The sequence below is a fragment of the Alishewanella sp. HH-ZS genome (genome assembly GCF_001704375.1).
In the GTDB taxonomy this organism is placed as follows: domain Bacteria; phylum Pseudomonadota; class Gammaproteobacteria; order Enterobacterales; family Alteromonadaceae; genus Alishewanella; species Alishewanella aestuarii.
The window spans coordinates 1-57671 of the sequence record NZ_LZEJ01000032.1 but is presented as its reverse complement, the minus strand read 5'-3'; the positions used below and the strand labels follow the sequence as shown (position 1 = coordinate 57671).

The window sequence follows — 57671 nt, the reverse complement described above, 5'->3', positions numbered from 1 at the left end:
AAACCAACTCCTTAAGTTTTTTCCTTTTTTTATTACTTAACGGTTGGAACATCGAATATAAAACTGGTTGATGCCCTTCAGCGCAATGTGCCAGACACGAATACTCTAAAGTGGTGTGTCGAATATAGTCTCCAGATATTGCTATATTGAAAGTAGATTCAATTCCAAAATTTCCATCTCTTATAGTTTCGTCATCTAATTTGGTCGAATGATAGACGATACCGTGAATACCATTTAAATGGAGAAAATCTTCATTAACTCTGTTTAGCACTGGATAAAATCGCTTATCCTTTGTCTGCAATAGCTCATAAACTAATCCTGAAAACTGATCTTTATTAGAAACTATTTCTATAAAGTTCATATCTTTAGAAAGACTAAAATTACTAAGAAGAAAAAAATCCCCCTTATTAACATCGCATTCTTTCATGGCTATTAGGGGGTGATCCGCTAAATACATTACACGTTTTCCAGCAGAGTTGAAGCGACCTTGTGGAATAGAAGTTTTATCTGGCTTTGGGGGATAGATTTCACTAACATTTATCCCCTCTGTGCTGAATTTGTTAAACTCAACCACACTTAGTTTTCTTACTCGTGAGAATATGGCTCCTTTACGGTATATCCTTTGCCTAGCTTGGTAAATTGCTGCAACAAAATCGTCCGGATCTGGGTTTGAAAATAATGATTCCCTAATAATGTTGTAATAGCCTTCGACACCAATATCCTCGTCAAAAACTTGAAATAAATTACCATCATAGCTCTTCAACATGACTTAAACCCTCTAAACAGGTACAGCAATTAGTACAACATAAAGATGTAAATTTAGGCAAGTGAATTCCTCAGTAGCGATTAGCAGTGTAGAATAGAGTTAATATGGGTGAATCTAGTACAAACTAGCGTTGTTATTCACAGATATCTGCTAAGCTAATTAAAAACTTAGGGGGTAGTATGGAGCAGAGACATTATAAAAGAGTGCGCTTTTTCAGCAGAGCTCATTTGGACGTTGCTGGCCATAGCTACCCGACCGAAGTACTGGACTTGTCGCTGAAAGGCGCCCTGGTCCGCAGCCCGGCGCAGAGCCTGCCGCTAACGACAGAGCCGATGCTATTGCGGCTGCAGCTAAGTGATAGTGTAGAAGAAATCTCGATGCAGGTGTTAATCGCGCATCAGCATCAGGACCTGCTGGGTCTGTACTGCCAGAAAATCGATATTGATAGTATCAGTCATCTGCGCCGTTTACTGGAACTAAACCTTGGTGATGCGGCCTTGCTGGAGCGTGAGCTGGCCGAGTTAAGCAGCCACGACTAGTCGGCCGCTGCTGTTGCCGTCTGATTAAGTTTACTCAAAGCCCGGATCGCCGGCGGATAACCGAAACCCGCCGCGGTGTGCATCAACTGATACCAATCCTGCCACGCCTCCTGCTGCCGTGCCAGATAAGCAAAATAATACTGTACTGGCATTAACAACGCCGCCTGCTCTAACTCTTGTTGCAACAAGTCAAAATACAGTTGGGGTAACGGGGCTTCAAAATGTCGCATACTGTTTACCGCCGCCACCGGCCGATAAGCCTGCAAGCCCACGGCCTGGCATGTGTCAACAGCGGTCAGCTCGATATCCTGCGCAGCAACCCGATACCGCTGCCGATAGCGCGCTAATGTGCTGTTATCCGCGCCGACTAACAGATTAGGCGCGATCCGCCCGCTCTGGCAAACGGCGCGGGCAGCCAGCGCAGAGAGCGCATATTCGTCAAGAAAACCGGCAATATGTAAAAATTCATGCCGTAGTAAAGCCAGATTGGCATCTTCTGGCAGTTGGATAATGCCATTATTAAAACTGGCAATACCGCGACCACCCAGTAATAGCAGCTGTTGAAACTGTCCTTGCTGCACCAGCTGCTGCAATTGCTGATACTCACAATGGATGCGGCTGGCTGCTTGTTCGCTGCAATTTAGCAAGGTTGACTGCACTCTGACCACAGCGGCGAAACAAACCGGCAGCTGGCTGAGCTGCGGGTCCTGCTGCCACTGCTGCGCCAACAGTTGATAGGTACGCTCAGCTGCGGCTGAGGTCACCACCGGCTGGATCCTTAAACTACAACTGGCGCCCGCCAGATTTTCCGCCGCGCTAAACTCGGTTTGCGGTGGCATAGCCCAGAGCCCGAGTTCCGCCAGTAACTGGGGTTGCAGCTGATGAGTATAGTCTTGCCCCGCAGCTTGCTGCGCAGTAAGCCAATGTGCCGTCGCCAGTTTACCTTCCAGCCGGACTTGCAGCATCAGTGCATGCTCCAGCGCACCGGGCGCATCCAGCGCAGCAGCCTGACGCCACCACTGTAACGCCGCAGTCAGATCGTTCTCGGCCAGTCGTAAGCGGGCTAATTGCGCAGCAGCGGCACCGTCTGTGCTGGCGCGGGAAAGTAGCTGTTGTTCTGTTGTCGGCGCGTCCTGACAGGCGACAACACCAAGCAAAAGAAAAAAGCCAGCAAGCCGGCTTTTTTTAAATACAGTCGCAGCGCTAGTGCGGCTCATGCTGTTCATGGCTCAGCTCATCACCGCGGATCCTGGCCATTTCCATTCTGGCATAGCGATGTTCGACAAACTCGTAGACATTGGTCGACAGCGTTTTATGGTAATAAATCAGTGCCTGCTCCAGATTACCCCGTGCCTGATGCCATTTCGCCAGATAAAAATACGCTTCGCATAAACGCTCTGCCAGATGACGCGGATTACTCAGTCCCTGCAGAATGGATTGCAGCAGTGCCTGCTCTGACAGTTGTCCGGCGTAAAAACGCACCAGATTGGTAGCCCAATCATCCGGATCCAATAAACTCAGCTGTTGCCGCAGCTGCTGCTGCGCCTGCTCGGGCCTGCTTTCTGCCACACCTATGTACCACCACAACACCCGGTAGGGATCATTGGGTTTTAACTGATAAAACTGGGCAAAGTCAGCTTCTGCCAAATCGAGCCGGCCTGCATAGTAAAAGGCAATGGCACGATTCAAATACGGGAAATCATAATCCGGCGCCAACTCCAGCGCAGAATCAAAGGCTTCGTACGCTTCGCTGAATTGACCGCTCAGGGTGTAATGAATACCCAGTAGATTATAAACTTCCGGCATATCCGGCTTTAGGCGCAGGGCGCGCATAAAGTCGAGCCGGGCCAGTGAGCGCAAGCCTACACTGTCGTACATCACGCCTCGGTCATAAAATAACTGGGCACTTTGGGCTTCAGTCAGTTCAGCCCGTTGCAGAATTTCAGATAAGCGGGCGATCGCCAACTCATTACGGTAAGGCACCTGCAGTGGCTCTGGCGTCAGCCAGGCCTCTGCCGGTGTTACCGGCCGCTGCGCGCAGCCGGTTAGAGTAATAAGCCCTGCAAGCAGGGCTAGCTTATACAGCGTTTTGGTCACATTAAGCTTCTGTAGCCGCTTCTGCAGCTGGTTTTGCCGAGGCTTCTTTGATGCTCAGACGCACGCGGCCTTGCTTATCCACTTCCAGTACTTTCACTGCCACTTTCTGGCCAACCTGCAGGTGATCGGCAACATTCGCTACGCGCTCATCTGAGATTTGTGAAATATGCACCAGACCATCTTTACCTGGCAGTACATTAACGAAAGCACCGAAATCAACGATCCGTACCACTTCGCCCTGGTAGATAGCACCAACTTCAATCTCTGCAGTAATAGCATTGATCTTATCGATGGCAATCTGCGCCGCTTTCGCGGTGGTGGCAGCAATCTTAATGCTACCGTCATCTTCCAGCTCGATAGTGGTACCGGACTCTTCGGTGATCTGACGGATTACGGCGCCGCCTTTACCGATAACTTCACGGATTTTCTCCGGGTTAATCTTCATCGTGTAGATACGCGGAGCGTATTCTGACATTTCTGAACGGTGCGAGCTAATCGCCTGATCCATCACATTCAGAATATGCAGACGGGCCGCTTTTGCTTGCTTCAGCGCGATTTGCATAATTTCCTGAGTGATACCGTCGATCTTAATGTCCATCTGCAGCGCGGTGATACCTTCAGCAGTACCGGCAACTTTAAAGTCCATATCGCCCAGGTGATCTTCATCACCCAGAATGTCAGACAGCACGACGAAGTCTTCACCTTCTTTAACCAGACCCATGGCAATACCAGCCACTGAGGCTTTGATCGGTACACCGGCATCCATCAGCGCCAGTGACGAACCACAGACTGAGGCCATTGAGCTTGAACCGTTCGATTCAGTGATTTCTGAAACCACACGTACCGTGTACGGGAACTCGTCAAACGATGGCATTACTGCCTGCACACCACGCTTAGCCAGACGACCGTGGCCGATTTCACGGCGCTTCGGAGAGCCCATCATGCCAGTTTCACCCACTGAGTACGGAGGGAAGTTGTAGTGCAGCATAAAGGTATCGTTTTTGGCACTTAACAAATCGTCAACGCTTTGCGCATCACGGGCCGTACCTAAGGTCGCCGTCACCAGCGCCTGAGTTTCACCCCGGGTGAACAGGGCTGAACCGTGGGTACGTGGCAGAACACCAGTCATCACGCTTAAACCACGGATCATTTCCGGATCACGGCCATCGATACGCGGCTCACCTTTGGTAATACGGCCACGCACCACTTTTGATTCCAGATTATGGAAAATTTCACCGACTTCCGTCAGGTTCAACGCTTCGCCTTCTGCCAGCTCAGCGGATAATTTCTCAATCAGAGCAGCTTTGATCTCACCAATCCGCTCATAGCGTTTGGCTTTTTCGGTGATGCGGTAAGCATCGCCCAAATCGGCAGTCGCCAGCTCGGCGATTTTTGCGATCAGGGCGTCGTTCTTCGCAGGGGCAACCCAGTTCCAGGCAGGCTTAGCAGCTTCGCCGGCAAATTCAACGATGGCATTGATCGCAGTTTGCATTTGCTGGTGACCGTACATAACGGCGCCTAACATCACGTCTTCTGACAGGATACCGGCTTCCGATTCCACCATTAATACCGCGTTTTGCGTACCGGCAACCACTAAGTCCAGCTTAGAGGTTTTCAGTTCTTCTTCTGATGGGTTTAACACGTACTGGTTATTGATATAACCAACTCGGGCCGCACCGATAGGGCCACTGAACGGGATACCAGAGATAGCTAAGGCAGCAGAAGTACCAATCAGTGCCACGATATCCGGTTGAATTTCTGGCTGCACTGACACCACAGTAGCAACAACCTGCACTTCGTTAGTGAAGCCTTCCGGGAACAGTGGGCGAATTGGCCGGTCGATTAAACGTGAGGTCAGGGTCTCGCCTTCGCTTGGCCGGCCTTCGCGCTTAAAGAAACCGCCCGGGATCCGGCCGGCTGCATACATTTTTTCCTGGTAGTTTACGGTTAACGGAAAGAAGTCCTGACCAGGTTTAGCTTCTTTTTTGCCCACTACTGTTACTAAAACAGCAGTATCTCCCAGGCTGGCCAACACTGCGGCATCTGCCTGACGGGCGATAACGCCGGTTTCTAAAGTAAAGGTGTGTTGGCCGAACTGGAATGATTTTACGATGGGAGTCACGTGGTGTTTTCCTTTGTCTTAATCGCCGAATTGCGATGTGTTGCTCTGTTTTATTTGCTTGCTTAGTATACTCTGTAAGCTGTAACAAAAGATAGTTCCGTTCTTTTGCCAGAAAAAATTTTGGCCATAAAAAAAGAGGCCCGAAAGCCTCTTCTTTTACTGACGTCGATTAACGACGTAAGCCTAAACGCTCGATCAGGCTGCTGTAACGCGCCAGATCTTTGCCTTTCAGGTAGTCTAACAGTTTACGGCGCTGGCTAACCATGCGCAGCAGACCACGACGTGAGTGGAAGTCATGCATGTGCTCGGCAAAGTGGCCTTGCAGGTGGTTGATAGAAGCGGTTAACAGGGCAACCTGTACTTCTGGTGAACCGGTGTCGCCCGCTTTAACAGCGTATTGGGCAACGATTTGTGCTTTTTGAGCAGCGCTTAATGACATGGTATGTCTCCAAATGTGAGTGAACTAAAATACGCTAACCGCCGATCACTCATCCAGCGGCAGCAAAACTGCCGGCGCATTGTACAGGGCCGGCCTGTTTTAAGCAAGTAAACTGCTGTCGTCGGCAACTGTCGGTGCTAACGCCGCCAGATTAATCAGTCGCCGGCTACTCAGTTCGCCAGACACAATTTCACCAATACCCAACAACTGACCTGATTCGGCATAAAGCTTTACCACTTCGGCATCAGCGGTGGCCACCTGACAACTCTGGCCATGCATAATGGCTTTTTGCTGCGCAGCATCCAGAACCTGGCTGGGTAAGCCCTGTAACCCGGCATCCATCGGTAACAGTAATGCATCCAACGCCGCCCAGTCCTGCTGTTCATTAAGCGCTTCCAGCTGTTGCGGTGTGACCATTTGCGCCGCCTGAAAAGGCCCTACCTGCACCCGGTGCAACCGGCTGACATGAGCACCACAGCCCAGTAGTTCACCCAGATCATCAATCAGCGTGCGGATATAGGTGCCTTTGGAACAATGCACAATAAAATCTGCGGTCTGTGCCGTACGTGACAGCAACTCAAAACGATAGATGCTGATCGGCCGCGCTTCGCGTGGCACCTCAATGCCCTGCCGGGCATATTTGTACAGGGGCTGGCCCTGATACTTCAACGCCGAAAACATCGTCGGCACCTGTAAAATATCCCCGCTCAGCTGCTGCATCGCTGTGGTCAGCTCAGGCTCGCTAAAACTGACCGCTTTTTCACTGACGACCTCGCCCTCGGCATCACTGGTGGTGGTACGGATACCAAAGGTGGCGGTCACCTGATAGGTTTTATCAGTATCCAGCAAAAATTGGCTAAACTTAGTCGCTTCACCAAAACAAATAGGCAGTAAGCCAGACGCCATCGGATCCAGCGCGCCGGTATGACCGGCTTTTTGCGCCTGATAGAGCCAACGCACCCGTTGCAAAATACCGTTACTACTGACCTCTAACGGCTTGTCCAGCAGCAGGATACCATGTACCGGCCGGGCATTTTTACGGGCACGCATTATTCCAGTTCTTCCGCTTCCGGATTAGGGCCTGCTTGCTGACGCTTACGCTCATCGTCTTTGCGCACTGTATCTACCAGATTGGCCATCCGGATACCCTCATTCAGCGACTGATCAAAGGCAAAGCGGATATGTGGCACAATGCGGGTTTGGATCCTTTTACCGATTAAACTGCGAATAAAACCAGAAGCTTCGTTCAGGATCTTCAGGTTATCTTCCACCTTACTATCATCCATACCGAGGAAGGTGACAAACACCTTGGCATGCGATAAGTCGCGCGATACTTCAACATCGGACACGGTGATCATGGTGTGCAGCCGGGGATCTTTAATTTCGCGCTGCAGGATCACTGCCATTTCTTTTTTCATCTGTTGTGACAGACGATCAACACGGGAAAACTCTTTCATTATCTTATCCTTAGTCTCATGCTGCAGCGCAGCGCTGCCGAGACTTAAACACAACAGGGGCAACCTGTGCCCCTGTTTATCGGTAAGCCGTTGCTATTATAGCGTACGTTCTACCTGGATCGTTTCAAACACTTCGATCTGGTCGCCTTCGCGCACATCGTTGTAGTTCTTCACACCGATACCACATTCAAAGCCCTGACGTACTTCGCTAACGTCATCTTTAAAGCGACGCAGTGACTCCAGTTCACCTTCGTAAATCACCACGTTATCACGCAGTACGCGGATTGGCGCATTGCGCTTGATGATACCTTCGGTAACCATACAGCCGGCGATAGCGCCAAACTTCGGTGAGCGGAACACATCGCGTACCTGAGCCAGACCGATGATCTGTTGCTTAAACTCTGGCGCCAACATACCGGTCATTGCCTGTTTCACTTCGTCTAACAGCTCATAAATGATGCTGTAGTAACGCAGATCCAGACCTTCGTCCTCGACCAGTTTACGAGCCGAACCATCTGCACGGACGTTAAAGCCGATAATAATGGCAGAAGAAGCCGCCGCCAGCGAGACGTCAGTTTCAGTAATACCACCTACGCCTGAGCCGACAATCTTCACTTTTACTTCGTCCGTCGACAGCTTCATCAGAGATTCAGTGATCGCTTCCACCGAACCTTGTACGTCTGCTTTCAGCACGATATTCAGCTCAGACACATCGCCTTCAGACATGTTGGCGAACATATTCTCCAGCTTAGCTTTCTGTTGCCGTGCCAGTTTCACATCGCGGAACTTGCCCTGACGATACAGTGCAACTTCACGGGCTTTGCGCTCGTCTTTCACCACTGTCACTTCGTCACCGGCTTGCGGTACACCGGACAGACCTAAAATCTCGACCGGAATTGACGGGCCGGCAGTTTTCACTTCTTTACCGTTTTCATCACGCATGGCCCGCACACGGCCGTACTCAAAGCCACACAGCACCACATCGCCCTGAGTCAGGGTGCCTTCCTGTACCAGGATAGAGGCGACCGGACCACGGCCTTTGTCCAAGCGGGATTCGATGACCACGCCCTTCGCCAGGCCTTTGTGGACAGCTTGTAATTCAAGCAGTTCCGCCTGGTTCAGAATGGCTTCCAGCAGGTCATCAATACCCTGACCGGTTTTAGCCGACACCGGTACAAACTGCGTATCGCCGCCCCATTCTTCCGAAATGACGCCATACTGCGACAACTCATTCCGCACCCGGTCGATATCAGCAGTCGGTTTATCGACTTTCGTTACCGCAACAACTAACGGTGCATTACCGGCCTTGGCGTGCTGGATCGCTTCTTTGGTTTGTGGCATTACACCGTCGTCAGCAGCAACAACCAGAATTACGATATCCGTGGCTTTAGCACCACGCGCCCGCATTGAAGTAAAGGCCGCGTGACCCGGTGTATCCAGGAAGGTCACCATACCGCGTGGCGTTTCTACATGGTAAGCACCGATATGCTGGGTAATACCACCGGCTTCGCCGGCGGCAACCTTGGCTTTACGGATATAGTCCAGTAATGAAGTCTTACCATGGTCAACGTGACCCATAACGGTCACCACAGGTGCGCGTGGCTCCAGCTCGCCCTGACCTTCACGGTCTGACATCACCGCTTCTTCCAGCTCGTTTTCTTTGGTCAGAATAAACTTATGGCCCATTTCTTCACAGACAATGGCTGCTGTCTCCTGATCAATGACCTGGTTGATGGTGGCCATGGCGCCCATCTTCATCATGACTTTGATCACTTCAGACGCTTTGACCGCCATCTTCGCTGCCAATTCGGCAACGGTGATGGTTTCACCAATCTTCACTTCACGCTCTACCGGCTGTGCTGGCTTGTTAAAGCCGTGCTGCATGCTGGTAGGGGTTTTCTTTTTCTTGGCATGCCGGTTGGCGCGGTTAAAGGCCTCTTTATCATTAGCCTCATCTTTACCTTTCTTCGCTTTTGCTACCGGGGCTTTTTTACCTACGCCACGACGACCCGCACGCTCTTCTTTAGCATCGACTTCATCTTCAGCCTGCTTGGCGAATTTATTGCTGGTCAGATGGTAATCGTCGGCATCAGAACGGGTTGTTTCCTGCTGTGACCAGCGCTCACCATTTTCTTCGGCCAGCTTGCGGGCGGCTTCAACCTGACGCGCAGCTTCTTCTTCCAGCTTACGCAGCGCTTCCGCTTCCTGCTGCTTACGAATACGCTCTGCTTCTTTGCGGGCTTCTTCTTTCGCCGCACGGCGAGCCGCTTCTTCCGGATCATCTTTATTGACCGGGGCTGCCGCTTTTTGCTCTTCACGCTTCTTCGCTTCAGCAGCACGGCGCTCGGCTTCTTCTTTCGCTTTTAACTGGGCGGCTTCACGCGCTTTACGCTCAGCTTCCAGTCGTGCAGCTTCGGCCTGCTCTTCGGCGATACGGGCTTCTTCCTGCGCTTTTAGCGTGGCTTCATCCAGCATTGGCTTTTTGATATAGGTTTTTTGCTTACGCACTTCCACCTGGATTTCACGGTTACGGCCAGCGCCGCCGGCAACACTCAGGGTGGTTTTTTCTTTGCGCTTTAACGTCAGCTTTGCCGGCTCAGCTGGCTTGCCGCCATGCTGCTTGCTCAGGTGCTCTAATAACGCTTTTTTCTCGTCTTCGGTTACCGTCTGGCCCTGGGCCTTGGTAATACCTGCATCAGCAAATTGTTGCACTAACCGATCAACAGTAGTACCGACATCACTGGCCAGTTTTTCTATGGTGACTTCTGCCATTTGTGTTGTTACCTCCGTTGACTACTTAGTTACTTTCATTAAACCAGACGATATTACGGGCAGCCATAATCAGGGCTGCAGCTTTTTCTTCAGGCATTTCTACAATTTCTAACAAATCGTCGGTTCCTAATTCTGCCAGGTCATCCAGCGTGGTGACACCTTTGCTGGCGATAACATAAGCAGTATGGGTATCTAAACCTTCCAGTGCCAGTAACGCCTCTGACGGCTTAGCACCTTCCAGTGATTCTTCATTGGCCAGGGCGCGAGTGGTTAATACATCTTTGGCACGGCTACGTAACACCTCGACGGTGTCTTCGTCTAAACCATCAATTGACAGTAATTCGCTGATCGGTACATAAGCAATTTCTTCCAGCGTTGAGAAACCTTCGTCAACCAGCACGTCAGCAAAGTCTTCGTCAATTTCCAGCGCATCCATAAACTGCTGGCGAACTTTCTCGGTCTCTTCCTGGTGCTTTTTCTTCATATCAGAAACTGACATCACGTTCAGTTCCCAACCGGTTAACTGACTGGCAAGACGCACGTTCTGACCGTTACGGCCAATTGCCATCGCCAGGTTAGAATCCTCAACCGCGATATCCATCGAGTGGGCGTCTTCATCAACAATAATGGAGGCCACTTCGGCCGGTGCCATGGCGTTGATTACAAACTGGGCATCGTTGTCGTCATACAACACGATATCAACCCGCTCGCCACCCAGTTCATTAGACACAGCCTGCACCCGTGAACCACGCATACCAACACAAGCACCCACAGGGTCGATGCGGCGGTCATTGCTCTTCACCGCAATCTTCGCCCGTGAACCCGGGTCGCGGGCTGCACCACGCAGCTCAATCATTTCCTCGCCAATTTCCGGCACTTCAATGCGGAACAGTTCCATCAGCATTTCTGGCTTGGCACGGCTTAAAAATAACTGTGCACCCCGGGCTTCTGGTTTTACATCAAACAGTAAGGCACGCAAGCGATCGCCCGGCCGGTAAGTTTCGCGTGGTAACATCTCTTCGCGTGGTAACATGGCTTCAGCATTGTTACCCAGATCAACAATAATGCTGTCGCGGTTAACTTTTTTCACCACGCCAGTGACTAACTCACCCACTTGATCCAGATAGGCTTCAACCACTTGAGACCGCTCAGCTTCGCGGACTTTTTGCACGATAACCTGCTTCGCCATTTGCGTGGTAATGCGGTCAAATTCAATAGATGGAATTTGCTCTTCAACAAAATCGCCAATTTTCAGATTGGGTTCGTCATATTGTGCGGCAGATAGCGTGATTTCACGGTACGGATGCTCCATCACCGCATCATCGGCAACGACTTCCCAACGGCGAAAGGTCTCATAAGAGCCCGTCTTACGATCAATGCTAACGCGAACTTCGATATCGCCTTCGTTTTTCTTCTTAGTGGCAGCGGCTAATGCGAATTCCAGCGCCTGGAAAATCTTTTCCCGCGGCACGGATTTTTCGTTCGACACCGCATCAACAACTAATAATATTTCTTTTGCCATGGTCTATGCCTCGTTCTGATGCTACCCGGGCCGGTTAAAATACCGGCACCACGTTTGCTTTATCAATGTTATCGACAAGCAAACTAAAGGGTTTGCCATCTACTTCCATTACCAACATATCGCCATCGAGCGCTGTCAGTATGCCTTTGAATTTGCGTCGGCCTTCCTGAGGGACTGTCAGTTTCACCTCGATCTTTTGCCCGACATAGAGTGCGAACTGTGCTTCGGTAAATAACGGTCGATCTAAACCCGGTGAAGACACTTCCAGCGTGTATTCAGTAGGAATAGGATCTTCAACATCCAGCAGAGCACTGACTTCACGACTGACAATGGCGCAGTCGTCTACATTGACGCCATCTGCTTTGTCGATAAAGATCCGTAAGGTGGTATGGCGGCCAGCACGGACCAGCTCGATACCCCATAATTGATAACCGGCTGCTTCCACAGTCGGTGTCAGCAGCTCAGTTAGTTGCTGTTCTTGTTTAGCCAAAAAAGACCTCCGAAACACAAATAAAAAATGGGCGAAGCGCCCATTACTACTTAAAACACGGACTCCAGATGCGAAAACGCCCCGAACGAGCGGGGCGAATCAGTATCCAGACACTAACCATATCGCCAATGATTAATGTTTTAAATTTGGTTGCGCTAGCCGGATTTCGACCTTCGCCCCGTGGTTATAAAGAGGAGCCCGAAGGCGCTTTCTATAATCACTTCTCACAATCAAGTTGGTTGCGGGAGCCGGATTTGAACCGACGACCTTCGGGTTATGAGCCCGACGAGCTACCAGGCTGCTCCATCCCGCGTCCGTAACTGGCGCACATTATAACGTGCCTGAACTATGTCCGCAAGGCATGCTTGCGTTAATTTGGTGCCGAGAGCGGGACTTGAACCCGCACGTCCGAAGACACTACCCCCTCAAGATAGCGTGTCTACCAATTTCACCACCTCGGCTTGAAAACTTAGGCTTGAAAACTAGTTGCCTACCGGGATGTCGTTCTCGTCATCTTTCTTGGCAGGAGCCTGCTCGGTCGAAACCGGCACAGAGCGGAAGAACTCAGAACCGTCGTCTGGCTTGCTTTGTTTGGCGGTATAATTACCCAGCACAATACTCAGCACGAAAAACAGTGTAGCCAGCACAGTCGTGGTTTTAGTCAGGAAATTACCGGTACCGGAAGAACCGAACACCGTCGCTGACGCGCCGGCACCAAAGGCAGCGCCCATGCTGGCACCTTTACCATGCTGGATCAACACCAGGCCGATCAAGGCTAGGGCAACCAGCAGATATAACACGATAAAAATCTCGTACATATTTAATCCTTTGCACTCAGGCAAATCTGGACAAATTCATCCGGCTTTAAGCTGGCTCCGCCAACTAAAGCACCATTAATATCGGGTTGTGCAAATAACGCAGCGCAGTTCTCTGCGTTCACACTACCACCATATAAAATTCTAAGCTGCATCGCAGCTACGGCGTCGTAACGCCCAAGCTCAGCCCGGATAAAAGCATGCGTCTGTTGCGCTTGCTCCGGCGTGGCCGACTCCCCGGTACCAATGGCCCAAACCGGTTCATAAGCGACCACGGATTTGCTCAGCAATTCGGGCTGCGAAGCATACACCGCAGCTAACTGTTTCGCAAGAACCTGTTCGGTTTTTTCTTGCTGTCGCTCAGTCAACGTCTCGCCAATACAGAGTATCGGAGTTAACCCCTGGCGAATTGCCGAGGCCAGTTTTTCTGCCACCAACTGGTCTGATTCAAACTGGTATTGCCGACGCTCGGAATGCCCGACTAAGCAATAACTGGCACCAGCCTCTTGTAGCAGAGCGCCACTGAGCTGACCGGTATAAGCTCCCGCTTCAGCAACGCTAATATCCTGGCCACCTAACATAAAGTTACGCTGCGCCGGGAAAGCCATTAACAGGGTCGCCGGCGGACAAACCAGCAGATCGGCATCAACCGTCAGTGCGGACAGAGCATCTGTTACTGCCGCAACCAATGCTAGATTACCATTCATCTTCCAGTTGGCCGCGATCAGAGGTTTAAGCGCCATTATGCGTATCCTTTGCTAAAACGCGCCGATAGTAACCAAGCTTGCCGCTAAGGACAAGCTTTTCAGGGTTTAAAACGCTCAGTTGCACAATTTTTAGCAGCTTCAGCTGGCAATTTTTACTGCTGCAGCAATCTGTTCGGCGTATTGCCGCACCAGCGTTTCGTCCTCGCCTTCCACCATAACCCGGATCAGTGGCTCGGTACCGGACTTGCGGATCAGCACCCGGCCGGTACCGGCTAATGCCCGCTCCACTTCACTGATACTTTGCTTCACATTTTGCTTATCCAGCGGTGCTGAGCCTTTGGCAAATTTCACATTAACCAGTACCTGCGGCAGTTTGCGCATATCGGCACATAACTCAGAGAGGGTTTTACCACTGCTCAGCATCGCATTCAGCACCTGCAAGGAGGCAATAATGCCGTCGCCGGTGCAGGTATAATCCAGGTTCAACACATGACCGGAGTTCTCGCCACCGATGCGCCAGTTCTTTTCCCGCAGCAGCTCCATAACATAGCGATCGCCGACGGCACTGCGGGCAAAGGGAATATCCAGCCGGGCTAACGCCAGTTCCAGCCCCATATTGCTCATCAGGGTACCCACTACACCACCTTGTAAGGTGCCGGCTTCTTTAGCGGCGCGGGCAATGATATAGACAATTTCATCACCGTCCAGCACCCGGCCTTGCTGATCGACCATCATCACCCGATCCCCGTCGCCATCATAAGCAATACCCAGATCAGCGCCTTGCGCCAGCACCGTATCACGCAACAGGTCAGTATGGGTTGCACCACACTTATCATTGATATTCAGGCCATCCGGCTTGCAACCAATGGCAATCACCTCAGCGCCCAGCTCTTTAAATACGGAAGGGGCGATATGATAGGTCGCACCATGCGCACAATCGATCACGATCTTCAGTCCGTTTAGTGACAGGTGATTGCTTAAATGGCTTTTACAAAACTCGATATAACGGCCGGAGGCGTCATTAATCCGCTCGGCTTTACCCAGTTTCTCTGAAGGTTCACAGAGCATCGGCTGTTCCAGCTCATGCTCAATCGCTAACTCAACCTCATCTGGTAACTTAGTACCATCGGCAGAAAAGAATTTAATGCCGTTATCATAGTAAGGGTTATGCGATGCACTAATCACGATACCCGCTTCGGCTCTGAAGGTACGGGTTAAGTACGCTACTGCCGGTGTTGGCATCGGACCTAACAGCCGTACATCGATACCCGCGGCGATTAAACCCGCCTCCAGCGCCGTTTCCAGCAAATAACCGGAAATCCGGGTATCTTTACCAATCAGCACTTTACGGGTACCCCGTTCTGATAGTACCCGACCGGCAGCCCAGCCCAGCTTCATCGCGAATTCCGGCGTGATCGGAAAATCACCAACCCGGCCACGCACACCATCAGTACCAAAATATTTTCTGCTCATTCCTTAAACTCCATAACGTGCAGCGGCGGCCACCCGCACAGCCTGCACCGTAGCTTTTACATCATGCACCCGGATAATCTGCGCGCCGGCATAAGCCGCCAGAGTCGCACACGCCAGACTTCCCGCCAGACGTTCAGTTACCGGGACATCCAATAATTGACCTATCATAGATTTGCGTGACATTCCGGCGAGTACCGGATAACCACTTTGCACAAATTTATCCATCGCTGCTAACAGCTGATAGTTATGCGTCAGATTCTTACCGAAGCCAAAGCCGGGGTCCAGAATTATTTGTGTTGCCGCTATGCCCGCTTGTTGGCAGTCAAGCGCCCGTTGTAATAAAAATGCCAACACTTGCTGCACCACATCCTGATAGTCCGGCGCCTGTTGCATAGTACGTGGCGCACCCTGCATATGCATCAGGCAAACCGGTACCTGCAGCGCAGCGGCGGTTGCCAGGGCGCCATCTTCCTGTAAGGCTCTTACATCGTTAATGATATCGGCGCCAGCCTGAACCGCGGCTGACATCACAGCCGCCTTACTGGTATCAATCGAAATCACACAATCAAAGCGGCTGCGCAGCGCGCTAATCACCGGGAGCACCCGCTCTAATTCCTGCTCCAGACTCACCTCAGCAGCGCCCGGCCGGGTTGATTCACCGCCGATATCCAGAATAGTGGCGCCATCCTGTAACATTTGGGCTGCGGCTGCGACCGCCTGCTCTAGCTGCTGATGTTTACCGCCATCAGAGAAAGAGTCCGGGGTAACATTCAATATCCCCATCACCTGGGGGCGGCTTAAATCCAGCTCACGCTGGCGAGGCAAAACTAAACGCATGCAAAAAACCTTAGTCGAACGATCTGCTTATTAAACGACAAACCCCGGTAAACCGGGGTTTGAGTAGCATCAGCAACAGCTTTAGTGCACATTGCCCTCAGAGGGTTTATCCGTCACCGTTGGTGCCGGCTTATCTGATTTGGCAGTGCTATCGCCATCATCCTTTGACCCCTTGTCGCGCGGTTCCCAGTTCTCAGGTTGGCTGACCGGGCGGCGCTCCATTAATTCTTTAATCTGACGGGAATCAATGGTTTCATACAACATCAGTGCATCTTTCATCGAGTGCAGAATATCCATATTCTGTTCCAACAGCTCCTTCGCCCGATCGTAGTTGCGATCAATAATGGCTTTGATTTCCGAATCGATGATTGATGCTGTCTCGTCAGACATATGCTTAGCTTTCGCCATGCTGCGCCCCAGGAAAACCTCGCCTTCTTCTTCGGCATACAACAGCGGTCCTAATTTCTCAGAGAAGCCCCACTGGGTCACCATGTTACGGGCAATCGAGGTCGCATATTTAATATCTTGCGACGCACCGGTTGACACGGCATCGGTACCATAAATCATCTCTTCGGCTAAACGGCCACCGTAGGCGACGGAAATCTTACTCTCCAGTTTACGACGGCTCACGCTGATGGCGTCTTGCTCTGGCAGGAAGAAGGTGACACCCAGCGCCCGACCACGCGGGATAATAGTGACTTTGTGTACCGGATCATGCTCCGGCACCAGGTAACCCACGATGGCATGCCCCGCCTCATGATAGGCCGTCATTTCTTTCTCAGCGTCGGTCATCACCATAGAGCGGCGCTCGGTGCCCATCATAATTTTATCTTTGGCGCGCTCGAACTCTTCCATACTAACCACACGGCGGTTGCCGCGGGCTGCAAACAGTGCCGCTTCGTTTACCAGGTTAGCTAAATCTGCGCCAGAGAAACCCGGTGTACCGCGGGCAATCACACTGGCTTTTACATCTTCAGCCAGTGGCACTTTGCGCATATGCACTTTCAGAATTTGTTCGCGGCCACGCACATCTGGCAGGCCTACTACCACCTGACGGTCGAACCGGCCTGGCCGTAACAAGGCGGCATCCAGCACGTCCGGACGGTTGGTGGCAGCGATAATGATAATACCTTCGTTACCATCGAAGCCGTCCATCTCAACCAGCATCTGGTTCAAGGTTTGCTCACGCTCGTCATGACCACCACCTAAACCGGCGCCACGCTGGCGGCCAACCGCATCAATTTCATCGATAAAGATGATACAAGGCGCGGCTTTTTTGGCTTGCTCGAACATGTCGCGTACCCGTGAGGCACCAACACCGACGAACATTTCTACAAAGTCTGAACCCGAAATTGTGAAAAACGGCACCTTGGCTTCGCCGGCAATCGCCTTGGCTAGCAAAGTTTTACCGGTACCCGGTGGGCCAACCATCAGAATGCCTTTTGGAATTTTGCCGCCCAGTTTCTGGAAACGCGATGGGTCACGCAGGTAATCCACCAGCTCAGATACTTCCTCCTTCGCTTCGTCACAACCGGCAACGTCAGCAAAGGTGGTTTTAATTTGATCTTCGCTCATCAGGCGGGCTTTGCTCTTACCAAAAGACATCGCGCCCTTGCCGCCACCGCCCTGCATCTGGCGCATAAAGAAAATCCAGACGCCGATCAGCAGTAACATTGGGAACCAGGAGATAAAGATGGTGGCCAGCCAGCTGGTTTCTTCCGGCTTAGCACCCAGCACCCGTACGTCGTTATTGATCAGGTCATCCATCAACTTGGGATCATTAACCGGCAACACGGTTTCAAAACGTTCACCACTGCGTTTCACACCAGTGATCACGCCGCTGCGCTCAATCTTTACTTCGCGGATCAGGCCCTGGTTTACTTCCCTGACAAACTGGGTATAGCTCGTCTGGCGATCCGCATTTTCGTTCGGGCTAAAGCTGTTGAATACTGACATCAGCACCACAGCGATGATTAACCAGACAATCAGATTTTTTGCCATGTCGCTCAAGGTTATAACCTCATCATTAACTAGAAATCGAAATACCGGCCCACTTTACTAAAGTTTGAAGCCGGTCGCCACGATATATGTCTCACGTGAACGGGCACGTGACGATTCGGGCTTACGTATTTTTACCGTATTAAATACTGCTCTAACGTCTTTCAGGAACTGTTCAAAGCCATCGCCCTGAAATACTTTGACCACAAAGCTGCCATTTTGCTTCAACACTTTATGGCACATATCCAGCGCCAGTTCCACCAGATAAATGGATCGCGCCTGGTCAGTGGTATCATTGCCACTCATATTCGGCGCCATATCTGATAGTACCACATCTACGTTTTTACCGCCGATCCGGCTCAGTAGCGCATGTAAAACCGCCTCTTCGCGAAAATCGCCCTGTAAAAATGCCACACCGGCCAGTGGATCCATCGGCAAGATATCACAGGCAATTACCGTCCCCTGCTGACCCACCAGACCTGCCACATATTGCGACCAGCTGCCGGGCGCTGAACCCAAATCAACCACTGTCATCCCAGAGCGGATTAACTTATCCTGCTGCTGGATTTCCTCCAGTTTAAAGGAGGCCCGCGATCTTAGACCAAGCTTTTGCGCTTTTTGCACAAAATGGTCATCAAAATGCTCTTTCAACCAGCGGGTTGAACTGGCGGAGCGTTTTTTCTTGGTCATGTTACCACTCTTAAATAGTGTTATGCCTTAGATGGCGCTACAATAGGCATAATTCAAGCTTTTACCGGATATTCTAACCTTATGAGTTTAACCAATAAACAAAAACAGTTCTTAAAAAGCAAAGCCCATGATTTAAAGCCGGTTATTTTGCTCGGTGCTAACGGGCTTACGGAAGGCGTAATGGCGGAAATCGACAGCGCGCTAAACTTTCATGAACTGATTAAAATCAAAGTTCCAGGTGAAGATCGCGAGCAAAAAGTCCTGATAATGGATGCGATTATCCGCGAAAGCAAAGCCGAGAAAGTACAAGTCATTGGTAAAATTCTGGTGCTGTACCGGCGGTCAGAAGATAAGAAAATTCAGCTGCCTCGCGGCTAGGCGGCTTACTGAAGAAAGCCAGCACGCTGCAGTGCCTGACGCGCGCTTTGTTCATCTGCAGCAGCCTGGCTAACCAACTGTTCTGGTTTACTGGCTGCGGTTGCCTTGGCAAACTGCCATAGCACCATAGTGTTGTCAGCATAAATCGTTTCAACATGTGCCAATCGGTGCCGGTAACACCACTCGGTATTTTCCACACAAAGCTTGAGTACATCTGCCGGGCAAATCTGCCACTGGCGAATATCGAGCACCAATGCCCATGGCGCTGCGACTATGGGTTTGACCAGGTTCCGAAATTCCTGCACATACTGCTCGGCATTGGCAGTGGTCCAAAGACCTTGCGCAGAAACCCATAAAACTCGCTGCTCCAGTTTAAGCGCAAAAGGTTTTTTAGATAACATGTACACCTCCGGTGGAACGTCTTGTTACTATAACCGGAATGATCAAGAAATATAGTGTTACCTGGTCCGAGCAGAACATCACAACCCCATGATTAAACTTCGAGACTATCAACAACAAGCGGTACAGGCAGCCATCTCACACTTTAAACAACGTGATGAGTCCGCAGTTATTGTATTGCCAACGGGTGCCGGCAAAAGCTTAGTGATTGCCGAGTTAGCCCGCCAGGCGCGTGGCAGGGTATTGGTGCTAACCCATGTTAAAGAACTGGTGGCACAAAATGCAGATAAGGTTGCTCAGCTGGGTCAGAGCGCCAGTATTTTTTCTGCAGGCTTACAACAACGCGATCCCACCGGAAAAGCCGTGGTTACGAGTGTCCAGTCTGCGACACCCAACAAAACACTGTTCAACCAGCCTTTTTCACTGGTGATTATCGACGAATGTCATCGGGTTAGCCTTAGCGAAAACAGTCAGTATCAACAACTACTTAGCCATCTGAAAAACGTTAATCCACAGCTAAAACTGCTGGGACTCACTGCCACCCCCTACCGGCTGGGTAGTGGCTGGATCTATCGTAGCCACTATTTTGGAAAAATCGGTAATACCGACAATCCGGCATTTGAACACTGTGTGTTTGATTACCCGTTACGACCACTGATCAAACAAGGGTACTTAACACCACCGCGTTTATTAGATGGGTTAAGCGCGCAGTACGATTTCAGTGCCTTATCACCGGCACCGGATGGCGATTACTCAGCAACTGCTGTCGATTCTCTGCTCGGGAAAATGGGCCGTGCCACCACCTTAATTGTAAAACAAATCAGCGACTTAGGCGCTAACCGCCGCGGAGTAATTATTTTCGCGGCTACCGTTAAGCACGCCAAAGAAATAATGACACTGTTAGCTGATGAATCCGCCGCCATCCTTACCGCCGATACTCCGGATCCTGAGCGGGATGCGTTGATAGAGGCGTTTAAACAACAACAACTGAAGTTTCTAGTAAACGTTGCTGTACTGACCACTGGCTTTGACGCACCGCATGTCGATTTTATTGCGATATTAAGACCAACCGCCTCAGTCAGTTTATTTCAGCAGATGGTAGGACGTGGCTTACGGCTCTCCCCCGGTAAAGACGAATGTTTGATCATTGACTATGCCGCGAATGGCTATGATATCTTTTATCCGGAAGTCGGGGCGCCGAAGCCGCATAGTAAAGCAAAACCGGTACAGGTACCCTGCCCCAGTTGTGGGTTTGCTAACTTATTCTGGGGTCTGACTGACCAGGATGGCGATATTATCGAACACTACGGCCGCCGTTGTCAGGGTTTAATCGCCGACAGCCAACAACAGTGCGACTTTCGCTTTCGCAGCCGCCAATGCCCGGATTGTGGTGCCGAGAACGACATCGCGGCCCGCAGTTGCGGACAATGCCAATCAGTTCTGGTTGATCCCGACAAACGACTGCGTGAGGTGTTAAGTCAGCAACATCATCATCTATTTCGCTGTGACGCTATGCAACTTAGTGCCGAAGAAGGTCAGCTAAAAGTTACCTATTATGATGTGGATGGCACGCCGTTTTATCGCTGGTTTAAACTGGACACTGCGGCTCAGCGCCGGGCGCTTTACGCAGTGTTTATCAAACCACACAGCAAAGCACCTGGCTTACCACTGCCTGCATTCACCAACGCGACTGAGCTGGCTGCACTGGCAGTCTATTTTAAGCCACCGCAACTATTACTGTTGCAGAAGCAGCAAAAGCACTGGCAACTGGTCGAGGCGTTTTTTGATTATCAGGGGCGTTTTCTGCATCGGGATAAAATATAAAAATAAAGTTACAAAAGGCCGCCGGCAAGACTAAAATAGCAGCAATTTGCTAAAAAAGGATTTTTCTATGCAAGCCGGAGTGGCTTACTGTGACGCCAAAGTGCCCTTTGCGGCCGGGTTTCAACTAGCCCGGGACGCTGCAACGCAGGCTAATATCGCCGAAATTGCCGTATTACTGCTATTTTGCAATGCAGCGACCGACTATCAGCGCCTGCTGGATGGCGCGCGGCAATATTGTGGCGGCAACACCATTATTATCGGCGGCTCTGCCGTGGGCGTTATCACTAACAATCACCTGGTCAGTGGCGGTCAAGCTGCTGCCGCTATGGCGCTGGCGGCAACCGATGTGGATTTTTTCCCGGCACTTGCCGAACAGTTAAGCCGTGATCCCAGCGCAGCCGGAGCGTCACTGGCAGAACAGTTAGCTCCCAATAATAATGCCAAGCTGCTACTTCTGTTTTATGATTCAATTCGGTATGCCGGCAATGCCCAGCAACCTGCGATATTAAACCCCTCGCCCCCGCTACTTAAGGCTCTGCGTAAGCCTTTACCCGCAAAGTTACCTATCGCTGGTGCGGGTTTATTAGCAGATCTGGTATTTGGACCAACGAAACAGTTTTTTCAGCGACAACTAACCGAGAATGCAGCTCTGGCACTGCAATTTAGTGGCAACTTACGCCCCTACATAGTGGCTATGCATGGCTGTGAGCCTTTTACGTCACGTAGCTTTACTATCACCCGCAGTTTCGGGCAGTTTATTTACGAATTAGATAAACAACCCGTTTGTGCAGTGCTGGACCAAGTAATTGGTACCAGATCGTGGCGCAATCAAAAGCCGGTACTTGATTTTGCCCTTGGCGTTAAATACCCGGAGCAAACCCACAATTTATACAGCACTAGTTATGTCACCCGACTGATAAATGGCGTTCTGCCCAACGACGAGGGCATTATTCTGTTTGAACCAGATCTGGCCGAAGGCACTACCGTTCATTTAATGCAGCGCAATAGCCAAAGTATTCAGGCTGCTGCTACCAACCAACTAACAGCCTTGTTTACCCAAATGCGCGCAGAGCAAAGCAAACCTGTAGCCGCACTGTATTTCGATTGTGCCGGCCGTATGACAGGCTCCAAAGCTGAAGCTGTTTTGATACAACAACAACTCACTGCAGCTCAGATCCCAATGCTGGGTATTTATTGCGGCGTTGAAATTGCGCCGATAGGCCTCCATAGTCGCAGTCTGGATTGGAGCGCAGTGCTAATTCTGCTTTGCCGTTAGTGCATGATGCTTGACGACTTGCAGCGTAATCCGTATCTTAGCGCTCTGCGTTGCGGGTGTAGTTCAGTGGTAGAATGCCAGCTTCCCAAGCTCGAGATACGGGTTCGATTCCCGTCACCCGCTCCATCTTGTCAATTCTTTATCTTTTCCCCTTTGCGCCTTAACTTAATTGTTAATTTTGTGCATCATCGGCACTTTCGACTTATTAAGTGACTCCGACGAACGCGATAAAGCCCTGCAGCCTATGACCGACACCGGTATCTTAGTCACAATCCTGGCCTACTGCGGCTTGTTGGCTATTCTGCTTTGGCTTTCAGTATTAATGGCAGACAGCGGTATTCCGGGTACTAACTTGCCACTGATTTTTATCTCCAGCTGATTTTTTCAATTTAAGTAAGCCTTTAAAGTCCTCGAATTCGATGACTTTGCTTTTTGTTACTACACCTCTAATCCCATCGAATTCGATGGGATTAAGCTTATGTTGCGTAGCAGCGAAGTTCAGTGATAACAGAATCCCAGTTTTCACCTTGTTCTGGATCTTTTTTGTAATCGTCTAAACGAGAGGTAAGAACTGCGCACTGCCAGGCTGTCAACCCCGAATCTGTAGCAAGGATCTCTGAGTTTATGGAAACAAACTCAGCTTTTATCAAGCTGGGATTGCTTGGCAGCTGCTTTTGGCAATACTTCGTTACTCTTTTCATTCTCATCGTGTTTCCACTGAAATATAGCGTTCCGAATTCCCTCGATATCAGCTAACCCGGAACAAGCGAAAGATGCATCGAAGTGACACAGCTCCTCAATTATTACACTAAAGCTGTAGCACTCTTTTTGGCCATATTCTATATTACTGGGGCAGCTAGTGTACTCTTAATGGTAAAGCGGCGGTGTTATGATCGTTTATGCGGGTTCGACCCCCGCCATTAGCTGCTTTATTTTTATTCTGGTTTCCAAAAATAGCTTCCACGAATTAATACCCTTAGATCTTATCTACCGCTAACCCCAGATCCAGAGTACGTTGTGAACAAAAGCGCCTATAATAAATTACAATCTGGAGTAATACCCTTCACGATTGTAACCTTTATAGTTCAGCGTATTTAAATCTGCATTTCTGCGTAAGGCGCGACGGGTCGAATCGGGCTTTGTAACGTGGCATTTTAACGTTTCGATCCACGCGCCTGCGTGAGGCGCGACTAACAGCGCAGCCAGCACAGCCGCAAACGGCTTTGTTTCAATCTACGCGCCTGCGTGAGGCGCGACGCCCGCCATACTTTGGTTTGCGTGACTATGGGATGGTTTCAATCCACGCGCCTGCGTGAGGCGCGACTCCGCAAGATCCCGGACCGAGTAGTTCTTGAATAAGTTTCAATCCACGCGCCTGCGTGAGGCGCGACTGGCAAGTTGTTGCTCGCTGAAATACCCTTGCGGGTTTCAATCCACGCGCCTGCGTGAGGCGCGACATCTCGGCGACGTTGGTGCAGTGATACGTCTCACGGTTTCAATCCACGCGCCTGCGTGAGGCGCGACATAGTCGAAACTTTCAGGCCATTTGCCTGCAAAGGTTTCAATCCACGCGCCTGCGTGAGGCGCGACCCCTCGCTTGCAAGCTCCTTCGGAGCTGCCGCATGGTTTCAATCCACGCGCCTGCGTGAGGCGCGACAACGCGCTGCAGCTGTTTTTGTAAAATGCTTTCGCGTTTCAATCCACGCGCCTGCGTGAGGCGCGACTAATTTCAGCTGCCAATGTTTCGCCATTTACCAGTTTCAATCCACGCGCCTGCGTGAGGCGCGACCCAGGAGCAGAGTTTTCTAAACGTTTATGATCTGGTTTCAATCCACGCGCCTGCGTGAGGCGCGACCGCGCTGTACTGGCCAGCCGGCATCTACGCCGAAGTTTCAATCCACGCGCCTGCGTGAGGCGCGACTTGATAGGCACTATAATCGCCCTATGCCCCGGCGTTTCAATCCACGCGCCTGCGTGAGGCGCGACACACGCTGACCAAAAGACGGTGCTGGCTGTTCGCGTTTCAATCCACGCGCCTGCGTGAGGCGCGACCAAGTGCTCTCTCAAACGGGTTAATAATTTGCTCGTTTCAATCCACGCGCCTGCGTGAGGCGCGACCTTATGGCTGGCCATAGCGGCTTGCTCCACACGCTGTTTCAATCCACGCGCCTGCGTGAGGCGCGACGCGGCACCGCTACAGGCACTCTTGCTTTAACGTGGGTTTCAATCCACGCGCCTGCGTGAGGCGCGACGCTTATCTACAACTAAAAAAGCGTTTGATTCGCAGTTTCAATCCACGCGCCTGCGTGAGGCGCGACCGGCGTCAATTGTTGAGCGCGATGATTTCGATAAGTTTCAATCCACGCGCCTGCGTGAGGCGCGACGGGTTCACCGCTTTAGCGATGGCTTGGGTAACAAGTTTCAATCCACGCGCCTGCGTGAGGCGCGACCATTTAAGCCGCAGTTAGTCGATGCCTGCCCGTGGTTTCAATCCACGCGCCTGCGTGAGGCGCGACTAAAGACGTTTTGCGCCGGGCTTATGCTCGCAAGGTTTCAATCCACGCGCCTGCGTGAGGCGCGACATAACCGCAATGCTGAAATCATTCGTGATTACGTGTTTCAATCCACGCGCCTGCGTGAGGCGCGACCCATAATATCTTCAATCAGCGGGTTAGTTTTGTCGTTTCAATCCACGCGCCTGCGTGAGGCGCGACACGGGTAGTAATGCCTGGCGCCAGCTGCGCTACCTGTTTCAATCCACGCGCCTGCGTGAGGCGCGACGGTGCTGGCAGGTGCTGGCCTGGGTACCCAGTTTGTTTCAATCCACGCGCCTGCGTGAGGCGCGACCCAAAGCTGGGCCAACTACCGGTATTGCAGCGGTCGTTTCAATCCACGCGCCTGCGTGAGGCGCGACGTGCTGATCATGTGGTACGTAAGCAGCCAGCCACAAGTTTCAATCCACGCGCCTGCGTGAGGCGCGACATTGCCAGAGCTGCTTTTTGCGCTAATGCGATACCAGTTTCAATCCACGCGCCTGCGTGAGGCGCGACGCCAGCTGAGGTAAAGATAATGCAATTTAGCAAGTTTCAATCCACGCGCCTGCGTGAGGCGCGACACTGGTGAACAACTCGCATTCGATGCGCAATACCTGTTTCAATCCACGCGCCTGCGTGAGGCGCGACCAGTACCAATCTGACGGATTCACAGGGGTTAAAGGGTTTCAATCCACGCGCCTGCGTGAGGCGCGACTCCTGTGCCGGAACCGCCCGACCCAGTGTTGAGGTTTCAATCCACGCGCCTGCGTGAGGCGCGACATTGGCGTAGATGATTGTCACTGCTGCCATAACAGTTTCAATCCACGCGCCTGCGTGAGGCGCGACTTGGATTCCAAGTAGCGCCGTTTATTTTTGGACCGTTTCAATCCACGCGCCTGCGTGAGGCGCGACCGTATCAACTCCATCCACATCTATCGTGGCGGAGTTTCAATCCACGCGCCTGCGTGAGGCGCGACCTTCCAAATACACGCAGCGCAGCGTTATCAAGCTGTTTCAATCCACGCGCCTGCGTGAGGCGCGACTAAAGACGTTTTGCGCCGGGCTTATGCTCGCAAGGTTTCAATCCACGCGCCTGCGTGAGGCGCGACGTTGTTTCATCATTTGCGCTCCATAATTAAAGATAGTTTCAATCCACGCGCCTGCGTGAGGCGCGACTACTGCGCTCCTGATATTCGTGCAGGTTATCCCGTGTTTCAATCCACGCGCCTGCGTGAGGCGCGACCAAATATTCCCAAAAACAGGGATATGCTTAGGGAGTTTCAATCCACGCGCCTGCGTGAGGCGCGACAACCGCACATTTGAACAGTCGGCAGTGGTGGCTCGTTTCAATCCACGCGCCTGCGTGAGGCGCGACCTGATGTTAAAGGCGTGACGATCACTTACCTTAGAGTTTCAATCCACGCGCCTGCGTGAGGCGCGACCTGGCCTTCTTATCAGCACATCGCCGATCAATGTGTTTCAATCCACGCGCCTGCGTGAGGCGCGACGTAACGACATGTGAATTTGACGCAGTGGTTGCAGTTTCAATCCACGCGCCTGCGTGAGGCGCGACAAAATCGTCAATCTGAGCGTCCGCTGTAGCCCTGTTTCAATCCACGCGCCTGCGTGAGGCGCGACCTATTGCCGTGTAATTAGGCGCAGCAGGCGAGCCAGTTTCAATCCACGCGCCTGCGTGAGGCGCGACCCGATATGTTGATGTTGACTTTGCAAAAAAAGTCGTTTCAATCCACGCGCCTGCGTGAGGCGCGACTGCCTTTGTGCAAAAGCGGGTGTAGTCTAACGCTAAAATGTATTTAGCGCTAACCCACAGAGATTATTCAAATAACGAACTTAAAGATACAACGGACTTACATTTAACTTTTAAATTCAGTTAGTAAGCCCGCCGCTAAAGATCCGGCTTTTTAAAGAGCACTAAGGGTTAGCGACTAGATGATGAGTGTATCGGCGAATAAATCAAGCGCGGCTTTTGCACCATGATGCTCTACTTTGCTGCGCCAGCTCTTACCCAGAATATAAAAGCGCAAGCTATCAACTTCCTCATCGTAAGTGGCTAAAAGCTCGGCTTTTAACCTTACCCACTGCGCAGGATCGATATCACACTCAAATACCGAGTACTGAACGCGGGTACCGTAATCCTGGCAAATTTTAGCGATACGCCTTAAGCGGGTTTTGCCATCTTCTGAGCTAAATGAAACGTCGTAGGTAATCAATACCATCATAAGGGTTAACCTGCTACTTGCTAAAAAAGGGAGGGTATTCGGCTAGATCACCGCGCAGGTGCCGCGCCATTAGCATGGCTTGAATATAAGGCAATAAACCAATTTCAACATCCTCTCCTAGAAAGGCATGCTTAATGGTTTGCTGTTTGCGGCTCTGGTATTCCTGCAGTACTAGTTTGCGGGCGTCGTCTTTTAGCTTTACTGCGCCACCAGCTTCTGTGACAAAATCTGTTGCTTTAAGTTGTTGCCGGTTCAGTAGGGTTAGCACTAAACGATCAGCGATAAAAGCACGGAACTCCTCCAGCAAATCCAGCGCCAGGCTGTCTCTGCCTGGCCGTTCCTGATGCAAAAAGCCAACCTGAGGGTCAAGCCCCACGCCTTGCAAAGCAGCACTAATATCATTGCTCAATACTGAATAAATAAACGATAGCAAGGCATTAATAGGATCAGTTGGCGGCCGCCGTACCCGACCACTAAAGTTAAAGTCTTTTGCGCTACCGGTAAGCAATAAATTAAATACAGAGAAATACCGCGCGGCTGCATCGCCTTCGTAGCCGCGAATTTTATCCAGGTTAGTTGCCAGATTTAATGTATCCAGAATATGGTTAAGTGCTGTTATCTGCGCGGTTAATTCAGGCAATACGCCATGGTTACGCTGCTGGCGCTGCAATACCTGTTTTTGCATCTGTATTTTTGCCGCTACGATATTGCGGGCAATAGAGTGTGGATCTTCATCCGCTTTGCGATACTGACTTCTGCGCAACAATACATTGCCGGATTGCTTGCCCTGAATTCGAGCTAGAAAGCGGCCATATTCAGTGAAAAATGCCAGATTTACCGCGTTTTCACCACAAAACCCCATAACTTGCGGCGAAACCATGACATTACCAAAACAAAAAATAGCCCCTATACCGTGAATAGGTAACTGCGCCACTTTCTGTTTATTGATATCAATAACCAGGGTTTCACGCTCTTTATGCAAATAAGCGCCCTGTGTATTGATATACAAACTATTCTGTAGTTTTTTCATCAGAATCATCCGTGGCAAAGAGTTTTTTTATATACTTGCGGCTGTTATCTTGTTGCAGCAGTTTAGGATTACATAAGTCATACAAACTACAGGCATGGCAGTGCTTGCCATATACTGCTTTGGGGGTTTGACCCGACGCCAGCATGGCTGCCACTTCGGCAATTACCTGCAAAGTACGCTGACGCAATTCAACACTAAAGGAAATTACCTGGCGATGCCGGGTTTGGTGATACCAGAGAGCGCCCTCTGACACCGTCTGTCCGGTCATTTCCTCTAAACACAGCGCCTGAGCACAAAGTTGAATTTCATCCCAATCACCGGGTTTGGGTTTACCGCGCTTGTACTCTACCGGGCATAATTTGCCGCTGGATAAATCACGCTCCACTAAATCCAGCTTACCAGTTACGCCCAGCTTAGGCGCTGCCACCTGCACACCACGTTCAAACCGCACGCCCTTGCGGGTTTCGGGTTCACCACCATCTACCCGCTCGTGCAGTAAGTTGCCTTGTGCAGTCAGAAAATTATCGGCCCACACTTGCTCGTTATGTATTAATGCACACTGGCGGGGGCAAAAAGCAAAGTGTTGTAACGCTGCGAGGGGAACAAGGCGGCCATCAATCATATTTTACCTGCTTTGCCAGCTAGCAGGCGCACGCCTGGCATGTAGCACCGCTAACACACTGATAAGCTGTTCGGTTTCAATAAAGTAAATGTAATAGGGAAAGCGTTGTACGACTGCGCGGCGAATGACACCGTACACCTGGCGGTATCGCTTTGGCATGCGCTGAATTGCATGCATTTGAGCATCGACACTGAGCAAAAATTCATGCCCAAGATTCGGCAGGCACAACTGATAATAGTCAAATGCTTGCTGTAAATCCTGCTTTGCAGCCTTGCGAATGACCAAGCGGGTGGTCATTGTTGGCTTATTTGCGCTTTAACACTGTCCCAACTTTCGCCTTGCTCCGGCTCCAATTCAAATTCCGCTAAGCGCTGCGCCAATACTTTACGTTGTGCGGTGGTCAGTTCGCTGGCATCAGCCTCGGCACGCACGCTATCCCATAACTGCTCTGCCAGTAAAATTTTTTCGCTGGCACTGAGTTCCTGAAGGTTCATACCACATTCTCCAAACTTTCGTTCATGTGCTTTAACTATAGCGTTTTCAGAGCCTGTTTGCTGCAGGCTCTGTTATTTAGCAAGATTAGAAGCCGTCTATTTCTTCAGCTGTCAAGTTATCCAACGCTGCTAATTGATAGCTACCGTCAGCATTCACGTTCAAAGATCTGTGTACTTTCGCCGACGAATATTGACCAGCCTTGCTGTTATGCTGCCACCAGATCACTTTTTCTACTGTCATAGACCCCTCTGGCCTGGCGGATGAAGCATCACCTTCAAATAATTTTGGCAAAATCGATTTCAGCGTCTGTGCGTCAGCATCACTAAAACCGGTTTTTTCCGCCAGTTGTGGCGACATAGCACCGTAAGCTACGTAAACGGCATTATCAACCCGATGCTTCATCCCCATTGTATCTGAACCTTTTTTACTGCCATCACCATCACCGCTGACACTTTTAGTTATTTGCGTACTGGTAATGCTTACCGGCTCAATACTAAAGGCAGATTGAATGCTAACTGGGCCACGGATAGGAATAGATACGCCGTCTTTTTCTTCGCTTTTAAAGGCAAACAATTGGCCAAAAGCACGAACGTCAAACCAAGTTTGACAGGCCAATTTTGCCGCATCTTCAGGTTTTGTTTTCTTGGCATTAAGTGCCTCTTTTCCTAATACGCCTTCAGCTCTGGCACGCAGGCTTGGGTAACCATCGGTTTTCTTTTCGTCCGATTGCACAAAAATAGCCTGGCCTGCATCTTGTAAGCGATCGCGGGTTTTGCGCTTTAAGCATACATCGGTAATTTCGCCAAAGCCGTCATAATCTGTCCGTGGCCGGTTACCATTTAACGGGTCGCCATTTGGGTTAGCGTTTTTTACTGAAAAAATAATGGCGAAATCGATTTTATTTTGTAAGCTCATGCTGTTGTCCTTATTCTGCTGCATCTGCGGTTTCTGCCGCATCTTTTTTACTGTTTAGTACTAAGCGCTGGCAGTGAAAACCCAGTAAAAACTCACCACTTAACGCTTTGTCTGATTTAAATTCTGTAGTTTCGAAAGCTGATTGAATGCTATCCAGCAAGTCTTGTCGTAGCTTCAAAAAGCCGGGGCTAACATTTTGCAAACGATGCATATAGGGCTTTAGTGCCAGCTCTAAATTGCGCCAGGTGGAAAACGGCCTGTCAGCAAAGCGTTGCATTAAACGGTCAGCTGTGGTGTTACGCTTTTCACCCGCTTTGTAAAGCGCATAGGATTCGATATTTTCAGCTACCGCCAATAAGCGGCCATATAAATAGTCCCGTGAGGTACTGGATTCATCTAATGCCATGGCATAGTCCTTTTGGTATTTAATATGAGGTGTACGTTTGCAAAAGCCTTTATAAAGCGCGCAGGCAATACCTAGGTTTTGCTCCCAGCGCCATGTTTCATCACTTTTGTAAGCTAATCGATTGGTTGCCCGTTTAATGGCATAGGTAACAATATCTACCGGCAAGGGCCTGCCTTCTACAATGCAAGGTAGCAGGCGCTCGGTAAGGTTTTTCTTCAGCGAATCAGTGCTTTTTAAAACATCACCGTAAACGGCATCCCAAATTTTATAAGGTGCAGGGGCGCAGGCCGACCAAATCGTTTTCTCGACAGCTTTACTTTTATTCTCACTGTTCAGCGTTATTTTATGCCGCTGCGGCCAGGCAAAATCCCGGTACCACTTTTCCAGTGAGCTTAAAAATTCTTCTGCTATCGTTTCGCGGTAGTAAATAATTCCCATCCGGCCGGGCGTGGCGGAATCCAACCCTAAAATGCAAATGCTCTCGTTGCGCTCCAGCTCCCCCTTACCTGTGCCTTTTAGATGACTTTTCAGGTTTAGCGCATAGCTTTGTCCTAGATCGAGCGAGTGATCTTTTTCGGGTAGGGTTTCGGCATTTAAGAGATCCCAGGGATCTAAGAATGGATTCGGTATTGTTTTGCCCGATACTGCCCAACTGACATAGGCTTGATCGCCATTGCGAAAGCTTTGCCGTGCCAGTAACCAGCGCAATGCATTATGTGCTTTTTGGGTCACATCAAAACTAACTGCCGCAGCCTGGCTGCTGTCAGTGAATTTGCCTCTAAAGGTAAAGCCGCTGCTATCATTGGCAGAAATTAATTTGGCTTTATCGCCACTGTGCCTTATTTTCGCCGGATGATTTGATGCTAAAACAGTTTGCTCACCTTTTACCAGGCATAATCCCGGCTCACCTCCATTTAAGCTGTCAAAATTAATCCAGCTTTGCTGAATGGCCGGATCAAGCCAGGTTTTTGATTGTGCAATGCCAGGCATTTCCACCGTCCAGCACACCAATGCAGAGCCTTGATCCAATGAACCTGCTTCCTTTGGTAAAACTTTGAATAACAAAGGTGCCTCTGCCGAAGATTGCCACTTTGTAAGTAAAATACCGTTCTCGGCGTGCAGTACGCCATGTTGCAGCAGATCAGCAACAACAGTTCGCTTACCAACATACCTGTGGATAGCACTAATCGCGGGTAAAACGAACTCAGAATTGCACCATCCGCTAAGTTGTTCAAAATAAAGCTCAAACCCTGCCTTTTTTAAACCACCAAATTGCTCATAGTCACCTGCTACATACTGAATCTTGTCTGCCAGAGCATGTGGTGCTAACCCACTTGCTCTGCCTGCTGACTGCTCTGTCGCTGGTAAAACCAATTGTGTTTTTTCCAGTACAGAAGCCCTGAGAAAAGCACCATTGCCGTCAATAACAATATTAATATGAGCGTTCTGCGGAGTATGGCTAACCGGCATTAACTGCTGTTCCTGCGGTAAATCTACAGAAAACTGCTGCGCCTGTTCATAAGTTTCATATAGCCGTGCTAACCAACTCATAATGCCGCCTCCAGCTCGTCTACAGCCTGTTGATTAACATCAAGCGCAAATTCTTTTGGTTGCATCTCGCGGACAAAGCGTTTGATCTGGCAATCTTCCGGGCGGGGAAAGGTAACAATACCGTGTTTCATCGTGGCGTGCCAAAACCGGCTATGTAATTCATTAACGCCGGTTTCATCAGGGTAGTCAAAGCCGTGAAACATTAAACCAAAGCTCAACTCGTCAATATTGTCATAAGCACCATCGCCCTCCCCAAATTCACATGGCTCAACGTAGGCCTGGCAATCACGAGTACCCAAAAAGATATCCTGCCGCCCGCCTTTTTCCAGCATCCGTGTCGCAATACTAAAATGCTTGCCGTCAATTCTGTCTTGCTCAAGCTCTGGCCGGTGCTCATTCCACTCGAAATGTGCTTCAACCTGATATTCAACATCATGCAAAAAGGTGTAAATAGCCAGGCTATTGCCCCCACCCCAGTTCAGCGGCTTAGTGCCTTTTGTTTGGGTGCGAAGTGGTTTAATCACTCTTACTCTGTCAACATACCACGTTAGCGTTGGCTTCCAGTAAATCGATTTTAGAACGCCCTTTAATGCCTCATAAGTTGGCAGATGGTAAGTGCATTTTTCACCGCCTATTTTAGTAATCGGATCGGTAAACAATGCATAGCGCCCTCGCAGACGAAAACTAATGCTGTTTTTCATTGGTTTTGTCGCCATTGTTATGTCCTTTTCAATTAGAAAACAAAGTTATGCTGCTCTGCACAAGGTTCTGTGCAGACGCCAAAATCTTCACTGTAAAACCGCTCATCAAGGTAGTAGACCCCCTCCCCATCAGCTATCTCGTAAATAGCTTTCTGTTGCTGAAGTTTTTCCCAGACATTTGGAAAGAGATTAACGCTGTATTTCTGTGACCTGCGCAGCAATTGGTAATAATTAGCCGCATCAAATTTTTTGTTTACAGCACAAAGATCAGTTATTAGTGCTTTACCTTCACCATGCGGAACTATTAGTGATTGTGTGGGGGCGTCTATCGCTTTAAAGGCTTTACCTGCTGTCATAAAAGCCTGATGCAAGGTCAGCGGTGTATTGCTAGAAGAGTTTCGTGCATTGACGCTTAGCAGGTTAAGCAAATCATTAGCGCCATTTGTAGCTGTTGCTTTCAGCGGATAACTCATTTCTTTACTGCGATCAAAAAAGTAATACTGAAAATACTGCTGCATGACTTCCGGTTTTAGGAAATCCTGACCTTTAAACTCGTTAAATATCCGCTTTGTGGTATCACGACCTACTTTTATGTCTGGCAGTAAATCAATGGTTTCTTTGGCTGGGTTAACGACATAAACCTGTGCCGTCTGTTGCCTGCCATTTCGATTACAACGGCCAGCGGCCTGTGCTAAAGAATCCAGCCCAGCCTGAAAACGGATAACAGACGCGAAATCCACATCGACCCCGGCCTCAATTAATTGGGTACTAAAACATAGTACCGGCAAACCAGCATCCAGACGCTGCCGCACCCTAGCAAGTAATAACTTACGGTGTACCGGACACTGCGCAGTACTGAGATGGATTAAGGCTTCTGTCTCAACTTGCTTTGTCTGCTGTACAGATTTAAACAGTGCCTGTGCCCAGTTTTTGGTATTAACAATAATCAGACAGCTTTGTTTTAACTGTAGTTGCTCAAGCGCCAGAGCGGCTATTTCTTCTAAAGACCAGCCTGCGACTGTTGTTTTATCTAGAATCTCTACCCGTTTTAACTGCTGAAACAACTCGCCTACATCAGGCACAAGCTCATTGCCGGTAGGTAGGTGCAACCTACCTTTATGCTCATTTTGGACCTGGTGTAACAAGGGTTGTGTTGCGGTGCAAAGCACTGCCGTTGTTTTACAATGCGCCGCAAGAAAATTAAGCGAGTTATTAAACAAATGGATGCAGTTAATTGGCAGGGCTTGGATCTCATCAAATACAATCACACTGTTGGCCAGTTGATGTAATCGCCTGACACCACGAGTACCACCGCTTAGCAAGGTTTCCAAAAACTGCACCATAGTGGTGAGTACGATAGGAGCGTCCCAGTTTTCACCTACCAGTTTGCTATGCCAGGTTTGCTGCTCCGGCTCCAAATTTGAGTGATGCTCTAAAACCCATGGTCTTGGATCATCATCACGCTGCAATACACTTCTTATCGCCTCAGCGTTTTGCTCAATAATTGAAGTGTACGGAATAATATAAAAAATCCGGTCCAATTGATGTTTTTTGGCGTGGTGTAAAGCAAAACGCAAACTGGAATAGGTTTTGCCGCCACCAGTAGGTACTGTAAGGCTATAGATACCTTGCGCATCAACAGCGCGTTTTAAGCAATTATCTGAGATTTGCTTGCGTATCTCATCCACGGTATTTCTGGTTTTAAGGGTAGTAACGAAGGTTTCAATACGTTGGCAAGCCAATGTCCAATCCGGTTTTAAATGGCGGTGCTGGCTGTAATCCGGATTTTCAAAATCAGCACTGTTTACCCTATCAGCGTCAATCAGGCTACTAAACAAAAATTTGGTGTAAAAGCCAAGGTTAAACGCCGCGACAATATCCCTATCATTAGATAAATCTATTGAAACTATTGACTTAAGTTTATTGACCATGGCTTTAATAAATTCAGCTGTCGCTATAGCTTCGACCGAGCTAATAACTTCAGCGTCAACAACCTGGATACACTCATGTAAATGAGTTTGCGCATCTGGCTTTTTTATTCTGGCGAGGAAACCCGCACCATTTTCTGAAGGCAAATTATCAATCAAGCCACTGTGGTGAGAGGCAATGCACAACGCCAAAATTTGCACTACGGCAGTAGCCAGCTTTTGATCTGTAGAATTTCTGTCAGGAAACGCTTTAAGCGCAATCGGAAGTAAATTTTGAAAAATCCACTGCGCTCCGGCTGATGAATGATCAATTTTGCCTTTCAAGCTTTTTGAATCAACATCATCCAGATCAGGATCATAATTAGCGCCCAATTCACGGATAATAAGCTGCATATAATCTTGGAATGCTTTGCTGTACTTACCGAGATCATGCAAAAGTCCAATTAAAACTCCAACATCCTGAGCACCTATTTTGGCTGCATACTTAGCAGCCAAATGCCCAACTTCGATTAAATGAGTTTTAACGCTTTGATGAGCGGAGCCAATTTTTGCTGGATGCGCAATAAAAGCCACTGTGCCTTTCCTTGTGGTTAAATTAATAGTCCTTGATTATCAACATCAGCTATTAGAAATTGATTTAGCGTTCATCAAAATCCAGATAGCGTCTTTCAAATGTTATACACCTACTCTACCCTACTTACCCAGAATAACAACACTGTACAAAAACACCTGTATTATTAATATACACATACAACGCAAGTTTATGTTTTAAATGACAAAGTAAAAAACATAAAAATTATTATAGATTTTTTGTCACACCACGGTGAGCTGCGGCGACTTGTTAAGGTAACCCCTACTTAACCAAGGATATCGCCATGACAAACCCTAAGCAGCCAGCCAAAAGCACCCTTGTTGACAACAAAGCCGCCAAAGCCAAACCTGGCTTTTGGGTACATTTCGCCATTACCATGATTATTATCGGAGGCGTTATTTTGCCGCAGTTAAAAGCCGCCGACGTCGAAACCATACCCAGTTTTCAAGTCGAGGTGATAGGTGAAGGCAAACCGGTATTACTGATCCCCGGTTTAATGTCTGATAGCCGGATATGGCAGCATACTGCTGCAGCTCTAAAGCAGGATTATCAGTTGCATCTGATTAGCGTGGCTGGTTTTGCCGGTACACCGGCCATTGCGGGCGAACTGTTACCGCGGTTAAAACAGGATTTATTGCAATATATTGCAACGCAACAACTGCAGCGGCCGGCTATTGTCGGTCATAGCCTGGGCGCTTTTTTGGCATTCTCACTGGCGAGTAGTGCACCTGAGCAAATAGGTACTGTGGTCGCGGTCGATGGCTTGCCCTATATCGCACCCATTTTTAGCCGCAATCCTGCGACCCAGGTTGCCGATATGCAGCAACAAGCGTTGCAAATTAAAGCCTATTATCAGCAACTAAATAGTGAACAACTTAAAGCCGGTGCGGCGCAGGGTATTTTTATTCAGGCCAGGGCGCCAGAGCATCAGCAACTGGTACTGGAGATGGCCGCCGCTTCCGACTCAAATAGCGTTGGCCAGGCGATGTATGAACTGCTCACCACGGACTTACGCCCTGAGGTTGCCGCCATTACCAGTAAAGTCTGGCTGTTGGGAGCCAGTGGTGCCCTGCCCGCTGCGCAACAGCAACAAGCCGCCGCCCTTTATCAGCAGCAAATTGCCGGCATTGCTAATGCCACTCTGCTGATGAATACTAATAGCCGCCATTTTATGATGCTGGATGAACCAGAGTGGTTTATCAGCACGCTGCGTCAGGCGTTACAGGAGTAACATGATTATGTCGGTTAGCATAGAACAACAATTACAACCCGATGTTAGCGCTGCCATCGCCGGCGATATGCAGGCCTTTAGCCGCCTGGTGCGGCGCTGCCAAAATGGTATCAGCAGTATTGCACTGGCGATTGTGAAAGATTTAGACGCCAGTGAGGAAGTCTGTCAGCAGGTATTTATTGCTGCCTGGCAGCAACTGAACAGCCTGCAAAACCCGGCCAGCTTTTTGCCCTGGCTGCGCCAGATCACGCGCTATCGCGCCTATAGCTATCTGCGCGAACAACGGGATGCACAGACCGAGCGCGGTACTGACGCAGAAGCCTTGCTGGAGACTTTTGCCAGCGACAGCAGTCCGACAGACGAATTACTGCGCAGCGAGCAGGCCACGCTGATCCGTAATCTGCTGGATGAGCTGCCGCCGGAGAGCCGGGAAATCGTACTGCTGTTTTACCGTGAAGAACAAAATAGCCAACAAGTTGCCAGTTTATTAGGGCTGACTGAGGCCAATGTCCGGAAAAAACTGCAGCGGGTTAGGGAATTGCTAAAAGAGCAGCTATTAGCCAGATACGGCAAGCTGATTTTAAGCACGGCACCGGGTGTGGGCCTCAGCAGTGCTGTGCTTAGCGCTTTACTGGTCGGTAGCCCACCCGCAGCTGCCGCGACCGCCAGTGCCATGGCAGCACAGAGCAGCGGCCTGGCAAAATTTGGCTGGCTATTTAGTGGGGCGCTACTTGGCGCGCTCGGCGGCATGCTCGGTGTGTTGCTGGGGATGCGCGCGCCACTGAAAAATGCCGCCAGTGATCACGAGCGCAGTCGCTTATTGCGTTATCGCAATCAGGCTTTGGCTTGGGTTGGCCTCTCAGGCTTACTGCTGGCTGCCGCATACGAATTTACCGCCGGCGCTATAGCTCCGCTGCTGGCCTTTGGCCTTTTTATGACCGGTGTGGTTTATCTGCAACTTCGGGTATGGCAAACCATTAAACCGCGCTTATTGGCAAAAGCCGCACAGAGTGCAGCAGCAAAACGGCAGTATCGCAATAATCTGCTCTGGTGTTGGTTTGGGATGCTCGGTGGTGCGACAGCCGGCTTTGCCGGCTTGATAGCTGGGCTAGTTAAAAACGGCCGCTGGTTTTGGGGATAAAAAAACGCCGGCATCAGCGCCGGCGTTTTTTAAGTAACCAAGCTTAACTTACAAATACTGCACTGCAGTGATTTCATATTCAACCACGCCTTTAGGCGTCGTAATATTAACCACTTCATCAGCTGTTTTGCCAATCAGGCCACGGGCGATCGGTGAATTCACCGAAATCAGATTATTTTTAATATCCGCTTCGTCATCACCGACAATCCGGTAGGTCACTTCTTCATCCGTATCCAGATTCAGAATGGTGACGGTAGCGCCAAAGATCACCTTGCCGCTATTTGGCAGCTTGGTCACATCAATGATTTGCGCATTGGACAACTTGGCTTCAATATCCTGGATCCGGCCTTCAATAAAACCCTGCTGTTCGCGGGCGGCATGATACTCAGCGTTTTCTTTTAAATCGCCATGCGCACGCGCTTCGGCAATCGCCAGGATCACCGCCGGGCGCTTTACCGTTTTTAGCTCGTTCAGTTCAGCGCGCAGTGCTTCTGCGCCCTGAACTGTCATCGGGATCAAACTCATCCGTTAACTCTCTTATGCAATTCCTGTACAGATACGACATTAGCAAAAGCACTGGCCGCATTGGCTTTTACCGTAGCAAAAGCGGCATTCAGCGTTGTCGTGTAGTTTACCTTATGCTGTAAGGCGCCACGGCGCAGCATTTTGGAATCTTCAATGGCCTGGCGTCCTTCGGTGGTATTCACCACATAGCTATATTCACCGTTTTTAATCCGGTCCAGCATATTCGGACGACCTTCGAACACTTTATTAACTACACGGCACTCAATACCGGCTGCTTTTAACGCTGCCGCCGTACCGCCACTGGCATCCAGTTCAAAACCAGATTCCACCATACGTTTAGCTAACTCAACCACGCGCACTTTATCGCTGTCGCGTACAGAAAGCAAGGCACGGCCACCGGTCGGGATCACAATGCCACAGCCCAGTTCCGCTTTGGCAAAGGCCTCTTCAAAGGTATCGCCGACGCCCATTACTTCACCGGTAGAGCGCATTTCCGGACCAAGGATCGGATCGACGCCCGGAAACTTGTTAAACGGGATCACCACTTCTTTTACCGAGAAATACGGCGGGATAATCTCTTTGGTAATGCCCTGCTCTGCCAGCGAACGGCCTGCCATGCAGCGGGCACCGACTTTGGCTACGGCTACACCGGTCGCCTTCGATACGAACGGCACGGTGCGGGCGGCACGCGGGTTGACTTCAATTAAATACACTTCGCCGTCTTTGACCGCAAACTGGGTATTCATTAAACCTACGACACCAAGCTCTAACGCCAGCTTTTTCACCTGCTCGCGCATCACATCCTGTACCGCCTGCGATAAGCTGTGCGATGGTAATGAACAGGCCGAGTCACCTGAGTGCACACCGGCTTGCTCGATATGCTCCATAATGCCGCCAATCACTACCTCTTTGCCGTCACAGATGGCATCGATATCGACTTCAATGGCGTCATCCAGGAAGTTATCCAGCAACACCGGCGAGTCATTCGACACACTTACCGCTTCGTTCATATAACGGCGCAGGTCTTGCTCGTCATAAACGATTTCCATCGCCCGGCCACCCAGTACATAAGACGGGCGCACCACCATCGGGAAGCCGATTTCCGGTGCCTTGGCAATGGCTTCTTCCAGGCTGGTCACGGTGGCGTTTTTCGGCTGCTTTAAGCCCAGGCGGGTTACCGCTTGCTGGAAGCGCTCACGGTCTTCGGCGCGGTCAATCGCATCCGGTGAAGTACCAATAATTGGCACGCCGTTCGCTTCTAAAGCGCGGGCTAATTTCAGTGGCGTTTGGCCACCGTATTGCACTATTACACCCTTTGGCTGTTCTTTGCGCACAATTTCCAGCACATCTTCCAGCGTAATAGGCTCGAAATACAGACGGTCTGAGGTGTCGTAATCGGTAGAAACGGTTTCCGGGTTACAGTTCACCATAATGGTTTCATAACCGTCTTCGCGCAGCGCTAACGCCGCGTGCACACAGCAATAGTCAAACTCGATACCCTGGCCGATACGGTTCGGGCCACCACCGATAATCATAATCTTATCGCGGTTGCTCGGTGCCGCTTCACACTCTTCATCATAAGTGCTGTACATGTAAGCGGTGTTAGAGGCAAATTCAGCAGCACAGGTATCAACCCGCTTATAAACCGGGTGAATATTGTAGCTGTAGCGCTTTTTGCGCACTTCAGTTTCGCTGACGCCAAGCACTTCAGCAATGCGTTTGTCGGCAAAGCCTTTGCGTTTTAAGCGGGCAATCCGGGTTTCGTCCAGCGCAGCAAAGCCGTCGACACTGAGTGCCTGCTCTTCTTTGACCAGATCTTCAATTTGTACCAGGAACCAGGGGTCGATTTTGGTCAGATTAAAGATCTCGTCCATACTCATGCCAAAACGGAAGGCATCGGCGATATACCAAATACGGTGCGCGCCTGGCTCCCGCAGTTCACGGATAATCTTTTCTTTGGCTTCCGAGGCATTGATATCAATAATCGGGTCTAAACCTGAGACACCGATCTCTAAACCACGCAGGGCTTTTTGCAGCGATTCCTGCTGGTTACGGCCAATCGCCATCACCTCACCCACTGATTTCATCTGGGTAGTTAAGCGATCGTTGGCACCGGCAAATTTTTCAAAGTTAAAGCGCGGCACCTTGGTAACTACGTAATCGATACTTGGCTCGAATGACGCTGGGGTAACACCACCGGTAATATCGTTGGCCAGTTCATCCAGGGTATAACCTACCGCCAGCTTGGCAGCGACCTTGGCGATTGGGAAGCCAGTGGCTTTTGAGGCCAGTGCAGATGAGCGCGATACGCGCGGGTTCATTTCGATAATGACCATCCGGCCATCAACCGGGTTAATACCGAACTGCACGTTCGAACCACCGGTTTCGACGCCGATTTCACGCAATACCGCCAACGAGGCGTTACGCATAATCTGGTATTCTTTGTCAGTCAGGGTTTGCGCCGGCGCTACGGTGATCGAGTCACCGGTGTGAACGCCCATAGGATCGAAGTTTTCAATCGAACAGACGATAATGCAGTTATCGTTCTTGTCGCGCACCACTTCCATCTCGTACTCTTTCCAACCGATTAACGATTCGTCAATCAGCAGCTCTTTGGTCGGCGACAGGTCCAGACCACGGGTACAGATCTCTTCAAATTCTTCACGGTTATAGGCAATACCACCACCTGAACCACCCATGGTGAATGACGGGCGGATAATACAAGGGAAACCGATCGTTTCCAGTACCTGATAGGCTTCTTCCATCGAGTGGGCTAAACCAGCGCGTGGACAGGCTAAACCGATAGAGCGCATCGCTTTATCGAAGCGGCTGCGATCTTCAGCTTTATCAATGGCATCAGCAGTAGCGCCAATCATTTCAACATTGTATTTCGCCAGTACACCGTGACGCTCTAAGTCCAGCGCACAGTTCAGGGCAGTTTGCCCACCCATAGTAGGCAGTACAGCGCATGGACGTTCTTTTTCGATAATCTTTTCTACTACCTGCCAGTGAATTGGCTCGATATAGGTGGCGTCGGCCATTTCCGGATCGGTCATAATGGTGGCCGGGTTAGAGTTCACCAGAATAACGCGGTAGCCTTCTTCTTTTAAGGCTTTACAGGCTTGAGCGCCTGAATAGTCGAACTCACAGGCCTGGCCGATCACGATAGGGCCAGCGCCTAAGATCAGAATACTTTTTAGGTCGGTACGTTTTGGCATTGCAGTAGATCTCCGTAATTCTTTCTTTGCTTATCCCCTTCATCCTTGAAGATACGGGGGTGTTGGCTGCCTTCTCTTACCCCAGTCACATAGTATCCTATGCTCCTGGGGATGCGCTCAGTTGCCGCCTACCCGTATCTCCAATGATTTTGGGTATAGACTTAGGCTTTTTGCATCAGCGCGATAAAGTGGTCGAACAGCTCTGAGGCTTCGTGCGGGCCGGGGCTCGCTTCCGGGTGGCCTTGGAAACTGAATGCCGGTTTATCAGTACGGTGGATCCCTTGCAGGGTGCCGTCGAATAACGATTTATGGGTAGCGCGTAAATTGGCCGGTAAGCTGGCTTCTTCTACCGCAAAACCGTGGTTTTGCGCGGTAATCAGCACCCGTTTGGTGTCAAGGTTTTGTACCGGGTGGTTACCACCATGATGGCCTAATGCCATTTTTACCGTCTTAGCGCCGCTGGCCAGGGCCAGTAACTGATGACCTAAGCAGATACCAAAGATCGGAATATCGGTCTCTAAAAAGGCTTTAATGGCTTCGATGGCATAGGTACAAGGTGCCGGGTCACCCGGGCCATTAGATAAGAAAATACCATCCGGGTTTAAGGCCAGTACGTCAGCGGCAGGGGTTTGCGCCGGTACTACGGTCAGTTTACAGCCGCGGTCCGCTAACATACGCAGGATATTGCGTTTCACACCAAAGTCATATGCTACGACATGGAAGCGCTCGGCGGCAGCGGCCTGATGGCCCACGCCCAGCTGCCAGCTACCTTCGGTCCACTGATAAGGTGCGCTGACGGTGACTTCTTTTGCCAAATCCATCCCCGATAAACCCGGAAAGCCTTTGGCTAGTTGCAGTGCTTTAGCTTCATCCAGGTTATCACCGGCCATAATACAGCCGTTCTGGGCGCCTTTTTCACGCAGGATCCGGGTTAATTTGCGGGTATCGATATCGGCGATGCCGAGAATATTGTTGTTTTGTAAATATTGACTAAGAGAGAGTTGGTTGCGGAAATTGCTGGCTAACAGCGGGAGGTCACGGATGATTAGGCCTTTCGCCCAAATCTTGCCGGATTCCTCATCTTCCTCATTGGTTCCGGTATTGCCGATATGAGGATAGGTAAGAGTCACAATTTGTTCTGCGTATGAGGGGTCAGTTAAAATTTCCTGATACCCGGTCATCGAGGTGTTAAATACTACCTCACCAACAGAAACTCCTTCGGCGCCAATGGCTGTACCGCGAAATACGGTGCCGTCTTCCAGTACGAGCAGGGCGGACTTAGTCAAAATAACCTCCAAACAGCAAAAAACGGGCGAAAACCAGTGGCGTTTTACAACCCGTTTTGACCTAAAATTCTGATACCCGTATTTACCGTGCGCTAACAGTTCCCGGTAATGATAACAAAACCAGGACATCTTCCAGCGTACGGGCAAACCTGCTTATTTTAGGTGATAAGCGCTAATTTGGCTATGACTATTTTTTGTTTTTACAAAAATAGCGGCTTTAACACGTTTTTTTGTTAAATGCCGCAAAAGTTTAATCTAACTTTGGCAAACCCAGCACTTGTTGCATGGTATAAAGTCCTGGCTGCTTATTTTGCAACCATAAAGCAGCGCGCAGTGCGCCTTGCGCAAAGGTGTTACGGCTTGATGCTTTGTGGGTAATTTCCAGCCTTTCGCCAAGATCTGCAAACAGCGCGGTATGATCGCCAATAATGTCGCCGCCCCTTACTGTGGCAAAGCCGATAGTTTGTTGCGGCCGCTCACCAATCATGCCTTCGCGACCATAGACGGCAACCTCGTTCAGGTTACGGCCAAGGCTACGGGCAATGCTGGCACCTATTGCCATTGCAGTACCCGACGGCGAGTCCTTTTTAAAACGGTGGTGCGCTTCGATAATCTCAATATCCGCCGTATTCCCCATCACTCTGGCGGCAGTTTGTGCCAGATGTAGCAGCAAATTCACGCCGACACTCATATTTGGCGCCCAGACAATCGGGATCTGCGTACTGGCTTGTTGAATTATCTGATACTGGGCATCGGTTAAGCCGGTGACGCCAATCACCATGGCTTTACGCTCAGCCACGCAGAGTGCCAGCTGGGCTAACATCGGCTCGGGCATGGTAAAATCGACCCATACTTCAGCTTGCTGCACTGCCGCGGCGGCAGTAGCGCTCAGCGCCAGCCCGATTTTACCGCAGCCGGCCAGTTCGCCGGCATCAAGCCCCACTAACTCGGAACCGGATCTCACCGTTGCTGCTGTGAGCTGTATTTGCTGTTCTTTTGCTACCGTCACCAAAGCCCGGCCCATACGGCCATTGGCACCAAAGATCCCAATTGAGGTCATACTCTACCCTGCGTTCTATCAATCATAAAAATGGACAAGTTAGCGCATTATACTCAAGTCACCAAAGGATGCCCGCTTCTGTGATCAGGAAATGTAGATTGAGAAAGTTACCAGCAGATACGGAATGCCCTTGGCGATCGCTTAACCAAACGAACACCAAGAGCCAACACGGTAGTTCGGCATAGGTTATATGCCAACTAAGCACTAAGCACTAAGCACTAAGCACTAAACATTCAACACTCAACATTCAACATTCAACATTCAACACTAAAAACTAAACCGCCCGTTGCAGGATACTGCGGCTGACTTCCGGCGTGATATCCCGGTGTTCGCCAAGCTTAATCATCTTATGCTGCACCAGTTTATCGACCAGCTTATCGACGGCATCGGCTTTGATACCATAGTCAGCCAGACGGGTAGGTACGCCCATCCGCTCAAAGAATTGCCGGGTATGACTGATAGCCTCATCAATCAGCCGCTCTTCATCCTGATGCTGTAATTGCCAGACCCGCTGACCGTATTGCAGTAACTTGGCGCGTTTTGTGGCGCGTTGTTGCTGCATTAATGCCGGTAACACTATCGCCAGTGTTTGTGCATGATCCAAGCCATAGAGCGCCGTAATTTCATGGCCAATCATATGGGTGGCCCAATCCTGCGGCACGCCCTGACCAATCAGGCCATTCAGTGCCATGGTCGCGGCCCACATCACATTAGCGCGCACGTCATAGTTTTCTGGTTCCGCCAATGCTTTCGGGCCCTCTTCAATCAGAGTTTGCAGTAAGCCCTCAGCAAAACGGTCCTGTACCGGTGCATTAACCGGATAGGTCAGATACTGCTCCATCACATGCACAAAGGCGTCGACCACGCCATTGGCCACCTGCTTCGGTGGCAAGCTGTAAGTGACAGTCGGATCCAAAATAGCAAATTGCGGGAACACCAGCTCACTGCTAAAGGCCAGCTTTTGCTGGGTTTCATAGCGGGTAACGACTGAATTGCCGTTACTCTCCGAGCCGGTAGCGGGCAGTGTCAGTACACAACCCAGCGGCACTGCCGTTGTGACCTTGGCACCTTTGGCCAGAATATCCCAGGGATCGCCGTTAAATACGGCGGCAGCGGCAACAAATTTGGCGCCATCAATTACGCTACCGCCGCCGACCGCCAGAATATAATCAATGCCCTGCTCTTTCACTAACGTCGTTGCCCGCATCAGCGTTTCAAAAGCGGGATTTGGCTCAACACCAGCAAACTCAACAAAACTGACACCTGCGAGTGCATTAACCACCTGTTGATAGACGCCATTGCGTTTAATCGAACCACCGCCGTAGATCAGTAGTACTTTTTTATCTTTGGGTACCAGATGCGCTAGTTCACTGATTTGGTCTTTACCAAACACAATACGAGTGGCGTTTTGATAGGAAAAGTTAAACATGCACAGGCTCCATAGCTGTCAGACGAAATGTCTTAATGCTATGGGGTTGCGGGCATCCCGGATCAAGTTAAATGGCCATTTAACTGTTGTTTGCTGCTTATTTCGACTAGCGCTCAGCACCTCTTAACGCTCTGACCTGCTGTTCCAGGTTCGCTGCGGTTACTGCAGAAGCTGCCACCGGCTCGCCAACTACCAACTTAATCTTCGACCAAAACCGCCCCTTAAACTTAAAAGCGCCGTCGCCATGATGACTAAAAAAAGAGCCCCACAGGCCTTGCAGCGCCATCGGGATCACCGGCACCGGGGTTTCGGCGACAATCCGTTCAATGCCTGTGCGGAAGGCATCGATTTCACCATCCTGAGTTAAGCGCCCTTCCGGGAAGATACAGATCAGATTGCCTTCTGATAGCTCACATCGAATTGCCGCAAAGGCTGCTTCATACATTTGTTCGTCTTGTTGCTTGCCGCAAATCGGAATGGTTTTGGCGGCTTTAAACAGCCAGTTAGCCACCGGGATCTGGTAAATCCCTTTATACATCACAAAGCGCACTGGCCGGCGCACTGCACCGCCAATCAACAGCGCATCAACATAGCTAACATGGTTGGCCACCAGTACCGCCGGCCCCTCCTCTGGAATATGCTCTAAACCCTGTGCTTTCACCCGGTACATGGTATGGCTAAGCAGATAAATCACAAAACGCAGCACAAACTCCGGCACTGTGCTGTAAACATAGATCGCGACCACCGCATTCATAATCGCCAGGATCAGAAAATACTCCGGGATATTCAAGCCAAGTCCGGCCAGAAACAGCATGCCGGCCAGCGCCGCAACCACCATAAAGAGCGCGTTAAAAATATTATTGGCCGCAATCATGCGCGCGCGCTGCGCTGGCTCCGCCCGCTGCTGCAGCATCGCATACAGCGGCACAATAAAGAGCCCGCCAAAAACACCAATCAAGGTTAAATCTAAAAGTACCCACCAGCCAAAGGCAGTGGCCAAAAACTGACTCAGTGATAACAACTCCGCTGGCATAACAGCCGGCGTACTAAAATACAGGCTGATACCAAACACCGTCAGGCCAATAGAGCCAATGGGCACCAGCCCCAGTTCAACTCTGTCGCCGGATAGACGCTCACAAAGCATCGAACCTATGCCTACCCCAACCGAAAAGGCGACCAGCAAGGCCGTCACCACAGTATTATCACCGGCTAAATGGCTTTTGGTAAAATTCGGAAACTGGGTCAGATAGCTGGCTCCTAAAAACCAGAACCAGCTAATTGCCATAATCGCCAGATACAGGGTACGGTTTTGATAGCTGATGCGGACGGTTTCCAGGCTTTGCCGCCAGGGCGCAAATTGAAAGCGCGGACAGGCAGCGACGGCGCCAACTTCCGGGATCTGCAAGCTGGCCAGATAACCCAACACCGCAAACAACACCACTAAACTGCCGATCCATAGCATGGCATTGGCTACGCCGACTAATAAGCCACCAACGATAGTGCCCAACAGAATCGCGATAAAGGTCCCCATTTCTACCCAGGCATTACCTGCCAATAGTTGTCGATCAGTTAACAACTGCGGCAAAATGGCATATTTAACCGGGCCGAAAAAGGCGGATTGACTCCCCATTAAAAACAACAATCCGAGCAACCACAAATATTGTTCAAAGAAGAATGCGGCTGCCGCCAATAGCATCAGACCGATTTCCAGTAATTTAAGCCAGCGGATCAGCCGGGTTTTACAAACACTATCAGCGAGGGTGCCGGCGGTAGCTGAAAACAGTAAAAAAGGCAGAATAAAGAGCCCGGCGGCCAGATTCATACTGACATCAACACTCCAGGGCATAGCACTGGCCGCGCTAAAGGTCAGCAGCAACATCAGCGCATTTTTAAAGACATTGTCGTTAAAGGCGCCCAGTGCCTGAGTCAAAAAGAACGGCAGAAATCGCTTGCTACCAATAATCTGCTTTGCTGCCATCCGTGCCTCCGCACTAGCTAATAATGATTCTTGCGCTCTAACGGTATGTTTTTTATTCAAAATACCCTATGTTATTCCGCATGGGGGCAAATGAGTAACGCCATAACACAACATGCCTCAACTGCCGCCAGATTGACAAGACGTCTGGACATCTATATATTGCGCTGCCATTTTGCTGAGGTTGCTCTAGTGAATACAACAATCAATACCGGCGCTAAGCGCTCATTACTGCCGCTGCTGCTGTTTGTGCTGCTGTTTTTAGGCAGTGGCCTGTATTTTCAAAGCCAGAATGTCGAGTACGCGTTCTACCAACTGCCTGGTCATGTCGCCATTCTGCCGGCATTAATCCTGGCAGTGTGGCTGCATCGCGCCCCGCTTACTCAATCTATCGACGTAATTATTAAAGGCGCGGGTAATAGCAATATTATTACCATGTGTCTGATCTATTTGCTGGCCGGCGCCTTTGCCAGTGTGGCGACCGCCACTGGTGGCGTCGATGCCGTGGTCAATGCCGGTTTAAGTATTATTCCGCCTGCTTTTATTTTGCCGGGTTTATTTATTATTGCTGCTCTGGTTTCTACCGCGATGGGCACTTCGATGGGGACTATTGGCGCACTGGCACCGATTGCCGTGGGTATCGCCAATCAGGCAGAGCTGAACCCTGCCATAGTCGCAGGGGTACTGCTGAGTGGCGCCATGTTCGGTGATAATCTGTCGATTATCTCTGATACGACTATTGCCGCCACCCGCACCCAAGGTGCCAATATGGCTGATAAATTTAAAGAAAATATCAGAATTGCCCTGCCAGCGGCACTGCTGACGATTCTGGCTTACGGCTTGCTTAGCTCAGACTCCCCACAAATTAGCACCGAAGCCTATAACTGGACCGGCATTTTACCCTATGCCGCCATTCTGGTACTGGCAGTACTGGGCTTAAATGTGTTTGTGGTACTGCTACTGGGGATCGTATTAGCCGCGCTGCAGGGTAGCTTACTGGCCGATTACGCGATGAGTAATCTGGGTAAAGATATCGCCACCGGCTTTGCCAATGTGCAGGAGATTTTCTTGCTGGCGATGTTGGTTAGCAGTCTGAGCGAGTTTATCCGGCAACAAGGTGGTCTGCAGTGGATCTCAAATCAGATCCAATCCGTTACCGCTAAACTGCGCCTTGCTGGCAATAAGGCCCAACAACTTGCCATTGCCGCCCTGGCCTTTATCAGCAACCTGTGTATTGCCAATAATACCGTTGCCATAGTATTAACCGGCGATGTTAGCCGCAATCTGGCGCAGCAACACCAGATCAGCCCAAGGCGCAGTGCCAGTTTGCTGGATATCTTTGCCTGTATCAGCCAGGGATTGGTCCCCTATGGTGCGCAGGCGTTGTTACTGGGTGCCAGTTTTGGCTTATCGCCGTGGCAGGTGATTACACACAACTACTACTGCCTGATTTTACTGCTGGTAGCCTTGGGTGTCGTGTTAGCGCGCCGCCAGCCTAGCCAGGCCGTTTCGGGCTAAATTGGTGCTTACCAAACAGAGCATCACGTACAGCACAAAATGCTTTCACGCTCAGGTGCCCGAACAGGATCTGTGGCGGCATTTTCAGCCAGTGACCACGGATCAGCGCCAGTAGCGCGGCCAGCTGATCCAGATAAGTGTTTAATAACGGGTGCTGCGGACTTAACAGTCGCAGGAAGATAAAATCCAGTAGCCGTAAGCGCAGTTTTGACGGCTGGTACTGCTCGGTTTGTTGCATCACCCAGGCAGGAATTGGCGTAGCCAGTAAATAACTGGTGTAGCGGCAAGCCAGCATCAATTCAAACATAAAGCCGGTCTGCTCGGCCAGTTGCAGCAATTGCTCCCAATCTTGCTCGCTAAAGCCGGCAAATAACAAATGCAGATCGGTCAGGTCCCGAAAGCCCTTTTTGAAATCCTCGTTAAAAAACAGATGGATCAGACTATGTAAGGTCATAGCCGGTAAGCTCAGTACCTGATAGCCGTCGGCGGTTAGGTTCAGCTGCTGCCAGAAACGGCGAATATCCGGCGCCCGGCCCGAGATGGGTGGGATCAAATTATGATGAATATCCAGAATAGTGCCGCGGCTATGATGCCGTAGCGGCGGGATCTCATGCGTCCATTTACGGTAATAATGCTGATCATAAGCACTAACCGGCTCAGGTAAAAAGCCAAATACCGACAGTCGTTGCTCTACCGCTGTAATTTGCTCTTTCGGTACTAAGATATCCAGGTCGCTGAAAGTCCGGCCTATTCCGGCAGGCAATCCTTGCTGCAAAGCATAGGCTGCGCCTTTCAGAAATACCGGTTTCACCTGCAACGGTGCCAGTAACTGCGTCAGCTCAGCTGCCTCAGCGCTGACCTGACGATATTGCTTATCGGCAATAATTTCGGCATTGCGTAAGTGATGCCGCGCGTACTGGGGCAGCTGTGTAAAGACGCCGGCCTGGCGGAATAAATAGGCGTAACGAGCCAGTTGCTGCTGCTGACGCAGCAGTCTGATCAGATGCACCCAACTATCCGCACTGAGTGTCAACGCCAGTTGCGGTTGTTGAAATAACTGTAACAACAGCTGACTAGCGCGCATCAGCAAGTACCTCTTGCTCTAAAAACGCGGCCACTGCTTTTAAATCGTTGTACTGCACCTCGAAGGCCGGCACCTGTTCAATAATAGCGGTCAGGGTGGCAAAGCCCTCCTGACCAATCACACCAAAGTTAAAGGCATTTCGCGCCAGCTGCATAAAGGCCTGAGTCTGATCGAGGCTATAAATATCCAGGTTGGTGTCAGCCTGATAACTCGGAAAAACCACGGCTACAATTTCAGCTTGTTGCAAAGCGCCTTGCCAGCTGGCAGCAGGCGGCGACAGGTGCACCACATCACCCTTGTGGGTGTCGGTAGCAATGCTGGAAAACACCCCTGTCGGGAACCAGCTTTTAGCCAGCGCAATGGAGCGGTTTTTCAGGCAGATTGGCCGGACAAAGGGTTGCACCTTATTACTAAACGGCAGGATCAGCGCCATTTCATCGGATAATAAACGCCAGCCGTTAAAGGCAAGATAGGCTGTCAGGGTACTTTTACCTGAGCCCGGTGGTGCAGGAAACAAAATGGCTTTATCCCCTTTGGCCAGTACCGCTGAGTGGATAATGACATACTGCATTTCGTGCGCGGCAATGCACCAATTCATCCCCCATTCCAACATCGCATAACCTTGCTGCAATTGTAACGGCTGGAACGGTTCCTGCGTATCGGCAAAAAAACGCGCCTGTGGTTTAAATAAACGACGAATTCCCTGGCCTTTAGTAACCGTTAAAGAGTAATCAATAAGAGATTCGTTGTGCCGAATAGAGTCCGGATACATCTTGCACAAATTTCCGGCTACAAGTGGAAGGTCCGTTATAATTTCAAAATTAAAAGGAGCTAGCGTCAAACGGGCCCGAAACTGCATTTAGATTCCACGATTTTATATTTGGCTGAGGATAGCAGGTGCTTAAGACGGGAAGATTCAGACAGAGAAAAATGTTTATCAAGCTCATTTTTCTCTATCCAGTTAAACAACGTATTTTTAGTGATACCGATAGCAAGCGTTTCACCGCTCAAACAGTCAAAAAGTACAATGCCTGAGCCGTCAGCAAATTCGTGAATAATTAAGGTCAATTTTATGCTTGCAGTGACTGACTAAACAATTGTTGTAATTCTAATCCAAATTGTCCACCATGGCGCAATCCCATATTGTACAAGTAAATAGCGAAGTCTCGGTCAGTTAAAAAGGTGGCAGAACTACCTATAATTGGAAAGTGAATACCAAATTTTCCGTGGTTAATTGCATTAAGGTACAGTGCTGCCATAAAACGGTTAACCTGATTATCACCGTGACACCAAGTGTTATTTACAGTAACAACATCACTTATAGTAATGTTTTGCATAGATTTTTTTCGTCTTTTTAATTGTCTTTCTTCAATAGTGGGCAGCGGGGGGCCTGAAAAAATACTGCTGAAAGTTACATTATCATAGCCAAAACCACTACTGGCTTGACTTCCTCGGCCCGGATTGCCAAAGAAACCAGAGGATTTCAGCCTAATCGGCTCACTATTGGTAAAATTAGAGCCATGGCCAGAGGCCACGATAGACTGGGTCAAACCACCACTACTGGCCCATACAGAACGTGCAGGAATAGAGGCAATCACCAAACCAGCGCCGGTACGGGTTAAAAACTTACGCCGGTTCATTTTTGCCGCGTTCTGATCTTTAGGGTCATGTCCTTGCATAGCAAATTCCGTTAGTTAAAGCACTTCTCTGCTGAAATAGTATGCAAGTACTATACCAGCTCTTGCAAACCTTTGTTTCATCATATTGTTAGTCTGGCAAACACCTGACCAGGCCACGATATTGTAAAAATTACTGACACTCAATCCGCAGTTATTTGAGTTCTTGCGGAGCAAGCCAGTCATTAGGGCTTCCGACAAGCCGGCAAGGTACCTTGTTGGCGCCGCTGCTGATACAGTGTAGCAGCTTCCGGCATCTTTTGCTGTAAGGTGCGGATCCGGGTATCCGGTATCGGGTGGCTCGATAAAAATTGCGGCACTCCGCCACTACCGGCAGCGGCCATATTCTGCCACAGCGCAACAGACTCTTCCGGATTAAAACCGGCCCGCGCCATTAAGTCCAGGCCAATAATATCGGCTTCAGTTTCATGAGCCCGGCTAAAGGGCAAAGCAACACCAACCTGAGCACCTAAACCAAGAGCTGCCATCATCTCCTGCTGATAACGCACCCCGGCCGCCCGGCTGCCGGCATCACCCAGCGCCAATGCCACCTGTAAAAACTGATTGGTCGATAAACGCTCGTTACTATGGCCGGCCATCACATGGCCAATTTCATGCCCAACCACCGCCGCTAACTGGGCCGGCGTTTGTGCCACTTTGAGCAGACCGGTATAGACCCCCATCTTGCCACCGGGTAAGGCAAAGGCATTCACCTGATCGCTGTCAAATACCACGATTTCCCATTTATATTGCTGGTACTCAGCGGGGGTAACCTTTAGCAGAGCATTCGCCACACACTGCACATAGTTATTAGTTGCCGGATCAGTACTGATTTTTTGCTCGGCTTTCATTTGCTCAAAGGTCTGAGCTCCCAGAGTGTTCAGCTGGTTGTTATCAAACAACATCACCTGGCGCCGGCCAGTGGGCGATTCGGCACAGGAACTCAGTAACAGCGCGCAGAGCGTCGGAACAAGTAATTTCTTTAACATAGGCAGTCCATTGAAAATAACATCGTGGCTTAAGTTTACCGTCTGGGCATAAAAAAACCACCCAAAACGGGTGGTTTCTGTTGTTGCTGCTGCCAAATAACAGCTTTAGCTGGTTAAATCATCAAAAAACTTTTTCACACCATCGAAAAAGCCTTTTGACTTCGGCCGATGCGTGGCTTCGCCTTCACCGGTCATGCTCTCGTCCAGTTGGCGCAGCAGCTCTTTTTGCCGCTCTGACAACTTAACCGGCGTTTCAATCACCACTTTACAGACCAGATCACCAACACCGCCACCACGGACCGACTGCACACCTTTACCGCGTAAGCGGAACATCTTATCGGTTTGCGTCTCAGCCGGGATCTTCAGTTTTACCCGACCATCCAGCGTTGGTACATCAATCTCACCACCTAAAGCCGCGGTAGCAAAGCTCATCGGCACTTCACAGTACAGATTATTGCCATCACGCTGGAAGATTGGGTGGGCCCGCACCGAAACCTGCACATAGAGATCGCCTGCAGGCGCGCCATGCATACCCGCTTCGCCTTCGCCTGATAAGCGAATGCGGTCGCCGGTATCGACACCGGCCGGGATCTTGACCGACAAGGTTTTGGTTTTCTCAATCCGCCCTTCACCATGACACTTAGTACAGGGGTCCGGGATAATCTTGCCGCGACCAGAACAGGTTGGACAGGTTTGTTGCACCGCAAAAAAGCCCTGGCGCATGGTAACCTGGCCCGAGCCATGACAGGTGGTACAGGTTTTCGCCGTAGTGCCTTTTTTGGCACCAGAGCCATCGCAGCTGTCGCAACTGACCATCGTCGGCACTTTAATATCAACCGACTTACCTTTAACCGCTTCTTCCAGTGTTAATTCCAGGTTGTAGCGCAGGTCAGCGCCGCGTTGTGAACGCGCGCCACCACCACGGCGGCCACCACCGAAGATGTCACCGAATACATCACCAAAGATATCGCCAAAGTCGGCACCACCGCCGCCACTAAAACCACCGGCACCACGATTCGGATCTACTCCGGCATGGCCGTAACGGTCATAGGCTGCGCGCTTCTGCTCGTCAGACAAAACTTCATAGGCTTCCTGTACTTCTTTAAACTTCTCCTCCATGTCTTTATCACCCTGAGTACGATCCGGGTGAAATTTCATGGCGAGGCGTTTATAAGCCTTTTTGATGTCTTTATCATCGGCGCCTTTAGCGACACCTAGTACTTCATAATAGTCACGCTTGGACATAGATCTGTGCTTATTTCTCAGTTAACGGCTGCAGCCTAAGCTGCAGCCTGCTTTAGCGTTAATTACTTTTTGTCGTCTTTAACTTCTTCGAATTCCGCATCGACCACGTCATCAGCACCACCGGCCTGCTGACCAGCGTCAGTCGCCTGACCTTTGGCTTGCTGGGCTTCCATCAGCTTCTGTGACGCCTGGATCAGTGCCTGGGTTTTGGCTTCGATCTCTGACTTCTCATTGCCCTTGATGGCTTTTTCCAGCTCACCAATAGCCGCTTCAATCGCTTCTTTGTCATTGGCGGCTAAAGCTGAGCCGACGTCTTCGATTTGCTTGCGGGTGGCATGTACCATGGCATCGGCCTGGTTACGCGCCTGCACCAGCTCTTCGAATTTTTTATCTTCTTCGGCGTGCGCTTCAGCATCACGCACCATTTTCTGGATTTCTTCTTCGCTTAAGCCTGAAGACGCCTTAATCGTAATCTTCTGCTCTTTACCGGTATCTTTGTCTTTCGCCGACACATGCAGAATACCATCCGCATCCAGATCGAAGGTGACTTCGATTTGTGGCTCGCCACGACGGGCCGGACGAATACCTTCTAAGTTAAACTGACCTAGTGACTTATTGTCAGAGGCTCGTTTACGCTCACCCTGCAGTACGTGAATAGTTACCGCAGACTGGTTATCATCGGCAGTTGAGAACACCTGCGACTTCTTGGTCGGAATAGTGGTGTTTTTCTCAATCAGCGCGGTCATCACGCTACCCATGGTCTCGATACCCAGCGACAGTGGCGTCACGTCTAACAGTAATACGTCTTTCACGTCGCCCGACAGCACTGCACCCTGGATTGCTGCACCTACTGCAACCGCTTCATCCGGGTTGACGTCTTTGCGTGGCTCTTTGCCAAAGAAGGCGGTAACCGCTTCCTGTACTTTCGGCATCCGGGTCTGACCACCTACCAGGATGATTTCATCGATGTCGCTGACGCTTAAATCGGCATCTGCCAGCGCCTTTTTCAGCGGCTCCAGAGTGCGCTGCACTAAATCTTCAACCAGTGATTCCAGCTTAGCCCGGGTAACCTTGATATTCAGGTGCTTCGGACCAGTCGCATCGGCCGTGATATACGGCAGGTTTACTTCCGTTTGTGACGCTGAAGACAATTCAATCTTCGCCTTCTCACCGGCTTCTTTTAAACGCTGCATCGCCAGCGGATCGTTCCGCAGGTCAATGCCCTGCTCTTTCTTGAATTCGTCAACCAGATAGTTGATCACGCGGTTATCGAAGTCTTCACCACCTAAGTGCGTATCACCGTTAGTAGCCAGTACTTCAAAGGTTTGCTCGCCATCAACATCATCAATTTCAATAATGGAGATATCGAAAGTACCGCCACCCAGGTCATATACCGCAACCTTGGTATCGCCTTTCTTTTTATCCATACCATAAGCCAGCGCAGCAGCGGTTGGCTCGTTGATAATGCGTTTCACATCTAAACCGGCAATACGGCCTGCATCTTTAGTAGCCTGCCGCTGAGCATCGTTAAAGTAAGCTGGTACTGTAATAACCGCTGCGGTTACCGGTTCGCCCAGGTAATCTTCAGCCGTCTTTTTCATCTTTTTCAGCACTTCAGCTGAAATTTGTGGTGCCGCTAACTTTTTACCTTTTACTTCAACCCAGGCATCACCATTATCGGCTTTAACAATGCTGAAAGGCATGATTTTGATATCACGCTGCACTTCTTCGTCTTCAAAACGACGACCGATTAAGCGCTTGATGGCGAATAAGGTATTTTTCGGGTTAGTCACCGCCTGGCGCTTAGCTGGCTGGCCGACTAACACTTCGCCATCTTCTGTGTAAGCAATAATTGAAGGCGTGGTACGTGCCCCTTCGGCATTCTCCAGGACTCTTGGTTTATCACCATCTAAAATAGCTACACAAGAGTTGGTTGTACCTAAGTCAATACCAATAATTCTACCCATAACGTCTCTCCACCTATATTCTGAACAATGAAACATTGCGATGACCGATTAGTGGGGATTAGCCCTGATCTATTCAAGGTTATCAAAAGTAAAATTTTACGTTTTTGCGTATTTTGTGCCGCTTCTGCCGCTAACTCGCGAAAGCGGTTAACTTTCGCTGGCCGCCAGCGCTATAATCAAAGCACTTATTGCTGCTTACAGGATTTGTTATGCCATTACTTGATAGCTTTACCGTTGATCACACCATTATGAAAGCGCCGGCGGTGCGTATCGCCAAGAAAATGACCACGCCAAAAGGCGATGCCATTACCGTATACGACCTGCGTTTTTGTGTACCGAATGAAGAAATCCTGTCGGAAAAAGGTATCCATACGCTGGAGCATTTATTTGCCGGCTTTATGCGGGACCATCTTAATGGCCAGGATGTCGAAATTATCGATATCTCGCCAATGGGCTGCCGCACTGGTTTTTATATGAGCCTGATTGGTACGCCGGACGAACCGCGGGTAGCCGCTGCCTGGCAGGCCGCGATGCAGGATGTGTTGCAGGTGGCCAGTCAAAACGATATTCCGGAGCTGAATATTTATCAGTGTGGTACGGCGCAAATGCACTCGCTGGATGAAGCAAAACAGATTGCCCAAAATGTGATTAGCCGTGGTGTTGGTGTCAACCGTAATGACGAGTTAGCCTTACCGGCAGAAGTGTTGCAAAAGCTGTAATACTCCGGCTGGCGGCAGCAACAGCCGCCAGCTTAACAATCAACACACCCGATCCCGGCCAGCTTGTTTTGCCTGATATAGCGCAGTGTCAGCTGCCGCAATCAGCAAATCGGCGTTGGCATAGCTACTGTCACTGGTCGAGGCCACTCCCGCCGAAAAACTGCACTGAAACAATTGTTCGGCAGCACTAAACTGTAGCTGGCGAAAGGCCTGTAAAATTTGCGCCGTTAATTGCCGTGCCTGCTCGCTACTGCAATCCGGCAATACCAGCATAAACTCCTCGCCGCCATAGCGACCGGCTTTGTCAGTCTTGCGGATCCTTTTACGCAGCATCGTTGCCAGGGCAGTAATAACAATATCGCCGGTAGCATGACCGTAGCGGTCATTGACTGATTTAAAGAAATCAATATCCAGCATCACAACACTTAACGGCTTGCCAGACCGCTCAGCACGCTCCAGCTCCAGCGCGGCCACTTCTTTAATGGCACTGTGTTTAATTAAAGCGGTCAGGCCATCTTTTTCAATAAGCTGCCGGATCTGCAGGCTGCGCCTGAGCCGCACTTTAATCGCTTGCGCCAACTCCGCATCAGCGATTGGCTTGGTCAGGAAATCATCTGCACCCTGTGCCATCGCCTTAATTTGCAAAAACTTATTTGCCTCGGACGATAAAAAGACGATCGGCAGGCGTTTTAGCGACTGATACTGGCGTAATACCCCCGCCAGTTCAGTACCCGAATAATCGGGCATATAGATATCCATCAACACCAGATCCGGTTGAAAGCTTAACAGCTCATGCACGATATTCCGCACATTCTGCATGATCCGGGTTTCAATACCGACTGAGTTCAGTACCAACGCATAGTGTTCCGCCAACAACCGGTCGTCATCGACGATAAAAACCCGGCCATGATAGCCATTCGCCTGCTCGACCAGCTCGGACAGGGTCGCAATCATATTGGGCACATCAATAGAGGAATCGAGTAGGAGGCGGGA

General features: G+C 50.2%; 48 protein-coding genes, 4 tRNA genes and 1 CRISPR repeat array (1 of these 53 running past the window's edge). Of the genes, 10 read left to right on the top strand and 42 right to left on the bottom strand.

Translation table 11 applies throughout. From position 1 onward, the window contains the following. On the bottom strand, positions 1-766 hold the 5' portion of the coding sequence (locus A9165_RS12695) for an RES family NAD+ phosphorylase (protein WP_065956152.1). It extends 146 nt beyond the left edge of the window; 766 of the gene's 912 nt are visible here — the first part of the coding sequence; its start codon is at positions 764-766; the stop codon falls past the left edge of the window. A 179-nt stretch (positions 767-945) separates the two neighbouring features. Here A9165_RS12695 and A9165_RS12690 point away from each other — a divergent pair, with 179 nt between their 5' ends. Continuing rightward, positions 946-1305 (top strand): PilZ domain-containing protein, encoded by a 360-nt coding sequence (locus tag A9165_RS12690; protein ID WP_083216285.1) that lies wholly within the window; start codon positions 946-948, stop codon positions 1303-1305. On the opposite strand, the gene A9165_RS12685 is transcribed toward A9165_RS12690, so the two are convergent. From A9165_RS12685 to rlmE, 17 genes are all read right to left on the bottom strand, one after another. After that, the gene (locus tag A9165_RS12685) at positions 1302-2531 is read right to left on the bottom strand and encodes a hypothetical protein (protein ID WP_065956150.1); all 1230 of its coding nucleotides are present in this window, start codon (positions 2529-2531) and stop codon (positions 1302-1304) included. The two genes, A9165_RS12690 and A9165_RS12685, sit on opposite strands and share 4 nt — an antisense overlap. Continuing rightward, the gene (nlpI, locus tag A9165_RS12680) at positions 2509-3402 is read right to left on the bottom strand and encodes a lipoprotein NlpI (RefSeq protein ID WP_065956149.1); all 894 of its coding nucleotides are present in this window, start codon (positions 3400-3402) and stop codon (positions 2509-2511) included. Before nlpI ends, A9165_RS12685 begins: the two co-directional genes overlap by 23 nt. A 1-nt stretch (position 3403) precedes the next feature. Then, positions 3404-5524, bottom strand: coding sequence for a polyribonucleotide nucleotidyltransferase (pnp, locus tag A9165_RS12675; protein ID WP_065956148.1), 2121 nt, complete (start codon positions 5522-5524; stop codon positions 3404-3406). A gap of 169 nt (positions 5525-5693) precedes the next feature. Continuing rightward, on the bottom strand, positions 5694-5963 hold the full coding sequence (rpsO, locus tag A9165_RS12670; protein ID WP_065956147.1) for a 30S ribosomal protein S15: 270 nt from the start codon (positions 5961-5963) through the stop codon (positions 5694-5696). Between the two features lie 99 nt (positions 5964-6062). After that, the gene (gene truB / locus A9165_RS12665; protein WP_065956146.1) at positions 6063-7013 is read right to left on the bottom strand and encodes a tRNA pseudouridine(55) synthase TruB; all 951 of its coding nucleotides are present in this window, start codon (positions 7011-7013) and stop codon (positions 6063-6065) included. Next, positions 7013-7423 carry a 30S ribosome-binding factor RbfA gene (gene rbfA / locus A9165_RS12660; RefSeq protein WP_197408368.1) on the bottom strand — a complete coding sequence of 137 codons (411 nt, stop codon included), beginning with the start codon at positions 7421-7423 and terminating at the stop codon, positions 7013-7015. The genes truB and rbfA overlap by 1 nt, the downstream gene beginning before the upstream one ends. 93 nt (positions 7424-7516) lie before the next feature. Further along, the gene (gene infB / locus A9165_RS12655) at positions 7517-10192 is read right to left on the bottom strand and encodes a translation initiation factor IF-2 (protein WP_065956145.1); all 2676 of its coding nucleotides are present in this window, start codon (positions 10190-10192) and stop codon (positions 7517-7519) included. Positions 10193-10217: 25 nt separating this feature from the next. After that, positions 10218-11714, bottom strand: a complete 1497-nt coding sequence (nusA, locus tag A9165_RS12650) for a transcription termination factor NusA (RefSeq protein WP_065956144.1) — start codon at positions 11712-11714, stop codon at positions 10218-10220. 34 nt (positions 11715-11748) lie between these two features. Further along, positions 11749-12204 carry a ribosome maturation factor RimP gene (rimP, locus tag A9165_RS12645; protein ID WP_008608757.1) on the bottom strand — a complete coding sequence of 152 codons (456 nt, stop codon included), beginning with the start codon at positions 12202-12204 and terminating at the stop codon, positions 11749-11751. Between the two features lie 236 nt (positions 12205-12440). Beyond that, positions 12441-12517: transfer RNA gene (locus tag A9165_RS12640), tRNA-Met, on the bottom strand. A 63-nt stretch (positions 12518-12580) separates the two neighbouring features. Next, positions 12581-12665: transfer RNA gene (locus A9165_RS12635), tRNA-Leu, on the bottom strand. A 21-nt stretch (positions 12666-12686) separates the two neighbouring features. Then, the gene (secG, locus tag A9165_RS12630; RefSeq protein WP_065956143.1) at positions 12687-13022 is read right to left on the bottom strand and encodes a preprotein translocase subunit SecG; all 336 of its coding nucleotides are present in this window, start codon (positions 13020-13022) and stop codon (positions 12687-12689) included. A 2-nt stretch (positions 13023-13024) separates the two neighbouring features. After that, positions 13025-13762, bottom strand: coding sequence for a triose-phosphate isomerase (gene tpiA / locus A9165_RS12625; protein WP_065956142.1), 738 nt, complete (start codon positions 13760-13762; stop codon positions 13025-13027). Positions 13763-13864: 102 nt separating this feature from the next. Beyond that, positions 13865-15199: a phosphoglucosamine mutase gene (gene glmM, locus A9165_RS12620; protein ID WP_065956141.1), complete on the bottom strand. Its 1335-nt coding sequence runs from the start codon at positions 15197-15199 to the stop codon at positions 13865-13867. 3 nt (positions 15200-15202) lie between these two features. Next, on the bottom strand, positions 15203-16036 hold the full coding sequence (gene folP / locus A9165_RS12615) for a dihydropteroate synthase (RefSeq protein ID WP_065956140.1): 834 nt from the start codon (positions 16034-16036) through the stop codon (positions 15203-15205). Between the two features lie 81 nt (positions 16037-16117). Next, the gene (ftsH, locus tag A9165_RS12610) at positions 16118-18046 is read right to left on the bottom strand and encodes an ATP-dependent zinc metalloprotease FtsH (RefSeq protein ID WP_083216284.1); all 1929 of its coding nucleotides are present in this window, start codon (positions 18044-18046) and stop codon (positions 16118-16120) included. Positions 18047-18094: 48 nt separating this feature from the next. Next, positions 18095-18724 (bottom strand): 23S rRNA (uridine(2552)-2'-O)-methyltransferase RlmE, encoded by a 630-nt coding sequence (gene rlmE / locus A9165_RS12605; RefSeq protein ID WP_065956139.1) that lies wholly within the window; start codon positions 18722-18724, stop codon positions 18095-18097. A gap of 81 nt (positions 18725-18805) precedes the next feature. Between rlmE and yhbY the strand changes: the two genes are divergently transcribed. Then, the gene (gene yhbY, locus A9165_RS12600) at positions 18806-19102 is read left to right on the top strand and encodes a ribosome assembly RNA-binding protein YhbY (RefSeq protein ID WP_065956138.1); all 297 of its coding nucleotides are present in this window, start codon (positions 18806-18808) and stop codon (positions 19100-19102) included. A gap of 5 nt (positions 19103-19107) precedes the next feature. On the opposite strand, the gene A9165_RS12595 is transcribed toward yhbY, so the two are convergent. Then, the gene (locus tag A9165_RS12595) at positions 19108-19503 is read right to left on the bottom strand and encodes a hypothetical protein (protein WP_008608770.1); all 396 of its coding nucleotides are present in this window, start codon (positions 19501-19503) and stop codon (positions 19108-19110) included. Between the two features lie 88 nt (positions 19504-19591). Here A9165_RS12595 and A9165_RS12590 point away from each other — a divergent pair, with 88 nt between their 5' ends. The 3 genes from A9165_RS12590 (at position 19592) to A9165_RS12580 (ending at position 22727) form a co-directional block, all read left to right on the top strand. Next, complete coding sequence (locus A9165_RS12590; protein WP_065956137.1) at positions 19592-21325, top strand: DEAD/DEAH box helicase; 1734 nt, start codon at positions 19592-19594, stop codon at positions 21323-21325. A gap of 67 nt (positions 21326-21392) precedes the next feature. Beyond that, positions 21393-22601, top strand: a complete 1209-nt coding sequence (locus tag A9165_RS12585) for an FIST signal transduction protein (RefSeq protein WP_065956136.1) — start codon at positions 21393-21395, stop codon at positions 22599-22601. 52 nt (positions 22602-22653) lie between these two features. Continuing rightward, positions 22654-22727: transfer RNA gene (locus A9165_RS12580), tRNA-Gly, on the top strand. A 350-nt stretch (positions 22728-23077) separates the two neighbouring features. On the opposite strand, the gene A9165_RS16805 is transcribed toward A9165_RS12580, so the two are convergent. Continuing rightward, entirely contained in the window at positions 23078-23302 is a 225-nt protein-coding gene (locus A9165_RS16805; RefSeq protein ID WP_169313975.1) for an addiction module protein, read from the bottom strand. A gap of 154 nt (positions 23303-23456) precedes the next feature. Between A9165_RS16805 and A9165_RS16930 the strand changes: the two genes are divergently transcribed. Then, positions 23457-23527, top strand: a tRNA-OTHER gene (locus A9165_RS16930). 233 nt (positions 23528-23760) lie between these two features. Then, positions 23761-26906: direct repeats of the CRISPR family, unit length 32 nt; unit sequence GTTTCAATCCACGCGCCTGCGTGAGGCGCGAC. Between the two features lie 175 nt (positions 26907-27081). Here A9165_RS16930 and cas2 read toward each other — a convergent pair. The 9 genes from cas2 to A9165_RS12530 form a co-directional block, all read right to left on the bottom strand. Then, positions 27082-27375: a CRISPR-associated endonuclease Cas2 gene (cas2, locus tag A9165_RS12570; protein ID WP_065956134.1), complete on the bottom strand. Its 294-nt coding sequence runs from the start codon at positions 27373-27375 to the stop codon at positions 27082-27084. Positions 27376-27388: 13 nt separating this feature from the next. Continuing rightward, positions 27389-28405: a type I-C CRISPR-associated endonuclease Cas1c gene (gene cas1c / locus A9165_RS12565; protein ID WP_065956157.1), complete on the bottom strand. Its 1017-nt coding sequence runs from the start codon at positions 28403-28405 to the stop codon at positions 27389-27391. Then, the gene (cas4, locus tag A9165_RS12560; protein WP_065956133.1) at positions 28386-29027 is read right to left on the bottom strand and encodes a CRISPR-associated protein Cas4; all 642 of its coding nucleotides are present in this window, start codon (positions 29025-29027) and stop codon (positions 28386-28388) included. Before cas4 ends, cas1c begins: the two co-directional genes overlap by 20 nt. A 3-nt stretch (positions 29028-29030) precedes the next feature. Next, entirely contained in the window at positions 29031-29324 is a 294-nt protein-coding gene (locus A9165_RS12555) for a type II toxin-antitoxin system RelE/ParE family toxin (RefSeq protein ID WP_065956132.1), read from the bottom strand. Next, positions 29321-29521 (bottom strand): addiction module protein, encoded by a 201-nt coding sequence (locus tag A9165_RS12550; protein ID WP_065956131.1) that lies wholly within the window; start codon positions 29519-29521, stop codon positions 29321-29323. The genes A9165_RS12555 and A9165_RS12550 overlap by 4 nt, the downstream gene beginning before the upstream one ends. An 85-nt stretch (positions 29522-29606) precedes the next feature. Continuing rightward, on the bottom strand, positions 29607-30461 hold the full coding sequence (cas7c, locus tag A9165_RS12545) for a type I-C CRISPR-associated protein Cas7/Csd2 (protein ID WP_218060740.1): 855 nt from the start codon (positions 30459-30461) through the stop codon (positions 29607-29609). Further along, positions 30448-32394, bottom strand: a complete 1947-nt coding sequence (gene cas8c / locus A9165_RS12540; RefSeq protein WP_065956130.1) for a type I-C CRISPR-associated protein Cas8c/Csd1 — start codon at positions 32392-32394, stop codon at positions 30448-30450. The genes cas7c and cas8c overlap by 14 nt, the downstream gene beginning before the upstream one ends. After that, positions 32391-33095, bottom strand: coding sequence for a type I-C CRISPR-associated protein Cas5c (cas5c, locus tag A9165_RS12535; protein ID WP_065956155.1), 705 nt, complete (start codon positions 33093-33095; stop codon positions 32391-32393). Before cas5c ends, cas8c begins: the two co-directional genes overlap by 4 nt. A gap of 32 nt (positions 33096-33127) precedes the next feature. Next, positions 33128-35596 (bottom strand): CRISPR-associated helicase/endonuclease Cas3, encoded by a 2469-nt coding sequence (locus A9165_RS12530; RefSeq protein WP_065956129.1) that lies wholly within the window; start codon positions 35594-35596, stop codon positions 33128-33130. Between the two features lie 302 nt (positions 35597-35898). Here A9165_RS12530 and A9165_RS12525 point away from each other — a divergent pair, with 302 nt between their 5' ends. Further along, positions 35899-36846 carry an alpha/beta fold hydrolase gene (locus A9165_RS12525; protein WP_065956128.1) on the top strand — a complete coding sequence of 316 codons (948 nt, stop codon included), beginning with the start codon at positions 35899-35901 and terminating at the stop codon, positions 36844-36846. A 7-nt stretch (positions 36847-36853) separates the two neighbouring features. Further along, positions 36854-37987, top strand: a complete 1134-nt coding sequence (locus A9165_RS12520) for an RNA polymerase sigma factor (protein ID WP_065956154.1) — start codon at positions 36854-36856, stop codon at positions 37985-37987. 48 nt (positions 37988-38035) lie between these two features. On the opposite strand, the gene greA is transcribed toward A9165_RS12520, so the two are convergent. From greA to A9165_RS12490, 6 genes are all read right to left on the bottom strand, one after another. Then, complete coding sequence (gene greA, locus A9165_RS12515; protein ID WP_008949905.1) at positions 38036-38512, bottom strand: transcription elongation factor GreA; 477 nt, start codon at positions 38510-38512, stop codon at positions 38036-38038. Further along, positions 38509-41730 carry a carbamoyl-phosphate synthase large subunit gene (gene carB, locus A9165_RS12510; protein WP_065956127.1) on the bottom strand — a complete coding sequence of 1074 codons (3222 nt, stop codon included), beginning with the start codon at positions 41728-41730 and terminating at the stop codon, positions 38509-38511. Before carB ends, greA begins: the two co-directional genes overlap by 4 nt. A gap of 161 nt (positions 41731-41891) precedes the next feature. Next, positions 41892-43016 (bottom strand): glutamine-hydrolyzing carbamoyl-phosphate synthase small subunit, encoded by a 1125-nt coding sequence (gene carA / locus A9165_RS12505; protein WP_008608790.1) that lies wholly within the window; start codon positions 43014-43016, stop codon positions 41892-41894. A gap of 250 nt (positions 43017-43266) precedes the next feature. Further along, positions 43267-44076, bottom strand: coding sequence for a 4-hydroxy-tetrahydrodipicolinate reductase (dapB, locus tag A9165_RS12500; protein WP_008608791.1), 810 nt, complete (start codon positions 44074-44076; stop codon positions 43267-43269). Between the two features lie 274 nt (positions 44077-44350). Next, the gene (locus A9165_RS12495) at positions 44351-45505 is read right to left on the bottom strand and encodes an iron-containing alcohol dehydrogenase (protein WP_065956126.1); all 1155 of its coding nucleotides are present in this window, start codon (positions 45503-45505) and stop codon (positions 44351-44353) included. A gap of 106 nt (positions 45506-45611) precedes the next feature. Beyond that, positions 45612-47483, bottom strand: a complete 1872-nt coding sequence (locus A9165_RS12490) for an MFS transporter (RefSeq protein ID WP_065956125.1) — start codon at positions 47481-47483, stop codon at positions 45612-45614. Between the two features lie 189 nt (positions 47484-47672). Here A9165_RS12490 and A9165_RS12485 point away from each other — a divergent pair, with 189 nt between their 5' ends. After that, positions 47673-48998 carry a Na+/H+ antiporter NhaC family protein gene (locus tag A9165_RS12485; RefSeq protein WP_065956124.1) on the top strand — a complete coding sequence of 442 codons (1326 nt, stop codon included), beginning with the start codon at positions 47673-47675 and terminating at the stop codon, positions 48996-48998. Here A9165_RS12485 and A9165_RS12480 read toward each other — a convergent pair. From A9165_RS12480 to dnaK, 6 genes are all read right to left on the bottom strand, one after another. Then, on the bottom strand, positions 48976-50082 hold the full coding sequence (locus tag A9165_RS12480; protein WP_008608796.1) for a nucleotidyltransferase family protein: 1107 nt from the start codon (positions 50080-50082) through the stop codon (positions 48976-48978). The genes A9165_RS12485 and A9165_RS12480 overlap by 23 nt on opposite strands. Further along, positions 50072-50941 (bottom strand): HprK-related kinase A, encoded by an 870-nt coding sequence (locus A9165_RS12475; protein WP_039925373.1) that lies wholly within the window; start codon positions 50939-50941, stop codon positions 50072-50074. The genes A9165_RS12480 and A9165_RS12475 overlap by 11 nt, the downstream gene beginning before the upstream one ends. A 211-nt stretch (positions 50942-51152) precedes the next feature. Then, positions 51153-51761, bottom strand: coding sequence for a hypothetical protein (locus A9165_RS12470; RefSeq protein WP_008608799.1), 609 nt, complete (start codon positions 51759-51761; stop codon positions 51153-51155). A 182-nt stretch (positions 51762-51943) separates the two neighbouring features. Next, positions 51944-52747: a M48 family metallopeptidase gene (locus tag A9165_RS12465; RefSeq protein ID WP_008608800.1), complete on the bottom strand. Its 804-nt coding sequence runs from the start codon at positions 52745-52747 to the stop codon at positions 51944-51946. A gap of 105 nt (positions 52748-52852) precedes the next feature. Then, positions 52853-53992 carry a molecular chaperone DnaJ gene (gene dnaJ, locus A9165_RS12460; protein ID WP_008949917.1) on the bottom strand — a complete coding sequence of 380 codons (1140 nt, stop codon included), beginning with the start codon at positions 53990-53992 and terminating at the stop codon, positions 52853-52855. Positions 53993-54054: 62 nt separating this feature from the next. Beyond that, on the bottom strand, positions 54055-55959 hold the full coding sequence (dnaK, locus tag A9165_RS12455; protein ID WP_065956123.1) for a molecular chaperone DnaK: 1905 nt from the start codon (positions 55957-55959) through the stop codon (positions 54055-54057). 209 nt (positions 55960-56168) lie between these two features. On the opposite strand from dnaK, the gene luxS reads away from it, so the two are divergent. Next, on the top strand, positions 56169-56678 hold the full coding sequence (luxS, locus tag A9165_RS12450) for an S-ribosylhomocysteine lyase (RefSeq protein WP_008949918.1): 510 nt from the start codon (positions 56169-56171) through the stop codon (positions 56676-56678). A 39-nt stretch (positions 56679-56717) separates the two neighbouring features. On the opposite strand, the gene A9165_RS12445 is transcribed toward luxS, so the two are convergent. After that, on the bottom strand, positions 56718-57671 hold a 954-nt coding region (locus A9165_RS12445; protein WP_141686163.1), incomplete at its 5' end, for a diguanylate cyclase.

What these genes read in the sequence shown, in the direction of transcription:
- A9165_RS12690 (WP_083216285.1), top strand. Translation starts at nt 946, where the DNA reads ATGGAGCAGAGACATTATAAAAGAGTGCGCTTTTTCAGCAGAGCTCAT.
- A9165_RS12685 (WP_065956150.1), bottom strand. Translation starts at nt 2,531, where the DNA reads ATGAACAGCATGAGCCGCACTAGCGCTGCGACTGTATTTAAAAAAAGC.
- rpsO (WP_065956147.1), bottom strand. Translation starts at nt 5,963, where the DNA reads ATGTCATTAAGCGCTGCTCAAAAAGCACAAATCGTTGCCCAATACGCT.
- truB (WP_065956146.1), bottom strand. Translation starts at nt 7,013, where the DNA reads ATGCGTGCCCGTAAAAATGCCCGGCCGGTACATGGTATCCTGCTGCTG.
- infB (WP_065956145.1), bottom strand. Translation starts at nt 10,192, where the DNA reads ATGGCAGAAGTCACCATAGAAAAACTGGCCAGTGATGTCGGTACTACT.
- nusA (WP_065956144.1), bottom strand. Translation starts at nt 11,714, where the DNA reads ATGGCAAAAGAAATATTATTAGTTGTTGATGCGGTGTCGAACGAAAAA.
- secG (WP_065956143.1), bottom strand. Translation starts at nt 13,022, where the DNA reads ATGTACGAGATTTTTATCGTGTTATATCTGCTGGTTGCCCTAGCCTTG.
- tpiA (WP_065956142.1), bottom strand. Translation starts at nt 13,762, where the DNA reads ATGGCGCTTAAACCTCTGATCGCGGCCAACTGGAAGATGAATGGTAAT.
- glmM (WP_065956141.1), bottom strand. Translation starts at nt 15,199, where the DNA reads ATGAGCAGAAAATATTTTGGTACTGATGGTGTGCGTGGCCGGGTTGGT.
- folP (WP_065956140.1), bottom strand. Translation starts at nt 16,036, where the DNA reads ATGCGTTTAGTTTTGCCTCGCCAGCGTGAGCTGGATTTAAGCCGCCCC.
- rlmE (WP_065956139.1), bottom strand. Translation starts at nt 18,724, where the DNA reads ATGACCAAGAAAAAACGCTCCGCCAGTTCAACCCGCTGGTTGAAAGAG.
- yhbY (WP_065956138.1), top strand. Translation starts at nt 18,806, where the DNA reads ATGAGTTTAACCAATAAACAAAAACAGTTCTTAAAAAGCAAAGCCCAT.
- A9165_RS12595 (WP_008608770.1), bottom strand. Translation starts at nt 19,503, where the DNA reads ATGTTATCTAAAAAACCTTTTGCGCTTAAACTGGAGCAGCGAGTTTTA.
- A9165_RS12590 (WP_065956137.1), top strand. Translation starts at nt 19,592, where the DNA reads ATGATTAAACTTCGAGACTATCAACAACAAGCGGTACAGGCAGCCATC.
- A9165_RS12585 (WP_065956136.1), top strand. Translation starts at nt 21,393, where the DNA reads ATGCAAGCCGGAGTGGCTTACTGTGACGCCAAAGTGCCCTTTGCGGCC.
- A9165_RS16805 (WP_169313975.1), bottom strand. Translation starts at nt 23,302, where the DNA reads ATGAAAAGAGTAACGAAGTATTGCCAAAAGCAGCTGCCAAGCAATCCC.
- cas2 (WP_065956134.1), bottom strand. Translation starts at nt 27,375, where the DNA reads ATGATGGTATTGATTACCTACGACGTTTCATTTAGCTCAGAAGATGGC.
- cas1c (WP_065956157.1), bottom strand. Translation starts at nt 28,405, where the DNA reads ATGAAAAAACTACAGAATAGTTTGTATATCAATACACAGGGCGCTTAT.
- cas4 (WP_065956133.1), bottom strand. Translation starts at nt 29,027, where the DNA reads ATGATTGATGGCCGCCTTGTTCCCCTCGCAGCGTTACAACACTTTGCT.
- A9165_RS12555 (WP_065956132.1), bottom strand. Translation starts at nt 29,324, where the DNA reads ATGACCACCCGCTTGGTCATTCGCAAGGCTGCAAAGCAGGATTTACAG.
- A9165_RS12550 (WP_065956131.1), bottom strand. Translation starts at nt 29,521, where the DNA reads ATGAACCTTCAGGAACTCAGTGCCAGCGAAAAAATTTTACTGGCAGAG.
- cas7c (WP_218060740.1), bottom strand. Translation starts at nt 30,461, where the DNA reads ATGCAGCAGAATAAGGACAACAGCATGAGCTTACAAAATAAAATCGAT.
- cas8c (WP_065956130.1), bottom strand. Translation starts at nt 32,394, where the DNA reads ATGAGTTGGTTAGCACGGCTATATGAAACTTATGAACAGGCGCAGCAG.
- cas5c (WP_065956155.1), bottom strand. Translation starts at nt 33,095, where the DNA reads ATGAAAAACAGCATTAGTTTTCGTCTGCGAGGGCGCTATGCATTGTTT.
- A9165_RS12525 (WP_065956128.1), top strand. Translation starts at nt 35,899, where the DNA reads ATGACAAACCCTAAGCAGCCAGCCAAAAGCACCCTTGTTGACAACAAA.
- A9165_RS12520 (WP_065956154.1), top strand. Translation starts at nt 36,854, where the DNA reads ATGTCGGTTAGCATAGAACAACAATTACAACCCGATGTTAGCGCTGCC.
- greA (WP_008949905.1), bottom strand. Translation starts at nt 38,512, where the DNA reads ATGAGTTTGATCCCGATGACAGTTCAGGGCGCAGAAGCACTGCGCGCT.
- carB (WP_065956127.1), bottom strand. Translation starts at nt 41,730, where the DNA reads ATGCCAAAACGTACCGACCTAAAAAGTATTCTGATCTTAGGCGCTGGC.
- dapB (WP_008608791.1), bottom strand. Translation starts at nt 44,076, where the DNA reads ATGACCTCAATTGGGATCTTTGGTGCCAATGGCCGTATGGGCCGGGCT.
- A9165_RS12495 (WP_065956126.1), bottom strand. Translation starts at nt 45,505, where the DNA reads ATGTTTAACTTTTCCTATCAAAACGCCACTCGTATTGTGTTTGGTAAA.
- A9165_RS12490 (WP_065956125.1), bottom strand. Translation starts at nt 47,483, where the DNA reads ATGGCAGCAAAGCAGATTATTGGTAGCAAGCGATTTCTGCCGTTCTTT.
- A9165_RS12480 (WP_008608796.1), bottom strand. Translation starts at nt 50,082, where the DNA reads ATGCGCGCTAGTCAGCTGTTGTTACAGTTATTTCAACAACCGCAACTG.
- A9165_RS12475 (WP_039925373.1), bottom strand. Translation starts at nt 50,941, where the DNA reads ATGCAGTTTCGGGCCCGTTTGACGCTAGCTCCTTTTAATTTTGAAATT.
- A9165_RS12470 (WP_008608799.1), bottom strand. Translation starts at nt 51,761, where the DNA reads ATGCAAGGACATGACCCTAAAGATCAGAACGCGGCAAAAATGAACCGG.
- A9165_RS12465 (WP_008608800.1), bottom strand. Translation starts at nt 52,747, where the DNA reads ATGTTAAAGAAATTACTTGTTCCGACGCTCTGCGCGCTGTTACTGAGT.
- dnaJ (WP_008949917.1), bottom strand. Translation starts at nt 53,992, where the DNA reads ATGTCCAAGCGTGACTATTATGAAGTACTAGGTGTCGCTAAAGGCGCC.
- dnaK (WP_065956123.1), bottom strand. Translation starts at nt 55,959, where the DNA reads ATGGGTAGAATTATTGGTATTGACTTAGGTACAACCAACTCTTGTGTA.
- luxS (WP_008949918.1), top strand. Translation starts at nt 56,169, where the DNA reads ATGCCATTACTTGATAGCTTTACCGTTGATCACACCATTATGAAAGCG.